This is a genomic window from Candidatus Omnitrophota bacterium (assembly GCA_003598025.1).
Taxonomy (GTDB): domain Bacteria; phylum Omnitrophota; class Gorgyraeia; order Gygaellales; family Profunditerraquicolaceae; genus Profunditerraquicola.
On sequence record QZKH01000002.1, the window covers coordinates 346,030 to 403,700 of the forward strand.

General features: G+C 40.9%; 56 protein-coding genes, 1 tRNA gene and 1 rRNA gene (2 of these 58 only partly in view). All 58 read left to right on the forward strand.

Annotated features, from left to right (window positions below; genetic code table 11):
* On the forward strand, positions 1-152 hold the 3' portion of the coding sequence (locus C4533_01985; protein ID RJP29781.1) for a hypothetical protein. The gene continues 64 nt to the left of window position 1, outside the view; only the last 152 of its 216 coding nucleotides appear in the window; its start codon lies beyond the left edge, outside the window; it ends in the stop codon at positions 150-152.
* A 125-nt stretch (positions 153-277) separates the two neighbouring features.
* Complete coding sequence (locus C4533_01990; protein ID RJP29782.1) at positions 278-1,486, forward strand: bifunctional 3,4-dihydroxy-2-butanone-4-phosphate synthase/GTP cyclohydrolase II; 1,209 nt, start codon at positions 278-280, stop codon at positions 1,484-1,486.
* 21 nt (positions 1,487-1,507) lie between these two features.
* A complete protein-coding gene (locus C4533_01995) occupies positions 1,508-1,975 on the forward strand; it encodes a 6,7-dimethyl-8-ribityllumazine synthase (protein RJP29783.1) in 468 nt (155 codons plus the stop codon).
* Positions 1,976-1,983: 8 nt separating this feature from the next.
* Entirely contained in the window at positions 1,984-2,397 is a 414-nt protein-coding gene (gene nusB / locus C4533_02000; GenBank protein ID RJP29784.1) for a transcription antitermination factor NusB, read from the forward strand.
* Positions 2,394-3,221, forward strand: a complete 828-nt coding sequence (locus C4533_02005) for a PHP domain-containing protein (protein ID RJP29785.1) — start codon at positions 2,394-2,396, stop codon at positions 3,219-3,221. The genes nusB and C4533_02005 overlap by 4 nt, the downstream gene beginning before the upstream one ends.
* Positions 3,222-3,223: 2 nt before the next feature.
* A complete protein-coding gene (ribD, locus tag C4533_02010; GenBank protein ID RJP29786.1) occupies positions 3,224-4,309 on the forward strand; it encodes a bifunctional diaminohydroxyphosphoribosylaminopyrimidine deaminase/5-amino-6-(5-phosphoribosylamino)uracil reductase RibD in 1,086 nt (361 codons plus the stop codon).
* 1 nt (position 4,310) lies between these two features.
* Positions 4,311-4,907: a riboflavin synthase gene (locus tag C4533_02015; protein ID RJP29787.1), complete on the forward strand. Its 597-nt coding sequence runs from the start codon at positions 4,311-4,313 to the stop codon at positions 4,905-4,907.
* Positions 4,908-4,965: 58 nt separating this feature from the next.
* A tRNA-Pro gene (locus C4533_02020) sits at positions 4,966-5,040 on the forward strand.
* 19 nt (positions 5,041-5,059) lie between these two features.
* On the forward strand, positions 5,060-5,743 hold the full coding sequence (locus tag C4533_02025; GenBank protein RJP29788.1) for a hypothetical protein: 684 nt from the start codon (positions 5,060-5,062) through the stop codon (positions 5,741-5,743).
* Positions 5,744-5,750: 7 nt separating this feature from the next.
* Positions 5,751-6,023 carry an acylphosphatase gene (locus tag C4533_02030; GenBank protein ID RJP29789.1) on the forward strand — a complete coding sequence of 91 codons (273 nt, stop codon included), beginning with the start codon at positions 5,751-5,753 and terminating at the stop codon, positions 6,021-6,023.
* Positions 6,023-6,751, forward strand: coding sequence for a metallophosphoesterase (locus tag C4533_02035; GenBank protein RJP29790.1), 729 nt, complete (start codon positions 6,023-6,025; stop codon positions 6,749-6,751). The genes C4533_02030 and C4533_02035 overlap by 1 nt, the downstream gene beginning before the upstream one ends.
* Positions 6,702-8,744 carry an NAD-dependent DNA ligase LigA gene (gene ligA, locus C4533_02040; protein ID RJP29791.1) on the forward strand — a complete coding sequence of 681 codons (2,043 nt, stop codon included), beginning with the start codon at positions 6,702-6,704 and terminating at the stop codon, positions 8,742-8,744. The genes C4533_02035 and ligA overlap by 50 nt, the downstream gene beginning before the upstream one ends.
* Positions 8,741-9,235: a hypothetical protein gene (locus C4533_02045; GenBank protein ID RJP29792.1), complete on the forward strand. Its 495-nt coding sequence runs from the start codon at positions 8,741-8,743 to the stop codon at positions 9,233-9,235. The genes ligA and C4533_02045 overlap by 4 nt, the downstream gene beginning before the upstream one ends.
* Positions 9,232-9,858, forward strand: a complete 627-nt coding sequence (locus C4533_02050; protein RJP29793.1) for an MBL fold metallo-hydrolase — start codon at positions 9,232-9,234, stop codon at positions 9,856-9,858. Before C4533_02045 ends, C4533_02050 begins: the two co-directional genes overlap by 4 nt.
* Entirely contained in the window at positions 9,855-10,742 is an 888-nt protein-coding gene (xerD, locus tag C4533_02055) for a site-specific tyrosine recombinase XerD (protein ID RJP29794.1), read from the forward strand. The genes C4533_02050 and xerD overlap by 4 nt, the downstream gene beginning before the upstream one ends.
* An 8-nt stretch (positions 10,743-10,750) precedes the next feature.
* Positions 10,751-12,031, forward strand: coding sequence for a CCA tRNA nucleotidyltransferase (locus tag C4533_02060; protein ID RJP29795.1), 1,281 nt, complete (start codon positions 10,751-10,753; stop codon positions 12,029-12,031).
* A 68-nt stretch (positions 12,032-12,099) separates the two neighbouring features.
* Positions 12,100-12,477 carry a 30S ribosome-binding factor RbfA gene (gene rbfA, locus C4533_02065; GenBank protein RJP29796.1) on the forward strand — a complete coding sequence of 126 codons (378 nt, stop codon included), beginning with the start codon at positions 12,100-12,102 and terminating at the stop codon, positions 12,475-12,477.
* Positions 12,419-13,405, forward strand: a complete 987-nt coding sequence (locus tag C4533_02070; GenBank protein ID RJP29797.1) for a bifunctional oligoribonuclease/PAP phosphatase NrnA — start codon at positions 12,419-12,421, stop codon at positions 13,403-13,405. The genes rbfA and C4533_02070 overlap by 59 nt, the downstream gene beginning before the upstream one ends.
* On the forward strand, positions 13,402-14,331 hold the full coding sequence (locus C4533_02075; GenBank protein ID RJP29798.1) for a bifunctional riboflavin kinase/FAD synthetase: 930 nt from the start codon (positions 13,402-13,404) through the stop codon (positions 14,329-14,331). The genes C4533_02070 and C4533_02075 overlap by 4 nt, the downstream gene beginning before the upstream one ends.
* Before the next feature lie 282 nt (positions 14,332-14,613).
* Positions 14,614-15,057, forward strand: coding sequence for a transcriptional regulator MraZ (mraZ, locus tag C4533_02080; GenBank protein ID RJP29799.1), 444 nt, complete (start codon positions 14,614-14,616; stop codon positions 15,055-15,057).
* A gap of 167 nt (positions 15,058-15,224) precedes the next feature.
* On the forward strand, positions 15,225-16,124 hold the full coding sequence (gene rsmH / locus C4533_02085) for a 16S rRNA (cytosine(1402)-N(4))-methyltransferase RsmH (GenBank protein ID RJP29854.1): 900 nt from the start codon (positions 15,225-15,227) through the stop codon (positions 16,122-16,124).
* Position 16,125: 1 nt separating this feature from the next.
* Positions 16,126-16,533, forward strand: a complete 408-nt coding sequence (locus C4533_02090) for a hypothetical protein (protein RJP29800.1) — start codon at positions 16,126-16,128, stop codon at positions 16,531-16,533.
* Positions 16,534-16,554: 21 nt separating this feature from the next.
* The gene (locus C4533_02095; GenBank protein RJP29801.1) at positions 16,555-18,264 is read left to right on the forward strand and encodes a hypothetical protein; all 1,710 of its coding nucleotides are present in this window, start codon (positions 16,555-16,557) and stop codon (positions 18,262-18,264) included.
* 6 nt (positions 18,265-18,270) lie between these two features.
* Positions 18,271-19,731, forward strand: a complete 1,461-nt coding sequence (locus C4533_02100; GenBank protein RJP29802.1) for a UDP-N-acetylmuramoyl-L-alanyl-D-glutamate--2,6-diaminopimelate ligase — start codon at positions 18,271-18,273, stop codon at positions 19,729-19,731.
* A complete protein-coding gene (locus tag C4533_02105; GenBank protein RJP29803.1) occupies positions 19,710-21,104 on the forward strand; it encodes a UDP-N-acetylmuramoyl-tripeptide--D-alanyl-D-alanine ligase in 1,395 nt (464 codons plus the stop codon). Before C4533_02100 ends, C4533_02105 begins: the two co-directional genes overlap by 22 nt.
* 2 nt (positions 21,105-21,106) lie before the next feature.
* Entirely contained in the window at positions 21,107-22,195 is a 1,089-nt protein-coding gene (locus C4533_02110; protein ID RJP29804.1) for a phospho-N-acetylmuramoyl-pentapeptide-transferase, read from the forward strand.
* A 3-nt stretch (positions 22,196-22,198) separates the two neighbouring features.
* Positions 22,199-23,461, forward strand: a complete 1,263-nt coding sequence (murD, locus tag C4533_02115; GenBank protein ID RJP29805.1) for a UDP-N-acetylmuramoyl-L-alanine--D-glutamate ligase — start codon at positions 22,199-22,201, stop codon at positions 23,459-23,461.
* A gap of 12 nt (positions 23,462-23,473) precedes the next feature.
* Complete coding sequence (gene ftsW / locus C4533_02120; protein ID RJP29806.1) at positions 23,474-24,565, forward strand: putative lipid II flippase FtsW; 1,092 nt, start codon at positions 23,474-23,476, stop codon at positions 24,563-24,565.
* Positions 24,537-25,667, forward strand: a complete 1,131-nt coding sequence (gene murG, locus C4533_02125) for an undecaprenyldiphospho-muramoylpentapeptide beta-N-acetylglucosaminyltransferase (GenBank protein RJP29807.1) — start codon at positions 24,537-24,539, stop codon at positions 25,665-25,667. The genes ftsW and murG overlap by 29 nt, the downstream gene beginning before the upstream one ends.
* Positions 25,664-26,449, forward strand: coding sequence for a hypothetical protein (locus tag C4533_02130; GenBank protein RJP29808.1), 786 nt, complete (start codon positions 25,664-25,666; stop codon positions 26,447-26,449). Before murG ends, C4533_02130 begins: the two co-directional genes overlap by 4 nt.
* Positions 26,436-27,809 carry a UDP-N-acetylmuramate--L-alanine ligase gene (murC, locus tag C4533_02135; protein ID RJP29809.1) on the forward strand — a complete coding sequence of 458 codons (1,374 nt, stop codon included), beginning with the start codon at positions 26,436-26,438 and terminating at the stop codon, positions 27,807-27,809. Before C4533_02130 ends, murC begins: the two co-directional genes overlap by 14 nt.
* Complete coding sequence (murB, locus tag C4533_02140) at positions 27,775-28,656, forward strand: UDP-N-acetylmuramate dehydrogenase (GenBank protein ID RJP29810.1); 882 nt, start codon at positions 27,775-27,777, stop codon at positions 28,654-28,656. Before murC ends, murB begins: the two co-directional genes overlap by 35 nt.
* A complete protein-coding gene (locus tag C4533_02145) occupies positions 28,653-29,621 on the forward strand; it encodes a D-alanine--D-alanine ligase (GenBank protein ID RJP29811.1) in 969 nt (322 codons plus the stop codon). Before murB ends, C4533_02145 begins: the two co-directional genes overlap by 4 nt.
* A complete protein-coding gene (locus C4533_02150) occupies positions 29,584-30,360 on the forward strand; it encodes a hypothetical protein (GenBank protein ID RJP29812.1) in 777 nt (258 codons plus the stop codon). The genes C4533_02145 and C4533_02150 overlap by 38 nt, the downstream gene beginning before the upstream one ends.
* Positions 30,344-31,606 (forward strand): cell division protein FtsA, encoded by a 1,263-nt coding sequence (gene ftsA, locus C4533_02155; GenBank protein RJP29813.1) that lies wholly within the window; start codon positions 30,344-30,346, stop codon positions 31,604-31,606. The genes C4533_02150 and ftsA overlap by 17 nt, the downstream gene beginning before the upstream one ends.
* Positions 31,607-31,661: 55 nt before the next feature.
* On the forward strand, positions 31,662-32,357 hold the full coding sequence (locus C4533_02160) for a YggS family pyridoxal phosphate-dependent enzyme (GenBank protein RJP29814.1): 696 nt from the start codon (positions 31,662-31,664) through the stop codon (positions 32,355-32,357).
* Positions 32,332-33,237 carry a pyrroline-5-carboxylate reductase gene (locus tag C4533_02165; protein RJP29815.1) on the forward strand — a complete coding sequence of 302 codons (906 nt, stop codon included), beginning with the start codon at positions 32,332-32,334 and terminating at the stop codon, positions 33,235-33,237. Before C4533_02160 ends, C4533_02165 begins: the two co-directional genes overlap by 26 nt.
* 41 nt (positions 33,238-33,278) lie before the next feature.
* On the forward strand, positions 33,279-34,139 hold the full coding sequence (gene mtnP / locus C4533_02170; protein RJP29816.1) for an S-methyl-5'-thioadenosine phosphorylase: 861 nt from the start codon (positions 33,279-33,281) through the stop codon (positions 34,137-34,139).
* The gene (locus tag C4533_02175) at positions 34,129-36,945 is read left to right on the forward strand and encodes an isoleucine--tRNA ligase (protein RJP29817.1); all 2,817 of its coding nucleotides are present in this window, start codon (positions 34,129-34,131) and stop codon (positions 36,943-36,945) included. The genes mtnP and C4533_02175 overlap by 11 nt, the downstream gene beginning before the upstream one ends.
* On the forward strand, positions 36,935-37,318 hold the full coding sequence (locus C4533_02180) for a hypothetical protein (GenBank protein RJP29818.1): 384 nt from the start codon (positions 36,935-36,937) through the stop codon (positions 37,316-37,318). The genes C4533_02175 and C4533_02180 overlap by 11 nt, the downstream gene beginning before the upstream one ends.
* Positions 37,319-37,330: 12 nt before the next feature.
* A complete protein-coding gene (gene lspA / locus C4533_02185) occupies positions 37,331-37,768 on the forward strand; it encodes a signal peptidase II (protein ID RJP29819.1) in 438 nt (145 codons plus the stop codon).
* A 4-nt stretch (positions 37,769-37,772) separates the two neighbouring features.
* Positions 37,773-38,504, forward strand: a complete 732-nt coding sequence (lgt, locus tag C4533_02190; protein RJP29820.1) for a prolipoprotein diacylglyceryl transferase — start codon at positions 37,773-37,775, stop codon at positions 38,502-38,504.
* A gap of 6 nt (positions 38,505-38,510) precedes the next feature.
* Entirely contained in the window at positions 38,511-39,434 is a 924-nt protein-coding gene (locus C4533_02195; protein ID RJP29821.1) for an RluA family pseudouridine synthase, read from the forward strand.
* Between the two features lie 143 nt (positions 39,435-39,577).
* Positions 39,578-40,408: a hypothetical protein gene (locus C4533_02200; GenBank protein ID RJP29822.1), complete on the forward strand. Its 831-nt coding sequence runs from the start codon at positions 39,578-39,580 to the stop codon at positions 40,406-40,408.
* Between the two features lie 4 nt (positions 40,409-40,412).
* Entirely contained in the window at positions 40,413-41,744 is a 1,332-nt protein-coding gene (gene aroA, locus C4533_02205) for a 3-phosphoshikimate 1-carboxyvinyltransferase (GenBank protein RJP29823.1), read from the forward strand.
* Positions 41,745-41,813: 69 nt separating this feature from the next.
* A complete protein-coding gene (locus tag C4533_02210; protein ID RJP29824.1) occupies positions 41,814-42,875 on the forward strand; it encodes a rod shape-determining protein in 1,062 nt (353 codons plus the stop codon).
* A gap of 25 nt (positions 42,876-42,900) precedes the next feature.
* Positions 42,901-43,674, forward strand: coding sequence for a rod shape-determining protein MreC (mreC, locus tag C4533_02215; GenBank protein RJP29825.1), 774 nt, complete (start codon positions 42,901-42,903; stop codon positions 43,672-43,674).
* Positions 43,675-43,696: 22 nt separating this feature from the next.
* The gene (mreD, locus tag C4533_02220) at positions 43,697-44,176 is read left to right on the forward strand and encodes a rod shape-determining protein MreD (GenBank protein ID RJP29826.1); all 480 of its coding nucleotides are present in this window, start codon (positions 43,697-43,699) and stop codon (positions 44,174-44,176) included.
* Positions 44,177-44,203: 27 nt separating this feature from the next.
* Positions 44,204-45,916 carry a penicillin-binding protein 2 gene (gene mrdA / locus C4533_02225; GenBank protein ID RJP29827.1) on the forward strand — a complete coding sequence of 571 codons (1,713 nt, stop codon included), beginning with the start codon at positions 44,204-44,206 and terminating at the stop codon, positions 45,914-45,916.
* 5 nt (positions 45,917-45,921) lie between these two features.
* Positions 45,922-47,025: a rod shape-determining protein RodA gene (gene rodA / locus C4533_02230; protein ID RJP29828.1), complete on the forward strand. Its 1,104-nt coding sequence runs from the start codon at positions 45,922-45,924 to the stop codon at positions 47,023-47,025.
* A 3-nt stretch (positions 47,026-47,028) separates the two neighbouring features.
* A complete protein-coding gene (locus C4533_02235) occupies positions 47,029-48,792 on the forward strand; it encodes a TIGR03960 family B12-binding radical SAM protein (GenBank protein RJP29829.1) in 1,764 nt (587 codons plus the stop codon).
* 213 nt (positions 48,793-49,005) lie between these two features.
* On the forward strand, positions 49,006-50,427 hold the full coding sequence (locus C4533_02240; GenBank protein RJP29830.1) for a diguanylate cyclase: 1,422 nt from the start codon (positions 49,006-49,008) through the stop codon (positions 50,425-50,427).
* A 1-nt stretch (position 50,428) separates the two neighbouring features.
* Positions 50,429-50,878: a hypothetical protein gene (locus C4533_02245; GenBank protein RJP29831.1), complete on the forward strand. Its 450-nt coding sequence runs from the start codon at positions 50,429-50,431 to the stop codon at positions 50,876-50,878.
* A 111-nt stretch (positions 50,879-50,989) separates the two neighbouring features.
* On the forward strand, positions 50,990-52,798 hold the full coding sequence (locus C4533_02250) for a secretion system protein E (GenBank protein RJP29832.1): 1,809 nt from the start codon (positions 50,990-50,992) through the stop codon (positions 52,796-52,798).
* 1 nt (position 52,799) lies between these two features.
* The gene (locus tag C4533_02255) at positions 52,800-54,521 is read left to right on the forward strand and encodes a secretion system protein E (protein ID RJP29833.1); all 1,722 of its coding nucleotides are present in this window, start codon (positions 52,800-52,802) and stop codon (positions 54,519-54,521) included.
* Positions 54,522-54,526: 5 nt separating this feature from the next.
* Positions 54,527-55,600 carry an HD domain-containing protein gene (locus C4533_02260; GenBank protein ID RJP29834.1) on the forward strand — a complete coding sequence of 358 codons (1,074 nt, stop codon included), beginning with the start codon at positions 54,527-54,529 and terminating at the stop codon, positions 55,598-55,600.
* 16 nt (positions 55,601-55,616) lie between these two features.
* The gene (locus C4533_02265) at positions 55,617-56,825 is read left to right on the forward strand and encodes a type II secretion system F family protein (GenBank protein ID RJP29835.1); all 1,209 of its coding nucleotides are present in this window, start codon (positions 55,617-55,619) and stop codon (positions 56,823-56,825) included.
* Between the two features lie 429 nt (positions 56,826-57,254).
* Positions 57,255-57,671: ribosomal RNA gene (locus tag C4533_02270) — 16S ribosomal RNA — on the forward strand; it runs 1,175 nt beyond the window's last position.

The window sequence follows — 57,671 nt, forward strand, 5'->3', positions numbered from 1 at the left end:
CGGGTTTTCCTTTTAAACCGGGTGTTAACGCAGAAGCGCACACTGACTCACCGAGTTGGTGCAAAGTCCAGATGGGAGAAGATAAAAACTTATACCCGAAGATTATCTTCGGGTTTTTTGTTGCAGAGGCAACACACTGGACTATCCTTTAAGTCCAGGTGTAACAGAGGCAACATACACCTTGCCCAATATGATGGGCAAGTGTGCGTCTCTACGCTACTGGCGCATCATATAGCGCCAGGTGTTGCATAATCTAAATACCTTAACGGAGAAGCAAATGTTTAATAATATCACAGAAATATTAGAGGATCTTAAAAACGGCAAGATGGTCATAGTCATCGATGACGAAGACCGTGAAAATGAAGGCGATCTGCTTATTGCCGCATCTTTTGCCAAGGCAGAAGACATAAATTTTATGGCTAAATATGCAAGAGGCTTGATCTGCGTGCCTATGGAAGAAGAGAGACTAAAATTTTTAAATCTGCAACCTATGCTTGAGCGTTCAGCGCCTTTCACAAAGAAAGATCCGTTTTCCACAGCATGGGTTATTTCGGTTGATGCTGCTAAGGGGATAACTACCGGAATTTCAGCCCATGATAGGTCTATTACGATAGCCGCACTTATTAACCCTCAATCCCATCCGGAGGACCTGATACGGCCCGGTCATCTTTTCCCTCTTAAGTCTGCAGAGGGGGGGGTTTTGGTAAGAGCAGGGCATACTGAAGCAGCCGTAGATTTGATGAGATTGAGCGGGCTTTACCCGGCAGGCGTAATTTGCGAAATAATGAACGATGACGGCTCAATGGCAAGGCTGCCCGAACTGCTTAAATTCAGCAAAGAGCATAATTTAAGAATATGTTCCATAGCAGATTTGATAAAATACCGCAGGCATTTCGAAAAATTAGTAGAGAGAATAGCGCGGGCAGCTCTTCCTACGCCGTTCGGTACTTTTGAATTAGTGCTTTATCAAGATTCCATAGCTAAACAGACCAATGTAGCTTTAATTATGGGGGAATTGAATAATGATCCTATATTGGTAAGGGTGCATTCCGCATGCCTTACAGGCGATATCTTTGGGTCTTTGCGATGTGATTGCGGGCGGCAATTAAATAAGGCCATGGAGATAATCGGCAAGGAAAAAAGAGGGGTTATCCTTTACATGAACCAGGAAGGAAGGGGCATCGGTCTTATTGATAAAATAAAGGCCTATAGCCTGCAGGAGAAAGGGCTTGATACCGTAGAGGCAAATGAAGCCTTGGGCCATAAAGCAGACCTGAGGGACTATGGTATAGGAGCGCAAATATTAGCGGACCTTGGAGTAAAAAATATAAGGCTTATAACAAATAATCCGAGGAAAATCGTAGGGCTGGAAGGGCATGGTTTGAAAATAATAGACCGTGTTCCGTTAGAGGTTGAGCCAAACCCTATTAATTATAAATATCTGAAAACAAAAAAAGATAAACTTGGGCACCAATTAACTTTATAGACCTGTAAAAAAGGAGACAAGATGGTAAAAACGATTGAAGGCAGCTTAATTGCAAAAGGCAAGAAGTTCGGTTTAATTGCTTCACGTTTCAATGATTTTATTACAAAGGAATTGATTTCAGGTTGCGTCGATACCTTGATCAGGCATGGGGCGCAGGAAAAAGATATTTCGCTTGTTTGGGCTCCCGGCGCCTTTGAGATTCCGGCGATAGCCGCAAAATTATCAAAGTCAAAATCTTTTGATGCGCTTATTTGTCTTGGGACGGTAATACGCGGTTCAACGCCCCATTTTGAATATGTGGCATCTGAGGCGGCAAAAGGCATAGCAAAAATATCGCAGGATTCGGGTTTACCGGTAATTTTTGGGGTTATTACTGCAGATACTATAGAGCAGGCGATTGAGAGGGCCGGTACAAAAGATGGTAATAAGGGCAGGGATGCCGCTGTTTCGGCTATTGAGATGTCTAACTTGTTTGAATCATTAAAATAGGAAGAACTATGCGTAAAAGGACTCGCTCGCGTGAATTTGCCTTACAAATACTTTATCAGATAGACATAACCGGATGGGATTATAAAGATTCTCTTGAGACTTTCTGGAATTTTAATCCCTCGGCCGATATCGACGATAATGTCAAGGAATTTACTGCTTTGATAGTCGCAGGCGTGATTAAGAATTTGAAAGATATCGACGATAAGATATCTTCGTTCGCCGAGAATTGGCATCTTAAGCGCATGGCTGTCGTTGACAGGAACATCATGAGAATGGCCTGTTTTGAGATGCTTTTTTGCAGCGACATTCCCAGGAAAGTTTCAATAAATGAAGCCGTTGAGCTTGCTAAAAAGTATTCTGGTGTTGAGGCGGCTAAATTCGTGAATGGGATTTTGGACAAAATAAAAAAGGTAAATCAATGAAATTTGTAGATTTGCACTTACATAGCTTCTTTTCTGATGGGACATGCAGCCCCCAAGAATTGGTTCTTCAGGCAAAAGAGGCCGGTGTATCTGCAATCTCAGTTGTCGACCATGATACAGTAAGCGCCGTAAGCTTAGTCGCCGATGAAGCAAACAAATATGATATAGAGGTCGTGCCGGGGATCGAGCTGTCGGCCGATTATAATGGCAGCGAAGTCCATATTCTCGGATATCTTATCGATCATCAGGCAAAAGATTTCCTTGATGAGCTTGAGCTACTTAAGAAGTCCAGGATAAAACGTATATATATGATGTTGGATAAATTAAACACCCTTGGGGTTAATTTATCACCAGATAGCGTATTTGCTGTCGCAGGTTCTGGCACAATCAGCCGTTTACATATTGCAAGGGCAATGCTTAATGAGGGGTTTATTACTTCTATTCAGGAGGCATTTCAGAAATACATAGGCGATAAAGGGCCCGCTTATGTTTCGAGTTTCAGATTAGGGCCTAAAGAGGCAATAGGCTTGATTAAGAGAGTAGGCGGCTTGGCCGTGATTGCTCATCCCTATATTCTTGCAAGCGATAAGCCCATACTTGAATTTATTGAATTCGGCCTGGATGGTATAGAGATTTTTTATCCTGAGCATTCGCAGTCAATGATAAAACATTACCTGAAGTTGGCTGAAGAATATAATTTACTGGCAACAGGCGGTTCTGATTTTCATGGTTCGGCCAAACCCGAAGTTAAAATAGGATGTGTTAAGATCCCGTATCATATAGTCCAAGACATGAGGGACTACAAGAAGGAGCAAGGGGTGTGAATATGGATCATAATCATTTTATGAAGCAGGCATATTTACTTGCTAAAAAAGCTAAAGGCAAGACTTCTCCTAATCCTATGGTCGGGGCATTGGTGGTAAAGGCCGGTAATATAGTCGGCAGAGGGTATCATATCCGCGCCGGACAGCCGCATGCAGAGATTACTGCATTATCTGAGGCAGCTAAATTTTCAAAGGGCGCGACTCTTTATGTTACTCTTGAGCCTTGTGTCCACTTCGGGAGGACGCCTCCCTGTGTAAATTCTATAATCCGCAGCGGGATAAAGAAAGTTGTAATAGGGATGCTGGACCCTAACCCCATAATAAACGGCAGGGGTGTTGAGGCGCTGAAGAAATCAGGCATCGAAGTAGAAGTTGGCTTTCTCCAGCAGGAGTTAAAGCAGTTAAATGAGAGTTTTATAAAATATATAGTTACTCGGCTTCCTTTTATTACTGTTAAGGCCGCAGAGTCACTTGACGGAAGAATAGCTACCCATAACGGAGACTCAAAGTGGATTACTTCGGATAAATCACGTATATTGGCCCACCGTATGCGGGCTAAATATGATGCTGTAATGGTGGGGGTAAATACAGTAATAAGAGATGACCCGAGATTAGATGCCTGGTTTCTCGGTAAGCAGCCGGCAAAGATAGTGATAGACAGCCAATTGAGCACGCCGGAAAATGCCAAGATATTTTCCAATAATTCAGATGTTATTATTGTAACCTTGCCTTCCAAGCCGGGCTTAGAAACAGAGAATAGAAAGATTTTGACCAGAAAAGCCAGGATATTAGAAGTGAAAGAGAAAAACGGGCAGGTTAACCTCCGGGATGCCATGAGAAAGCTCGCTAAAATGAAAATCACCAGTATATTCTGTGAAGGCGGCGGGACATTGATAGGTTCGTTATTTGATGAACAGCTGGTAGATAAGGTCGTCTTTTTTATCAGCCCAAAGATAATCGGCGGTAAAGATGCCATAAGCTCAGTAATGGGAAGCGGGGTTACAAAAATTGATAGGGCGGTAAAAGTCAAGGATATGAAATTAAGAAGAATCGGCGATGATATACTAATAGAGGGTTATATTAAATAAAATGTTTACCGGTATTATAGAGGAACTGGGCGTTGTAAAAAGTTTTTCTAAGACAGGCAGCGTAAGCCTTTTAACTATCAACCAGAATATTATTGGCCAGAATACTAATATCGGGGACAGCATTGCTGTAAACGGCGTGTGCCTTACGGTAGTGAAGAATGAGGCGGGGAGTTTAAGTTTTGAAATGATGCCCATCACCAGCCAAGATACCAATTTAAGAAAACTTTCAGCAGGCGCGAAAGTAAATCTTGAACGCAGCTTAAAGTTGGGAGATAGGCTTTCAGGGCATTTTGTAAGCGGCCATATAGATTGTATCGGGGTCATACGCAGAAAAAAACATATCAGCGGCAATATATGTTTTGAGATTGCTTATCCCGTTCAAAAGGCGGCATATCTGGTGCCTAAAGGCTCGGTTGCAGTTGACGGCATAAGCCTTACTGTAATGGATAAAAAAGCGGATATTTTTGCTGTCCATATTATCCCCCATACGTTTAAGAATACCACACTAAGCTTTAAGGCTGCTTCTGATGAGGTAAATATTGAGTTTGACCTTCTCGCCAAAATAAACAGTTCCGCAGTACCTGTTTCCCGATATTGATAGGTATAAATATTGATAAGAATTTCAATTTTTGCTATACTAAATAATCTCTTAAATACGGGGCGTGGCTCAGTTTGGCTAGAGCGCAGCGTTCGGGACGCTGAGGTCACAGGTTCAAGTCCTGTCGCCCCGATAAAATAAAAAGCATAATAATGTTCTTAAAATCCTTCGCAAGAAAAGCTCTTAATCTATTAGGTTATGATGTAAGCCTCTATAGTTCTAAAGCCATGGTATTAGGCTCGGAATTGCCATTTTTACTCTATTTCAAAAGGGTGTTTGAGTATATAAAAGATAAAGAAGGCGATGTGGTTGAGTGCGGTGTGCATTTTGGAAGAACACTGTTATTCCTATCGCATCTTGTTAAAGATGAAGGAACAGGAAGGAAGATATGGGGATTTGATTCTTTTGAAGGATTACCTGCTTTATCAAAAGAAGATTTAGGCTTACGTCCTCGCAGAAAAGGGGAGCTGTCAGCAGGCAATATCTTAAAAGTTAATAATTTTCTTATTAGCGGCGGCCTGGGCAATGATTTTGTAAGTTCACAAGTTACGCTTATCAAAGGATTTTTTAAGGATAGCCTATCTAAATATACAGGTTCAAAGATAGCCATACTGCATATTGACGCAGATTTATATGATTCATATCTTACCGTGTTGAATGAGTTCTATCCTAAAGTTGTTAGTGGCGGAGTAGTGCTGTTTGATGAATATGTTACCACTAGGGATATGATTTACTGGCCCGGAGCTCAAAGAGCTATCGACGATTTTTTTGGAGACAAGAAAAATCTTATACAGAGGGATGACCGGACTGGCAAATATTACCTGATCAAACCTTAAATTTATAATGCCAAACCAGGTGCATGTGTTTTATGAAGGCAGGGTTCAGGGGATAGGATTCCGTTTTACGGTTGAGCGTATTGCTAATCAACTGGGAGTTTATGGCTGGGTCAGGAATTTAGGGGATGGTAGAGTAGAACTTTGGGCTGAAGGCGATAGCGGGATTTTAAAAGAATTTCTTAGCCAGATCAAAAGCTATTTTTTACAATACATCAACAATACTGAGGAGAATTGGCAACAGGGAGTTTCTTTGTTCCAGGATTTTAGAGTGAGATTCTGATGCGATACGGGATTTTCTCTGATATCCATTCAAATTTAGAGGCGCTTGATTCAGTGCTTGATTCCTATAAGCATGAGGCTATCGACAGGTATTTCTGTATTGGCGATATCGTCGGTTATGCTGCTAACCCAAATGAGTGCATAGAATTAATCCGTTCTAAGAATGTAGTTTGCGTTGCGGGTAATCATGACTGGGCAAGTGTAGGATTGTTCGCATTGGATAATTTTAACCCTTTAGCTAAAGAAGCCGTTATCTGGACACGCACCAGACTTAATAGCGACAATATCGATTATCTGCAGTCTTTGGACCTTATTTATTCGGATGATGATTTTACTATGGTCCATGGCACTCTCGATCGCCCCCAGGAATTCAACTATATGTCCGGCGGATATACCGCCTGGGATAGCTTTGAGGCGATGGATAACCATATTTGCTTTGTCGGTCATACCCATGTACCTGAAATATACATAAGAAAACCAGATGATTATCTGGAATCGCGGAAAGAGGATATCTTGAGTATAGAGGACGATTGTTCTTATATCGTTAACGTCGGGAGCACGGGTCAACCGCGCGATGGCGACCGTAGGGCAGCCTATTGCATATATGATACTCAGAAAAGAAAACTCGAGATAAGAAGGATTGATTACGATTTTCTGCAAACAAAAAGAAAAATAACCGATGCCGGGTTGCCTGAATTTCTTGCACAGAGGCTCGAGATTGGAAGATAGAGTGTCTGAGAATGTCAAAAATAAGATCGAGAGATTAAAAAGAGATATAAGATTTCATGACCGCCTTTATTATGTCTTAAGTGATCCAAAAATTTCCGACAAGGAATATGATGTTTTATTAAAAGAGCTGCAGGCCCTTGAAGATAAATATCCGCAATATAAGACGGAAGATTCTCCCACCGTACGTTTAAGCGGCGGGATCTTAAAGGGATTTAGAAGTATCCGCCATGTGGAGAAGATGTATTCTCTGGATAATACCTATTCTTTTGATGAGATATATTCATGGAAAGACAGGGTCCTGAAGAATCTGCCTGACGGGAAAATAAGTTATGTTGCGGAGCTAAAGATTGATGGTGTCAGCGCCAACCTTACTTACCGTAATGGCAAGCTGATTTCAGCGGCGACTAGAGGAGACGGCCAGACCGGAGAAGACATAACTGAAAATATAAAAAGAGTACGTTCTATCCCTCTTACTTTAAGCGGGGATAATCTTCCTGAGTTTATCGAGGTGCGGGGAGAGGTTTATATGGAGAAACAGAGTTTATCTAATCTTAACAGGCAGAGAGAAGCTGCAGGAGAGCCTATTTTTGCAAATCCGCGTAATGCAGCCAGTGGTTCCTTAAAATTACTGGATTCGGAAGAAGTAGCAAAAAGGAGATTGCTTTTTTATGCACATTCTTTAGGTGCCTATAGCGGGGTTAAGCTCAGCGGACATTTTGAATTCTTACAAAAATTAAAATATTGGGGCATAAGAGTCAATGAGCATGTAAAATTATGCCATACTATCGAAGATGTGATAGAGTATTGCAAGCTATGGCAGGGAAAAAGAGAAGGCCTTGCATATGAGATTGATGGTGCGGTTATAAAGGTGGATAACCTTGAGCAGCAGCATAAATTAGGCTTTACTTTGAAGAGCCCGCGTTGGGCAATAGCATATAAGTTTCCAGCTCGCCAGGCCACTACGGAAGTCATGAAGATAGTTTTCCAGGTTGGCAGGACCGGAGTTATAACTCCGGTAGCGGAGCTTAAGCCTGTAGAATGCGGCGGTGTAATAATAAAACATGCTACCTTGCATAATTTTGATGAAATCGAACGTTTGGGGATACGGGAACATGACCGGGTATTGATTGAAAGGGCAGGAGAAGTTATCCCTAAAATAATCAAGGTTATTGAAAGGCGCGGTAAGTCAGCGGTGCGGATACCCAAAGAATGCCCTGTCTGTTCCGGAAAGGTGATTAAGGAAAAAGAAGAGGATGTTGCTTACCGATGCATCAACCCTAATTGCGGCGAGCAACTTCAGAGGTCTATACTGCATTTTGCTTCTCGTCAGGCAATGGATATTGAAGGTATGGGAGAAGCGGTTGTTTCCCAGTTGATCGGATTGAAATTAGTCGGCAGTTTTTCCGACATATATAGATTAAAGGGCAAGGACCTGTCAGCATTAGAATTGTTTAAGGAAAAAAAGATTAACAACCTGCTTTCTGCTATTGATGCCAGCAGGCACAGGCCGTTATCGAGGCTCATATATGGTTTGGGTATCCGCCATGTAGGAGAGAAGGCCGCATATGTTTTAGCCAGTAAATTTGGCAGCATAAACAAGCTAGCAGCAGCAGATATGCCTACCTTGCAGGGTATCCATGAGGTTGGCCCGATTATGGCAGAATCGATAGTAGATTATTTTGCTCAGCCCCAGGCAAAGAAATTAATAGAAGAATTTTCTTCGCTGGGTTTAAACCTTAAGGAAGAAGCTAAAAAGACAAAGAATACCCCGCTTACCGGTAAAAGGGTAGTGTTTACCGGAGAGTTGAAGAATTTTTCCAGACAGGAAGCTGAGGAATTGGTGCGCCAAAACGGCGGGTATCCGATTTCCAGCGTAAGTAAGGCTACTGATTTTGTTGTCGCCGGAGATAACCCCGGTTCTAAATATAATAATGCCAGGAAAATGAATATCAGGATATTAAATGAACAGGAATTCGAAAGGTTTTTGAAATGAAAAAAACAGCATATTTATTTATCGTTGTGTATTTTGCTCTTTATTCGCTAGGTTGTGAAGCTTTTATCCGTAAGTTCAGCCGTAAGCCTAAGAAAGAAAAAAGTGCTCAAGAAAAAATGGTCCTGGAACCGCAGGTATATTCTCCCGAGCAGGTCAGCAAGGAGGACGGATACCGGCAGAATTTTATCTTCTGGAAATCATGGCAGGAAGAATTGATAGATTCTCTCAATGACAGGAGCCCTAACAGGAAGAGGCAGATAATGGCGGCAAATGAAGCGATTAAGAACCTGGAATATGCAAGAACTATGCTGATCGAGCAGGCCCAGATTAAGCTGGATAAATATATAGGGCAGAGCAAAGATTTACTTGCAGAAATTGAGGCTGACACATACGGGGACAGGGCTGCAAGGAGCAGGTTCCAGGCAGAGCAGATTAGGATGAACGTATTAAAAGAATTTACATTCAGCAAGATAAAAATATACTTAAAATGATTCTGGAAAGAGTTGTTGTTGGTCCGTACCAAACCAACTGCTACCTCCTGGCAAAGGGTAAAGGAAGCGAGGCTATAATTATTGATCCCGGCAGCGATGCTGATAAGATCAAGAATGCCCTGATTAAGCATTCGCTAAAACCGTCTTTAGTCATTAATACTCATGGTCATTTTGATCATATAGGCTGTGATAGCGATTTTAATGTCCCTATCTATGTCCATAAGCTGGATTTGCCTCTTCTGGGTAGCCCTGAAAAGAACCTTTCTTCATTAGTATCTTCTCATGTTGCTGTTAACGATGAAGCAAATGCATTAAGAGACGGGCAGATCATAGGGGTCGAAGGGATAAAGTTAGAAGTAATACATACCCCTGGCCATACTATGGGAGGCGTGTGTCTTTTAGTAAGGGAGCCGGCAGCGAAAAAAATATTATTTACCGGTGACACTTTATTTAATTGCGGTATCGGCAGGACGGATATTGCAGGCTCAAACCCTGAATCACTCATTGAAAGCATAAAGAAAAGAATTTTCAGCTTGCCGGATAATATCGCTATTTTCCCAGGGCACGGGCCAAGTTCGACAATCGGGCATGAAAAAATGCATCTTGATCTGGACACTCTATGAAAGAACTGATTGACGTATTCTTGAATTATCTATCTGTCGAGAGGGGTCTGTCACGGAACACGATAGTCTCTTATAGGGAAGATTTAGAAAATTATATAAGATTTCTGGAAAAGAACAATATCACTGTTTTATCTAAGGCATCTAAGAATGACATTGTGAATTTTATGCTTCATCAGCGAGGCAGGGGGATCTCGCCGACTTCTATAGCCAGGAGGCTTGCTGCGATAAGGATGTTTCACAGGTTTCTCGTAAGGGAGAGGATTACTAAAGCCGACCCGACTGTCCTTATTGATTCGCCCAAACTGTGGAAAAGAATACCCGAGACTTTGAGCGTTAATGAAGTGGAGTCTATTATCAGCCAGCCTAATCTCAGGACAACACAAGGTATAAGAGACCGCGCGATATTGGAAGTCCTTTATGCTACAGGCATGCGTGTTTCCGAGGCATCTAACCTGAAGTCCGGAGACATAAACTTTGAAGTAGGCTTCCTGCGTTGCATTGGAAAAGGCAATAAAGAGAGAATTGTGCCTTTAGGTTCAAAAGCCATAGTAAGTTTGAAAAGATATTTAGAGGTGGGGCGGCCAAAGATGCTTAAGGGCAGGACTTGCGATTTTATATTCCTTAGCCGTTCAGGGAGCAGGATATCACGGCAGTCATTATGGAAAATGATAAAAAAGTATGCCAAAGACGCCAGGATAAAAAAGCAGATTAAGCCGCATATGTTAAGGCATTCATTCGCTACCCATCTGCTTGAACACGGGGCAGATTTACGCTCAGTGCAGGAGATGCTTGGGCATTCCAATATTTCAACAACGCAGATATATACGCACGTAAATAAAGACAGGATTAAAATGATCCATAAAATGTATCACCCCAGGCCATAGGACAAAATATGAAGAGACATCTTGATAAATTACCGGAAGAAAAAAAACAAATTATTTCTGCCTTTAGCGCGATAGCCGCATCCAGGGGTATTAGTATTTATCTTGTAGGCGGTTTTGTGCGTGATTTGTTATTGGGCAGGATAAATCTTGACCTTGACATCGTAGCAGAAAGAGACGGTATTTCTCTGGCGGAAGAGTTTGCCGCCAGGCTTAAAGCCAAAGCTGTTTTTCATAAAAGGTTCGGCACAGCTACGATTATTGTCCCTGGTTCCGGTTTTAAAGTTGATATTACAACCGCCAGGTCCGAAAGTTACCCTTATCCGGCTTCTTTGCCGGTAGTAAGGCGTGGGAATTTAAAAGAAGATCTTTTCAGAAGAGATTTTACTATTAATTCTATGGCCATATGTATAAGCCAGGGAGAATTCGGGAAACTGATTGATTATTACGGAGGCCAAAAGGACTTACGCGATAAGAAGGTGCGGGTGCTGCACAAGGTAAGTTTTATTGACGATCCGACAAGGATATTAAGGGCAATCAGATTTGAGCAGAGGTTCGGATTTAGCATAGAACCAGAAACAAGAATACTTCTCAGGGATGCCGTTAAGTTAAAGATGTTGGAAGCGACCCAGCCTCAAAGGCTCAGAGACGAAATAATCCTGATGCTTAAAGAAGAGAATTGCTTAAAACAGTTAAGGCGCATGGATAAATTGGTTGGATTCAGGTCTATTCATAATAAATTGGAACTTAAGAAGAAAGATTATCAATTAATTTCCTCCATGCAAAAAGAAGTATCTTGGTATAACAAGCTATACCCCGATAGGAGGATTCTTGATTCCTGGTTGATTTATTTTATGGCAGTAGTTGATCCTTTGAATTTAAAACAGGCCAAAGAGGTGACAGACAGGATGGTTTTAAAAAAAGGCGAAGACAAAAGGATATTCAGCTATAAATCTTTATTCGTAAAAGTCGAAAGAGCCCTCTCTAAAGACAGGATATCCCCGCTGATGATATTCAGGCTGCTGGAGCCCCTTAGTTACGAAACGATAATCGCCTTCAGGGCGAAGACTGCTAATGCAAAAGTCAAAAGTAAAATACGGGATTTTTTTGACATTTATAATGGCATGCGTCTTTATGTCTCAGGGCATGATTTACATAAACTCGGGCTTTCTCCCAGCCCGTTGTATCAAAAGATATTTTCAAGGGTCCTTGCCGCAAAAATAAACGGTAAGATAAGGACCAGGGAGCAGGAACTAGGGTTGATCAGAAAATATCTTAGGTTAGGCTTATAGCCCGGCTTGTTAGTTTTGCAACAGCAACTTGTGTACGGCCATTAATATTAACGTAAAAGGGGGGTATGATGTCCAGGCAAGACCGCGTTGAAAAAGCTATTCAAAAAGAGGTAAGCTCGATTATTCACGATGAGCTTAAAGACCCTAGATTAGGCTTCGTTACTATAACCAGGGTAGAGATAACTAAAGACCTGCGCGACACCAAGATATTTTATAGTGTTTTGGGGCAGGATAAGGAACATAAAGACACTAAGGTTGCATTAGATTCGGCATCGGGATTTATAAGGAAACTGATTGGCGAGCGTATAAATTTAAGATTCGTTCCTACCATTATGTTCAAAGAAGACAGGTCTTCGGAATATAGCGTACGCATACAGAAAGTTTTGGATGAAATATATGAAAAAGAAAATATTAAGACAAGTAGTAGAAAGCATAAGAAAAAATAAAAAGTTCATAATTACAAGCCATAGGAACCTTGAGGGCGATGCCTTAGGTTCCGAGTTGGCTTTTTTCAGGCTGCTCAGAAAAATAGGCAAGGAAGCGCTGATGGTTAACGCCGACCCTGTGCCTTATTCTTATAGCTTTCTGCCGGATATAGAGAAAATAGCAAAATATAAGAAAAGCTTAGCCGGATTGCGCTTTGATTGTTTTGTCACATTAGATTGCTCCGGCATGAACCGTTGCGGAGAGGTCAGCAATATCCGCATAAATTCTGACACGGTAGTAAATATTGACCACCATATAAGCAATGAAGCGTTCGGGGATGTCAATTGGGTCGATCCTAAAGCCTCATCTTGCAGTGAGATGGTATACGGACTTTATAAAGAAATGAGGGTGCCTTTTGATAAGAGCTCGGCATTGCAGCTGTATACAGGGATAATGACCGATACCGGTTCATTTAAGTATGTAAATACTACACCGGCTACCTTTATGGCCGCAGCTGAATTAACAAAATTCAATTTAGATATAAACGGCATTTACAGGAAAGTATATGAAGATATTCCCTTTGAAGATATAAAGTTTTTACTCTCGGTATTACCGGCTATAAAAAGAGGGGTTAACGGTAGAATCGTCTGGTTTAAAATCACCAAGAAGATAACTCCGGGGAAGTTGGCCATAGACCTAAGCGAGCATCTCTTAAACTTCGGCAGGAGCATAAAAAACGTCGATGTTGTAGTTTTATTTAAGGAAAACCTGGGAGACAATAAGGAGGTACGCGTGAATTTCAGGTCGCAAGGCAGGGTCGATGTCAACAAGATCGCTGCATTCTTTGGCGGCGGGGGGCATAAAACTGCAAGTGGCTGCACTATTGAAGGTGGCATAGATGAAGTTATACATAAAGTAATAGGCAAGATAAAATCCGAAATAAAATGAAGATTATCAGGGGACTGGGCAGATTGAAATTATATAAAAACACTGTAGTTGCTCTGGGTGTATTTGACGGGCTTCACCTCGGGCATAGAAAGATAATCGCCGAAGCAGTCAAGAAGGCACGCCATATAAACGGAACGAGCGTTGTGTTGACATTTTGGCCGGATCCTCATTACCAGGATACGCTTTCTTCGTTTGACCATAAATTAAAGCTTATAGGAAGCCTGGGAGTCGAAGTTTGTATAGTCCTTTCTTTTAACAGTAAGATCTCAAGCCTTTCGCCAAGCGAATTTATTTCCCGTATAATTATCGATAGATTAAACGCATCTTATCTTTATGTCGGCAGAAATTTTAAGTTCGGCAAGAATGCCAGCGGAGATTTTAACACTTTAATCGGTTTGGCAAAAAAAATGGGCATTAATGTTGTTGGCCTCAAGGTAATTAAAGCCGGCGGTAAAATAATAAGCAGTACATATATAAGGAGGCTTATAAGGAAAGGGTTGTTGTCTCAGGCAGAAAAGCTGCTTCTTAGGCCGGTCTCTGTCCATGGGAAAGTGATAAAAGGCAGGGCCATCGGCCGAAATATCGGTTTTCCCACTGCCAACATATCTCCCGAGCATGAAATCATTCCTCCTCCGGGGATTTATGCGGTCAGGGTATTTTACGGGGGCAAGGAGTTTGATGGAGTATGCTATATCGGTAAGAAACAGTCAATTCTGAAACGGCAATCAGCAAAAGATTTTGTGGAAGTACATATATTCGGCATTAATAAAGACCTTTACAATAAATCGCTGGAAATTGAGTTTATTAAGAAGATAAGGGAGGACAGAAAATTTAGAAATATACTCAGCTTAAGAGAGCAGATCGTAAAAGATATAAAAACTACCAAGGCCATACTATCCCGCCACAAAAAATACCACAAAATATAGCAATAATCCAACCCTTTCATACTACCCATTGTAATATAAACAGTTAAATAAAATTATGTCTTGACAAAGTGGCTAATTTTATCTATACTCGTTTCAAAGTGGAGTAAAGTGGAGTAAAGTGGATTAGAAGCAATTTGTGCCATGTCGGTGATACAAATTGCGATATCTAATTATTCGCTTTTATCTGTTTATTCGCTTGATTTTAGGTATTAATCTAAGAAGAAAGGGGGAGTTTAGCTTACGTTAAGAAAAACATTATATTACGTAGGTTAACGCTCGCTTATGTTTTACGGAGAATATATCCACACAATCGATCGCAAGGGGAGATTAATACTGCCTGCCAAATTCAGGGACGTTGCTAAGGCAAATTTTATAGAGAGATTTTTTGTAACCAGAGGTTTGGATAAATGCCTTTTTATGCTTTCAGAAGAAGAATGGAAGTCGCAGGAAGCAAAATTTAGAGCAATACCTTTTACCAAGCAGCAGGCCCGTACTTTTAACAGGCTTTATTTTTCTGGTGCTATAGAAGTTCTGGCTGATAAACAGGGAAGGATTTTGTTGCCTCAATATCTGAAGGACTACGCAGAGATAAAAAGGGACGTTATTATAGTCGGTGTCTCTAACCGTATCGAAATATGGTCCAAGGATAAATGGCAGGAATTTTACAGTAACTCAAAAACTTCTTTTGAGGAGATTGCGGAAAAATTACTGGATAATAATCCATAAAAATATTTGAGTATTCTAAAAAATCGAAAGTGGAAGAAAAAATAAATAATCTCTTTCAGGAGGGGTCAACATCTTGTTGCTGCCAGACATGCTGTGCAGATGATGCACATTCTGCAGGCAGCGGAGTTTTGGTAATGTCCGGTGTTGACAGGATAGAAGGTTGCGATATGAGCAAAAACTTTCATAACCCGGTTATGTCAAAAGAAGTGCTGGATGGCTTAAGCCTGGCACCCGGGAAAACTATTGTAGATGCTACTGTAGGAACCGCCGGGCACAGCGAACAGATAATTGAGAAAATATTACCGGCGGGGAAATTGGTGTGTATTGACAGGGATAAAGAATCCCTGGAAGTAGCCAGAAAACGGCTTTTAAGATTCTCCAATTCCACCGTTTTTATACATGGTAATTTTTCTGATTTAGAAAAAATTTTGAACCATGAGGGTATAAAAAAGATCGATGGTATTCTGTTTGACTTGGGCATATCTTCTTTTCAGCTGGATAATGCCGAGCGCGGGTTTACTTTTCAGCAGGACGGGCCTCTAGACATGCGTCTTGACAGAGACAGCTATATATCAGCTTATGATTTAGTCAATAATCTTCATGAAGATGAGATATCGCATTTATTGTGGAATTTTGGCCAAGAGCGATGGCACAGAAGGATAGCCCGCGTATTGGTTGAACAAAGGCAAAAGTCGCCGATATCAACTACGGCGCAATTAGCTGATATGGTTGATAGGGCTATACCTTACAGGTACAGGCGGGGATACAGGAAGATACATCCTGCCACCAGGACTTTTCAGGCTATAAGAATTGCTGTGAATAGAGAATTAGAGGCACTAGAAACAGCAATAAACCAGGCCATCGGCATTTTAACGAAAAAATCAAGGATCTGTGTGATTTCTTTCCATTCACTGGAAGACAGGATAGCAAAGCATTCTTTTCGTAAGGCAGCACACACAGGTTTGGTAAAAATAATTACTCCCAAGCCTGCGACTCCATTATGGTCCGAGATTGAGTCAAACCCGCGCAGCAGAAGCGCAAAATTGAGAGTCGCAGAAAGGATATAGCATGAGATTGACAAAGTTTTTGACAGTAGTAAGTTTTATTACTGTACTTTCATTAGTCTATGTTTATCAACAGACAGAAATATTCAGGCTGGCTTACCTCGGACAGAATAATCAGAATAAATTTCAAGAACTCCTTGATAAGAACACTATTCTTAGATACAATATTAACAAAGAAGTCTCTTTGATTAATATTGATTCAAAACTTTCTCGCTTTTCTGATTTTCAGATTCCTGATACTTGTAAGTTTGTAAGAGTTTCTTCTAACAGCATTGAGAATACTAGAGTACCTCAAGCGGGATCGAAGAAGAACGTTTTTGCCCAAATATTTAGCGTAAAGAGGCAGGCTGAAGCTAGGACCATAAACTCGCTGCCTGGGCGAATAGATACTGCATCGGACTTTAAATATTAAGCTTATAGATCTGGCCCAATCGTGTATACCTGGAATCATAACCGCAGGACAAAAGCGGTATTTTTATTTTTATACTCCTTCCTATCCTTTTGTTTCTTAAGGCTTTTATATATCCAATTCTTTAAGTCTAGTTTCCTCGCAGAACTGGCAAATAAACAATATAATTCCTTTGTTGAGCTTGAACCATGGCGCGGGAGGATATTTGACAGGAACCTTAAATTGCAGGCTGTTAATATCGCCGCCTATTCGCTTTATGCCAGCCCAAACATTATCAGTAATAAAGAAAAAGAAATGATAGTGGACCGGTTATCCCCGATACTCGGGTTGGAGCATAGTTATTTAAAATCTAGGATTTACCGCAACAAAGCTTTTGTATGGCTGGCTAGGAAGCTGAATGATTCTCAGGCCGGACAGATAAAGAACCTTAATCTAAAGGGATTAGGGTTTATTAAAGAGAGCAGGCGGTCTTATCCTAATGAATATTTAATGAGCCATGTGCTAGGATTTGCCGGGTTAGATAATAAGGGGCTCGAAGGCCTGGAGATGGTGTTTGATAATTACCTTAAGGGAGAGGATGGCTGGGCGGTATTATTAAGAGACGCCCGTCAAAAAAAACTCGACCTTTATCAGGAAATGTCTTTACCCAGAGATGGGTACGATATTGTCTTGACGATAGATGAGGTCATTCAGTATATTGCCGAACGCGAGCTGGATAAAGCGTTCGATAAATACCGCGCAAAATCAGCCACAATAATCGTTATGAATCCTCACACCGGAGAGATCCTGGCTTTGGCAAACCGGCCTACCTACGACCTTAACATACGCGGCAATTTAGATAAAAATGTAGTACGCAATCAGGCTATTTGTGATATGTTCGAGCCCGGTTCTGTATTTAAGATCGTTACTGCGTCGGCAGCGTTGGAAGAGAACAAAGTAAAAGAGAGCGATACTTTTTTCTGCGAAAACGGAGAATATCGGGTTGCTAATCATACTTTGCATGATCATACCCCTCACGGCGTACTTACTTTTAAGCAGGTTATCGAGCAGTCAAGCAACATAGGTACTGTTAAGGTGGCCCAGCTTTTGGGCCCTGATTTGGTTTATAAATATGAAAAGTTATTTGGTTTCGGTTCTAAACTTGGGGTGGATATGCCGGGAGAAATTTCAGGTATGGTGAAAGACCCCCGGTTTTGGTCAAAGACATCCATAGGGGCGGTGCCTATAGGCCATGAGGTGGGTGTCACTGCCTTGCAATTGGCTTCGGCAATTTCGGTAATAGCCAATGGCGGGCAATTGATGAGGCCATATGTCGTTAAAGAGATAATTGATAAACAGGGAGAAAAAATCAAAGAATTTAATCCTAAGCTGATAAATAAAGTTATCTCCACAGATACTGCCGCCAGGGTTAAGAGGATACTGCAGGGAGCCGTAGAAGAGGGCACGGGAAAGCTTGCAAAAATAAACGGTGTAAGTTGTGCCGGTAAGACGGGTACTGCGCAGAAAATAGAGCCAAACGGAACATATTCTCATAGTAAATACGTAGCCTCATTTATAGGCTTTGCTCCAGTTGATGACCCGCAGGTTGCGATTGTCGTTGTTCTTGATGAACCGAGGCCTTATTATTTCGGAGGCGTGGTCTCAGCCCCTGTTTTTAAAAATGTTGCAGCTGAAGTGCTTAAATATCTAAAATTACATCAGGCCTATAGCAATGTTAATTCGGATTCGCAGTGAGAAGCCATGAAAATTAAAGAATTACTATCCGGCATAACTGATACCGGCAATATCGAAGATAAGTATAATTTTGCCGTCAACGGAGTATCTTGCGATTCCCGCAAGATAAAGAACGGGTATGTTTTTGTAGCCGTCAGCGGTTGCAATAATGACGGAGCAAAATTTATAAATCAGGCTGTAAATAACGGCGCAAAGGCAGTTATAAAAAAATCATCTAGCAATAAAACCGTGGTAAAAGGAGGGGTTTTATTCACGGGAGTTAAGGATTGCCGTTTGGCAGCTGCGCTTGTTTCGAGGAAATTTTATAATTACCCGTCAACACATGTAAAAGTCATCGGTATTACAGGGACGAACGGGAAAACCACTATCAGTTATTTGCTTGAGCGAATACTTATGTTTTCAGGTTTCTCGCCTGCCGTAATCGGAACTGTAAATTACCGTTTCCGGGGTAAAGTCATACCTTCAGTTAACACTACTCCCGGACCGGTAGAGATACAGGCTCTGCTTTTTGAAATGATGAAAAAACGGGTCGATTATCTGGTTATGGAAGTATCTTCGCATGCCTTAGACCAAAAAAGGACATCGGGGATAGATTTTCATTCAGCGATATTTACGAATCTTACGCAGGATCATTTAGACTACCATAAGACAATGGAAAGGTATTTTAAAGCAAAATTGAAGTTGTTTATGCAGCTGCCGGAAGGCGCATATGCAGTTATAAACATTGACGATAATTACGGAAAGAGATTGAGCAAAAGAGTTAACCGCGATGTGGTAACATTCGGGTTGGAAGGCGCAGATGTATCCGCCAAAGACATCAATATTACTTCTTCCGGATCGAAGTTCATGTTACGCTATGGGAGAAAAAGCGGTAAATTCCAGACCAAATTAATCGGTATTTATAATGTGTACAATATACTTGCTGCTGCTGCCTGGGCGTTAAAAGCGGGTATAAATATTAATCAGGTCAGAAAAGCAATCTCTTCATTTACGCATGTCCCCGGCAGGCTCGAGCGCGTTAACAATGATAAAGGGTTTCATATTTTTATTGATTATGCTCATACTCCGGATGCGCTGGTTAATGTTATTAGTTCACTGAGACAGCTTGCAATGTCCAGGATAATAGTCGTGTTTGGGTGCGGAGGGCAGAGGGATAAAGGTAAAAGGCCTAAGATGGGCAGGGTAGTTACAGAATTGGCAGATTATGCTATAATCACAAACGATAACCCGCGGGATGAAGCCCCGGCTAAAATAATAAATGATATAAAATCAGGGATAGCTAAGAAAAATTATACGGTTATTCCGGACCGGCTAGAGGCGATAAAGGCTTCATTATCTATGGCCTTAAAGAATGATATTGTGCTCATAGCGGGTAAGGGGCACGAAGAGTATCAGATTATTAATGGCAAGGCGTTTCATTTCAGCGATAAAGGAGCAATACAGCAATGTTTACTGTCGATGAGATAGTGAGGGAGACTTCCGGTAAGTTGTTGTCGCGCGGAAGCAGCCGTTCATTTGAAGGTTTATCTATTAATTCCCGGGATATGAAAAACAAGGATATTTTCCTCTGTTTAAAAGGGCCTAATTTCGACGGCCATGATTTTATCTTTCAGGCTGTAGATAAAGGCGCTAAATGTGTCATAATGGAAGAAGGTAAAGTAAAACTTCATAACGGATTTAAAATTAAAACTAATAAGAAGGATATCACATTTATATCAGTTAAAGATACCGTGTCTGCTTTAGCGGGCCTAGCTAATTTCCATAGGAGAAAATTTGGTATTCCGGTGATAGCTGTTACCGGCAGCAGCGGCAAGACTACCACTAAGGATATGATTTCTTGTGTTTTATCTTCTAAGTATAAAGTATTGAGCAATGAAGGGACAAAAAACAATCATATCGGCCTGCCAATGACATTATTACAACTTAATAATAAACATGATGCGGCCGTTTTAGAGATGGGCACCAATAATTTCGGCGAAATAAGCTATCTCAGCAAGATCGCTGAACCCAATATCGGGTTGATAACAAATATAGGAGCTGCCCACTTGGAAGCTTTTGTTGATCTGGACGGGGTCTTTCGAGAGAAATATGCGTTGGTTGATAATTTAACTAAGCCTTATGTCTGCCTTCTTAATACGGACGATGGTATCTTAAGAAAAAAACTGCGCCATGCCGGCAATAATCCATTTGTCATAGGGTTTGGTATCAAAGAAAAGAGTGATTTTGTTGCTTCTTCAATCAAGGTTTGCAAGGGGAGGATCAATTTCAGTATAAATAAAAAGAACAAAATAAGTTTGCGGACAATAGGGCTGCATAATGTTTATAATGCCTTAGCTGCGGCTGCGGTTGCCAGGGTATTCGGCCTGGGGTACAGGGATATTTCAAGCAGGCTTAAGGATTTTATTTTTCCAGGCGGGAGATTAAAACTGATCAAGGCGATGAATACAAATATAATTGATGATACATACAATTCTAACCCGCTGTCTTTAAGTTCAGCATTGAAGGCCTTGGAGAGCTACAAGACTTGCGGAAGGAAAATCGTGATAATGGGTGATATGCTTGAGCTTGGGCTCAATGGTAAAGAATACCATATGCAGGCAGTTATTCACGCAATGGATATTTGTGATGTGTTGATTACGGTAGGCGAGTTATCCGGCCAGGCAGGTATACATTTTAAATCATCAAAAAATGTTCCTCAATCGATATTTTCCTGCGGCTCTGTTTCTGAAGCCAGGGATCTGTTGGTTAATAAGATTTACCCCTGTAGGAAGGACATTGTTCTTATAAAAGGCTCCAGGAGGATAGGGATGGAGAATATTTTCAACAACAAGGACTTCTAATAATGCTATATCTATTACTTTACCCTTTACATGAAGCAATATCATTTTTAAATATTTTCAGGTATATAACTTTTCGCTCTGTAATGGCTACGATAACCGCTTTTATTATCAGCCTGGTATTGGGGCCGTTTATTATTAAAAAGATCTCCGGCCTCAATATAGGGGAGAATATCCGTAAAGAAGAGAGCCAGAAATTATATGAGTTACACAATAAGAAACAAGGCACTCCCACCATGGGCGGAATATTAATATTACTGGCCATAACAAGTTCAACCCTGTTATGGGCGGACATATCTAATAAATATGTCCTCATAGCCTTATTCAGTATGATCTGGCTCGGGATCACAGGCTTTATCGATGATTATCTCAAGCATATAAGAAAAAAATCGAAAGGCCTGACAGCAGCTTCGAAAATAACCAGCCAGCTTCTGCTTGGGATTATCCTTGGGGCCATCCTTTATTTTGATCCGGATGTAAGCACAAAAATCAACATCCCTTTTCTAAAGGGCATTTCGCTAGAGTTGGGGATTTTTTATATATTCCTTGTGATCCTGGTAATAGCCGGCTCTTCGAATGCGGTCAACCTTACTGACGGTCTTGATGGCCTGGCTATTGGTATTGTGGTTATGGTGGCCATCGCTTACAGTATCTTGAGTTATGTTACCGGCAATGTCAGATTAAGCGATTATTTATTGATCGATTATATTAAAGGCAGCGGCGAACTTACTATATTTTGTGCTAGTATTATTGGCGCAGGCCTGGGTTTTCTCTGGTTTAACTGTTACCCGGCTTCGATATTTATGGGCGATGTCGGTTCACTTGCTTTGGGCGGGGCAATAGGCGTTGTAGCGCTTTTAATAAAAAAAGAACTGCTTTTGATAATCGTCGGTGGCATATTTGTACTGGAGGCATTATCTGTTATTCTGCAGGTCGGTTCTTTCCGTATCAGGAAAAAACGTTTATTCAAGATAGCTCCCATACATCATCATTTTCAATTTTTAGGCTGGAGCGAGAATAAGGTAATAGTGAGGTTTTGGATTATTGCGGCCTTATTGGCTTTATTCACTATTATTACCCTTAAGATCAGGTAATTTATGGTAAATACAATTTTTTTTAAAGATAAAATAATAACCATAGTCGGTTTTGCGCGTTCAGGCCTGGCCTGTGCGAATCTATTATGGGAGCTGGGAAGCAGAGTTTCCGTAACGGATAGCGCTGATAACGCCGTTCTCCGGAAGAATTACCAGAATCTAAAATCCAAAGAGATAAAAGTTGAACTGGGCAGGCACACGATAGATTTTATCCGTGGCAGGGATCTTATTGTTGTTTCTCCGGGAGTTGATGACAGCTCTCCGGCTCTGAAATGGGCCAAGGAATTATCTATCCCCGTAATAAGCGAGATTGAATTGGCATCAAGGCTTTGCCCGGGTACTATAATTGCGGTTACTGGCTCAAATGGTAAGACTACGGTTACTACTTTAATCGGAAAAGTCCTGCAGGCAAATTCAAAAAAAGCATTCGTATGCGGGAATATCGGTACTCCTTTTACTTTGGAGGTCAAAAAGATAAAAGAAGGAGATTTTGCCGTAGTCGAAGTCAGTTCTTTCCAGCTAGAAAAGATTGATACATTTAAACCGAAAGTAGCCGTTATCCTTAATATTACTCCTAACCACCTTGACAGATACAGCAGTATGGATGAATATATTACCGCTAAGAAGAGGATTTTTAAGAATCAGGATAAGAGCGATTACCTTGTTTTAAATGGGAAAGACGAGGTCCTAAATAAGGTTTCGGTCCAAGCGCAATCAAAAGTCATGTTTTTTTCTGAAAGTGCAGATTTTAACCCTAACCAGGAAGCAGTCATGGCTGTGGCTTCTGTGTTCGGAATAAACAGGGATGTCTGTAAATCTGTATTTAAGGAGTTCAGGGGTATTGAACACCGTATGGAATTTGTTAAGGAAATTAGCGGAGTGAAGTTTATCAACGATTCAAAAGCAACTACGGTTGATTCTGCTTTATGGGCAATAAAGAATATAAAGGAGCCGATAATACTTATTGCCGGAGGCAAAGATAAAGGCGTAGATTATAAAGTTATGTTGCCGGGGTCAAACGGTAAAGTAAAAGAAGTCATCTTGATCGGAGAGGCTAAAGAAAAGATAAGAAAAGCATTAAAGGGTTTTCTGCCTTTAGATGATGCCTTAACCCTGGATGAGGCTGTTAACAAGGCTTTTGTTAAGGCAAGGAAAGGCGATTGTGTCTTGCTGTCTCCGATGTGCGCTAGTTTTGATATGTTTTTGAATTATGAGGAACGCGGGAAGGCTTTTAAGCATGCAGTCGCCAGCCTCTCTGCAAAATAATTTTTATAAATAATGCGCCAGATAAGAATCAATGTATTTGCGATCTCAGTGCTGCTGGTATGTACAGGAATAGTCATGATTTACAGCAGTACCAGTATATATGCCTTAGATAGATATGGCGACAGCCTTTATTTTCTAAAGAGGCATATTATATTTTTGCTCTTCGGAACGGTCATTGCCGCTTTAGCTATGGCTATTGACTACAGGGTATTAAAAAAATACTCAAAGCCGATTATACTCATCGCATTATTTTTACTGGTTTTGGTTTTGATCCCGGGATTGGGCAGGGAAGTCTCAGGCGCAAGACGGTGGTTCAGGTTTAGGTTTATAAGTTTTCAGCCTTCGGAGCTGGCTAACCTTGCAATAATAATTTACGCGGCCGACTTCGCATCCAGGAAATTCGACAGCATAAAGACATCTATATTTGGTTCTATGCCGTTATTAGCAGTATTAGGTGCGACAGTTTTTTTAATTCTTCTTCAGCCTGATCTGGGTACGGTGCTGGCTATGACTGCCGTTGTGATGATTATGCTTTTTATCGCCGGCTTAAAGCCGGTTTATATAGTAAATTTTATATTACTCAGCCTTCCGGCATTATATTTATTGATATTCAGTGTACCTTACAGGAGGGCAAGGATATTTGCTTTTTTGAACCCTTGGGCTGATCCCAGGGGAAGCGGTTTCCAGATAATACAGTCACAGATAGCGCTTGGTTCTGGCGGTATCTTTGGTGCGGGGCTAGGTCATTCTAAACAGAAGCTGTTTTATCTGCCTGCTGCGCATACTGATTTTGTGTTTTCTATAATCGGGGAAGAACTCGGGTTGATTGGTACGATAATTATAATCGCGTTGTTTACGGCTTTATTAAGGTTATCATACCTGATAATCAAAAATGCCCCTGACAGGTTCGGGTATTTTCTTTCTTTAGGGTTGACATTAATGCTAGCCTTAAAGACCATTGTTAATATCGGCGTATCATGCGGAATTTTCCCTACGAAAGGCCTGCCGTTACCTTTTATTAGTTACGGTGGTTCCTCTTTAATCTTTGATATGGTAAGTATCGGCTTGATATTGAATGTCGCCAGGACAGGAGATTACCCATAACTTTATCATGAATAAGAAAATTAAAGTTATCCTTGTGGCAGGGGCATCAGGTGGCCATATTTTTCCCGCTTTAGGCTTATATGAGCATTTACTTAACCGCGCGCTGAAGATAGAGGCAAGGATGGTTTTGCCGCGCCGTTGTGTAAATTTTAAATCAGGGTACCCGGGGCTGGTAATTGAAAGAATATCGGTCACTAACATAAGCCGCAAGCCAAGTATCGTAAATATTTTGGCTGCATGGAATCTGATAAAATCATTTTTTGAAAGTTTATTTATACTTGTGTCTTTCAGGCCTGATGTAGTCGTAGGTTTTGGCACTTTGTGCAGCGTGCCTGTAGTGATGCTTTCCTGGTTTTTCCGCATAAAGACCGTCATACACGAACAGAATGTTTATCCCGGGCTTGCTAACAGGATTTTGTCAAAATTCGCAGATAAGGTTGCTGTTTCTTTCCCGGAAAGCGTAAAGTTATTCCCTTGTGCAGAGGAAAAAATAGTTGTTACAGGCAATCCCTTGGTTAACCGTTTGAAAAAAGTAAAAAGAGAAGAAGGAATCAAGTTTTTTAATTTAAGCCTTGATAAATTCACTATCCTGGTAATGGGTGGGAGTCAGGGGAGCCAGGCAATAAACAATCTGTTTGCCGATACGCTAAGCAGGATTATAAATAAAGAAAAATTGCAGGTTATTCATTTATCGGGCAGGAGGGACCGCCAATATCTTGATAGAAAGTATGAAAATTCCGGAGTGGAAGTAAAGGTTAACTGTTTCCTGGATGAGATGTATTACGCATATTCATGCGCTGACCTGGCAATTACCCGTGCCGGAGCTGCCACGTTAACAGAGTTGGTGTTTTATAAGATACCAGCAATAATCATTCCTTATCCTTACGCAGCCAAACATCAGGTTGCCAATGCCCAGGCCCTTCAAAAAAAGGGGTGCATAATTGTCATGCCCGAAGACATTATATCGGAAGCTGTGTTATCAGAAAAGATAAACACCTTATTGTCTGACAGTAACGAATTAAACAGGATAAAGGATTGTTATGATGCCGTAAAAAACGAATATAACGAAAAGACGTTTGGAGATATTGTATTGAGCATATGAGAAACAGGGTACTAATAGTATCATTATTGTTAGTATTATTCTTGTTACCGGGGGCATTAACAGCCGATGATGAATGGAAGGAGTCTAAGAGCCGGCATTTTATAATATATTACAAAGCAGCTCCTTATGATTTTATACAGCAGGTTATTTCTGAGGCGGAAGACTATTATGATGATATTGCTTATGACCTGGGTTTTACCAGGTATGAATTCTGGCTGTGGGATAACAGGGCCAAGATCTATATATACAATGATGCGAAAGATTATCAGATTAACACCGGGCAGCCTGATTGGTCTTCAGGATGCGCTTTTGTAAAGGATAAAGTAATCAAAACCTATCCTAACGCAAGGAGCTTTTTTAATTCCGTCCTCCCGCATGAGATGGGGCACATTATTTTTCGCGAATTTGTAGGTTTTAATAATCCCGCAATCCCGATCTGGCTTGAAGAAGGGGTAGCCTCTTATCAGGAAAAGGCAAGGTTAAACCAGGCAAAAAGAATAATAAAACAAGCCATAAAAGATGAGGCATTTATTGAATTAGAGCAACTATCAGGTAAATTCAATCTAGGGATGGCCGGACAGGAAGCGGTAAGTATTTTTTATGCCGAATCTTTAAGTATAGTAGATTATTTGATCAGGGAATTTGGCAAGGATAATTTCGTTCTTTTTTGCCAGGCGCTGAGGGATAAAAAGAACCTGGATAGGGCGTTGAGCTCTGCCTATAGGTTTAATAATTCAAAGGAACTATCAATATATTGGAAGAGGTATCTTGGAATTGACTAAGCATTATCATTTAATAGGTATAGGCGGTATCGGAATGAGCGGCATCGCAGCGCTGCTTTCTTGCAAAGGGCTTAAAGTCACCGGCTCTGATCTTAAAGAGAGCAAGACGGTGCATGAGCTAAGATCCCGGGGCATAAATATAAATATAGGGCATAGCGCCGATAATATCAAAGGCGCGGATGTGGTCATATATTCTTCAGCGATAAAAGAAGACAACCCTGAACTGAAGGAAGCAGTAAAAAAAGGGATGTTGATTAAGAGGCGGGCTCAGGCATTAGCAGATCTGATGTGCGACAAAACGATAGTTACGGTTACGGGCAGCCACGGTAAAACAACTACTTCGTCTTTAGCTTCGTATATGTTATTAAGGGCAGGTCTTAATCCTACCATAGCTGTCGGCGGAGTGCTTAAGAATATAGATGCCAACGCCTGCTTTGGGTCAGGGGAATTTTTTGTAGCAGAGGCCGATGAATCCGACGGTACATTTTTACACTATAATCCCGATTATTCGATAATAACTAACATTGACCGCGAACATCTCGACCATTACAAAAGTTTTTCAAATGCCGTAGATAACTTTGGAAAATTTATTGCTACACTTAAAACGAATGGATGCTTATTTTACTGGAATAATGACCAGAACCTTGTTAATTTAGCTTTAAAGTTCCCGGGCAGGAAAGTTTCTTTTGGAATCGGGCGGGGAGCCGGCATATTTGCCGATAACATAGCTATTAAAGGCCTGTCTTGTCAATTCGACTGTTATTTTGAAGATAAATTTATCACCAGGTTTTTCCTTAATCTCGGAGGTAAGCATAACATACTAAATGCTTTGCCCGTTATTGCGTTAGGCTTGATACTGGGTATTGATATTAAAATTATAAAAGATACGCTCTCTAATTATTTAGGAGCCGCAAGGCGGCTGGAGGTGAAATTCCAAAATAGTGAATTCAGGGTCATCGATGATTATGCCCATCATCCAACAGAGATAATGGCAACTTTAGAGGCCTTGAAATTCCTTGAGCCCGGCAGGATTGTAGCAGTGTTTCAGCCCCATAGGTACAGCCGCACACAATTGTTATTGAAGGAATTTTCAAATTGTTTTACTTCCGCGGATTATATAATTATTACCGATATTTATGCAGCCAGCGAGCAGCCTATCCCGGGGATAGACAGTCTGCTTCTTGCAAATAAAGTAAAGGAAAACTCCGGCAACAAAACAGTGATACACCTTAGCAAAGACCAGATAATCGGTCACCTGCTTAAAATTAAGAAGCCTAAAGATATCTTTGTTATGCTGGGTGCCGGTGATATAACCAGGATTAGTGATGAATTGGCAGAAAGATTTAAAATGCAAAGCTAAGCAGAGAGAACCGCTCAGCAAACACACAACTATAAAGATCGGCGGTAATGCCAGGTTCTTCTTTGAGCCTTGCGGCCTGGATGATTTAAAATCATTGATAAAAGCATTAAAAAGATATAAGATACCAATTCTGATATTAGGGGCAGGGAGCAATATACTTGCGCCGGATTCCGGGGTAGATGCAGCCGTCATCAAACTCAGCTCCGGGTATTTTCGTAATGCCAGCTTAGACGGCAATTGTATAAACGTAGCTGCAGGTATGCCCTTAAGCCGCATGATTAATTTTGCTTATCTTAATTCATTGTCCGGGATTGAATTTTTATCCGGCATACCCGGGACATTGGGCGGCGCCTTGGCCATGAATGCCGGCACAAAAGATAGAGATATCTCAGAAACGGTTGTTTCTGTTACTGTTTTAGATTATAATAATAAAATTAGAGTGCTTAAGAAGAAAGAGATTGCTTTCGGTTACAGAAAAAGCAGCCTTTCAAAATATATAATCCTCGGCGCAAGAATAAGGCTTAAGAAATCCAGGAAAGGCCTTATAAAAAACAATATTGCCGGATACTTAACTATACGCAGGAAAAGCCAGGATTATTCCAAGCCTTCCGCAGGGTGTATTTTTAAGAATCCCCCTGGATTATCGGCGGGTAAGTTAATCGATATGTGCGGATTAAAAGGGGTAAATATTGGGGATGCCTTTGTTTCAAGTGTGCATGCCAATTTTATCCTTAATGCAGGGGCTGCTACATTTAAAGATGTAACCGCATTGATCAATCTGGTAAAAAAAGAGGTAAACAGAAGATTTAAAGTCCGGCTTGAACCAGAAGTAAAAATACTAAAATGATAAAGGACAAAGCGAATTTTGGGCGCATCGGGGTATTGATGGGAGGGCCTTCATCCGAAAGAGAAGTGTCCCTTAAATCAGGCAAGGCTGTTTTTAACAGTCTGTTAGAGTCAGGCGTAGATGCAGTTGCGATCGATATTAGCACCGATGACCCGCAAATAAATACCAGATTAATAAATTCTTATAACATCGATTGTGCTTTTATAGCATTGCATGGTTTTTTCGGGGAAGACGGCCGGATCCAGGCGATTTTAGACAGAATGAATATACCTTTTACCGGCTCAGGGGAGCTTGCCAGCAAATTGGCTATAGATAAAGCAGCTTCCAGGGTAATCCTTAAAGTTAACGGTATTAATGTTCCTGATTGTAAAGTCCTGGGGAGGTTATCCTATAGTCCCGCTTGGAGCAGGCAGATCAGATTGTCTTTCCCGCTGGTAGTTAAGCCGGCTTCAAACGGCTCAAGTATCGGCCTAACGATAGTTGATGCTCAGGATGGCTTAAATAAAGCCATTGAGTTAGCATTCGGCTATGATGAAAAAATATTAATCGAAGATTATATTAAGGGCAGGGAGCTTACGGTAGGGGTGCTGGGAGAACAGGCTTTGCCGGTTATCGAGATAGTCCCCAAAAACAGGTATTTTGATTTTCAGGCAAAATACACCCCCGGGATGACCGAGTATATAGTACCTGCCAGGATCAATGATAACATCGCAGAGCAACTTAAATCTACAGCTTTGAAAGTACATAAACTTTTAGGATGTTCGGGATGCTCTAGGGTTGATATGATTTTAGGTTTAGATAATTCCATCTATGTATTGGAACTCAATTCTATACCTGGTTTTACCCCTACAAGCCTTCTGCCGAAAGCTGCTAGAGCTGCGGGCATAGATTTTAAGGAGCTATGCCTTAGCTTAATAAATATGGCTTATGAGAAAAAACAGGCGGAACTCACAGCGCGCGGATAACAAACGTGGCCTAGCTAAGCCCAGGCTTTTGGCTATTGGCATAATATGTATACTGGCATTTATATTAATCGGTTATATTTTTAATGCCTCGAAAAACCTGGGCTGTTTTAACGTAAAAGATATACTCATGTTTGAAGGAGACAGCTCGCAGTTTTCTTATCTTAAAGGCAGGAATATTTTTAAGATTGATTTAGATGCAGAGGCTGATTATATTTCCAGGCTTTATCCTGATTTCAAGAAAGTCAGGATCGTAAGGGTGCTGCCGGATAGGCTTTTCGTCGACCTTGTCGAGCGTCTACCTTTGGCAAGAGTAAGTTTATATAAGGAATTTTTCGTTGACGGAGACGGCGTCTTATTTAACGTCAACCCTGATAAGGCAGCCTTAGAGTTGCCGAAGATCTCAGGATTGGAGACAAAAATATTTGGCGCTAAATCCGGAAAGAAATATAATGTTGACAGCCTTCTTGGGGCAATTAAGCTGATTAAAGACATTAAAGCAAACAGGGTATTAAGGAAACATAAAATAAATGAAATCAACGTAGGCAGGTCCGATCAGATAACTATAATCATGGATGATTATCTGGAAGTGAAATTAGATAGCGATACTTCCAGGAACAAAATAGATATTTTAGCTGGTTGGCTCTCCCAGATTAAGCCGGGTAAGCAGGCAATCGAATATGTGGACTTAAGATTCAGGGACCCGGTAGTAAAATACAAAGACGATGCTAAACAGAAATAACGGCCATTATATTTGCGCGCTGGATATAGGCTCTACCAAGATTTCCGGAGCAGTTGCCGAAATCAGGTCCAAGAGCATAATTAATATAACCTGCGATACCGTTTTATCTTCAAGTTTAAAGAATGGCGTCATAGTGAATTCCATGGATTTAGTTAATGAGACCGGTTTAATACTGAAAAAATTAAAAGCTAAATCCGGGCTAAAAATCAGGGAAGTTTATGTAAATATCTCCGGTGAAGACATAATCGTAAAGAACAGCCATGCTATTATTCCGCTTGCCGAAAGAGGAAATAAGATCGTTACAAAAAGAGATATCTCAAGGGTCATTGAGCAGGCGCGTATCCTTGGTTCAAGCTTAGAAGAAGAGATAATACATCAAATCCCCACTAATTATTCCATAGATTCCATGCATAAAGTAGAGAATCCCATAGATCTCTATAGCCATAAACTTGAGGCAGAATTGTACCTTATATGCGTTAAACTAGTAAGCGTGCAGAATTTACTTAGAGTGGTAAGCCAGGCAGGCTACGAAGTCAAGGATGTGTATTTTAGCGGCCTAGCTACAGGGAAGGCGATGCTGGGTAAGGATTATATAGGAAAGAAGACGCTCGTATGTGATATCGGAGGCGACTTTACAGAGATGTCATTCTTCTACGGAGATGCAATAAGAGATATAGATATATTATACGAAGGCGGAAATAGCCTTACTTCAAGATTGTGTGATGAGCTTAAAATACCTTTTGAGCTGGCTGAAGATGTAAAAAGATCATACGGAATAATCGGAGATAACGCTGTTAATGAAGATAAAGAGATACTTATCAAGAAAGATAATATATATAAGCCCATAAAGCAGAAGTTTGTTTCAGAGATAATTACTTCACAGGTAAATATCTTATGCCAGGATATAAAGAGAGCGATTGAGAAAAAGACCGCTTTATCCGGGCTTGACTATTTATTTTTATGCGGCAGGACTGTACTTTTAGAAGGTTTCCTGGAAGCGCTGGAGCATGCTTTAGGTTGTCCGGTTAAACTCGCCAGGTTTTATGATAGGCATATCTTTGATCTGTTGAAGAAGAACCCGGATTTTTCCGGGCATAAATACATAACCTACGTTACTGCACTGGGTATGATCTCTCAGGCAATACATTCCAAGAGACATCAGGAGAAAGATCAGCTCAGTTCCTCTAAAAATCCGCTTTTTGACCTGCTTAACAGGGTATCAGAAGTATACCAGGAATACTTTTAATTGACCGCTTGTTTTAATAGTGTATAATAATTAGCTTAAGCAGCCATCCTTAACAATGATTGCAGATAATATTCGTCGGATTAGTTCGGGCATAGCATCGGCTTGTGCGCGGGTAAAAAGATCCGCGCAGGAAGTCCGTCTTGTCGCGGTTGCTAAATCTAGAACCGCAGAAGAGCTTAAAGAGGTTGTAGAAGCAGGGATATTTGATATAGGTGAAAACAGGCTCCAGGAAGCTTTAAAGAGGCGTAGCGAGCTATCAGCTGTTAGCCATCAGCTATCAGCTGTTAAATGGCACATGATCGGCCATCTTCAGACGAATAAAGTTAAAGAGGCAGTGAAGATATTTAGTCTGATACATTCTGTTGATAGCTTACGTCTGGCAGAAGAGATTGATAAAGAAGCTTCCAAAATCAATAAAATCCAGGATATTTTAATCCAGGTTAATACATCTGGAGAGGCTTCTAAATTTGGCTTAAAACCTGAAGATTCGGCTAGGGTTACGGAACAAATCGGCAAATTAAAGAATTTGAGAGTTTGCGGTCTGATGACCATTGCGCCTATTACCGATAGCCCGGAAAAGTCCCGTCCGTTTTTTCGCCAACTGAGAGAATTGAAAGACAGGATTAATGAGCTGGGAACGGTGAACTATGAACTACGAACCTTATCTATGGGTATGAGCGATGATTTTGAAGTGGCAATAGAAGAAGGCTCAACGATGGTCCGCATTGGAAGAAGGATATTTGGTAATTAAGGATATGTCGTCACAAAGTCACAAAGACACAAGGTCACAAGTGAAAAGAAAAAAGATAGGTATTGTCGGTTATGGGAATATGGGATCTGCAATCGCTGAAAACATAAAGTCTGCGTACGAAGTTTTTGTTTTCGATAAAGATAGCAGCAAGTTGCAGCAGGCACAAGGAATCTCATTCTCTAAAGATATCCGGGATTTAATTAATTCAGTAGATATTGTTGTTCTCGCGGTAAAACCTCAGGATTTTGATCCGGTACTTAAGGAAATCAAGGGTTTAACAGAAGGCAAAATATTTGTTACTATTGCAGCCGGGGTAACGGCCAATTATATAGAAAAGCAATTAGGCAAAATTAAGGTTGTGCGTGCCATGCCTAATCTGGGGGTAATTACTGGAAAGTCTATGACATGTATTTGCAAGGGTAAATTTGCAGGTAAAGAAGATTTCGACCTGGCAAAAGAATTATTTATGCATGTCGGCAAAGTCCGGGAAGTGGATGAGAGCAAAATGAACGCAGTGACAGCCGTATCCGGAAGCGGCCCAGGCTATTATTTTAATGAAATCGTCAAAAGGCCGGATGATTATGCAAGAGACAAGAATAAATTTATTAAAGAGTTTGAAACTTCTTTAGCTGAAGCGGCAAGAGAAATTGGCCTTGATGAAGAGATGTCTTTGCTTTTGGCCAGAGAGACAGTAATTCTTAGCGATGTTACGTTTGAAATTGTAAAGAAGATTGATAATTCCGGTGCTGAGCAGCTTCGTGATAAAGTAACTTCCAAAGGCGGGACTACTGAAGCAGGGTTAAAGGTAATTAATTCAGGCGGAAGTCTGGCTGATGCGGTAAAAGCTGCCTTAAAAAGAGCTGAAGAATTATCCAAGTGAATTGACAGCTCTATACGCAATACTAAAAAGGGGTTCAAGAAATGGGAAAAATAGGAATTATAGGCGGTAGCGGATTATATAAGATAGAAGGCTTAAGGGATATAAAAGAAGTTGCAATGGAGACGCCTTTTGGTAATCCATCAGATAAATTTATTGAAGGTATACTTGAAGGTAAGAATGTCGTATTCCTGCCGCGTCACGGTATCGGGCATCGCATAAACCCAAGCCGGATAAATTATCGTGCCAATATTTATGGCATGAAAAAATTAGGGGTAGACAGAATAATATCTGTTACTGCATGCGGAAGCTTGAAGGAAGAATTAAAGCCGTTGGATTTCGTAGTCCCGGATCAATTCGTAGACCGCACCAATCAGGCAAGGCGGATAACCTTCTTTGAAGATGGGATAGTGGCGCACATAGTGTTTGCGCATCCGGTTTGCGATGATCTGGCGGATGTTGTTTATAAAGCGACTAAAGATCAAGGTTGCATTGTGCATAAAGGCGGAACTTATATTAATATGGAAGGGCCGGCTTTTTCTACTTTGGCAGAATCGAATTTATATAGGTCATGGGGTATGGATATAATTGGTATGACTAATATGGCAGAAGCAAGGCTAGCCAGGGAGGCAGAGATTTGCTATTCGACGCTTGCGGCTGTGACCGATTACGACTGTTGGCATCCTAGCCATGAAAGTGTTACCGTTGAAATGGTGATGGATAATCTCAATAAAAACATTAACAATGCCAAAAAAGCGATAGCTGCAATAATAAAACGTATCCCTGAATCCAGGGCTTGTGCCTGTAAAGATGCGCTTAAATACGCTATAGTAACTGATAGAAAATGTATATCTAAAGAGATAAAGGATAAACTTGGAGTAATAATCGAAAAATATGTCAAATAACAAAGATTATAAATCTACGCTTAATTTACCTAATACCGCTTTTCCTATGAAGGCTGATCTGCCTAAAAGGGAGCCTCTATTGCTGAAGCAATGGAGTGATCAGGGTATTTATAAGCAAATACGTAATATATCGAAAGGCAGGCCGAAATTCGTTCTCCATGACGGCCCGCCGTATGCTAACGGGGATATACATATTGGGCATGCGTTAAACAAGACCTTAAAAGATATCGTCGTTAAGTTTATGACTATGCAAGGATTTGATTCTCCGTATGTACCTGGTTGGGACTGCCATGGCCTTCCGATAGAGCACCAGCTATTTAAAGAATTAAAAATCAGGAAGCACCAGATATCACAGGTCGAATTCAGGGAAAAAGCTCATGATTATGCGATGAAATACGTTAAAAACCAACGGGAACAGTTTATGCGCCTTGGTGTTTTTGGCGATTGGGATAACCCTTATCTTACATTAACCCCCGGATATGAAACAGCCATAGTAAGCTCTTTTAACGAATTATTTAAAAAGGGCTATATTAAAAGAGGTTTAAAGCCGGTAAATTGGTGCTTTAGATGCGAAACCGCTTTAGCTGAAGCCGAGGTAGAGTATGAAGACCATGTTTCGGATTCTATTTTTGTAAAATTCAAGCTGGATGACAATCCAGCATTTGATAAAGACAGCTATTTATTGATCTGGACTACCACGCCCTGGACGTTGATAGCCAATGTCGCCGTAGCAGTCCACCCTGAATTAAATTATTCTTATATAAATACGGAGGCCGGAAGATTAATCATAGCCACCCCTTTACTTGAAAATGTTTTATTACAGTCAGGCCTGAAAAACTATAAACTGCTTAAAAAAATAGACGGCAAAGAGCTTGAATCCCTTGTTTATGAGCATCCATTCGGGTTGAGGAAGGGCAGGGTGGTCTTGGCCGATTATGTTTCTAAGGAAGAAGGCAGCGGCCTGGTGCATACTGCCCCCGGACACGGCAATGAAGATTATATGACGGGACTTAAATATAATTTAGACATTGTCATGCCTGTCGACGATCAGGGTAAATTTAACGCCGACGTAGATGACTTTTCCGGTTTGAATGTATTTGATGCCAATCAGCTTATTATAGATAAGCTAAAGGCCAAAGGGTTATTGTTATCCAGTTCAAAATTTTCACATTCTTATCCGCATTGCTGGCGCTGCAAAAATCCCATAATTTTCAGGGCAACAAAACAGTGGTTTCTCATTATCGACCATAATGAGCTGCGAAAGAAAATACTTGAAAGTATTGAGAAGGATGTCGAATGGGTGCCGCCTGCAGGAAAAGAAAGAATTTCTGCAATGGTAGCAAGCAGGCCGGATTGGTGCTTGTCACGCCAGCGATATTGGGGGGTGCCTGTGCCGGCTTTAGTTTGTAACAGTTGCAAGGAGGAATTCTTCAACGGCGATGTAATAGAAAAATTCATTCAGTTTATAAATAAGGAAGGCTCAAACGTCTGGTTTAACAGGGATATTAAAGACTTTCTTGTCGAAGGCATTGTTTGTCCTTGTTGCAAGAAAGGCAAGGATTTTTCAAAAGGCAAAGATATTTTAGATGTTTGGTTTGACAGCGGCGTAAGCCATCAGGCAGTGCTTAAAGATAGAAAAGAACTTAAGGGCACGCCATGCGAATTATATCTAGAAGGCTCAGACCAACATAGGGGCTGGTTTCAATCCTCTATTATTCCTTCGATTGCAATCGATTCAAAGCCGCCTTTTAAAACTGTCCTTACCCATGGATTCGTGGTTGACGGCCAAGGCCGCAAGATGTCTAAATCTCTTGGTAATGTAATATCCCCCTTTGATATAATAAAAGATTACGGAGCCGATATATTGAGGATGTGGGTTGCTTCAAGTAATTACAATGAAGACATAAGGATTTCTAAAGAAATACTGATGCGTTTATCAGAGGCTTACCGTAAGGTCCGCAATACTGCCAGGTTCATCCTCAGTAATTTATATGATTTTGACCCTGACAAAAATAAAATTGCTCCTGAGAAACTTAATAATTTAGATAGATGGATGTTAAGCGTAACACACAATACTGCATATAACACAAAGAAGGCTTACGAAACCTTTGATTTTCAAAATGCTTTCAGGCAGATTTATTTTTTCTGTAATGAACGTTTATCGATGCTTTATCTTGATATAGTAAAAGGAAGGCTTTATACTTACGCATCTGATTCCGTAGAAAGAAGGTCGGCGCAGACAGTTATCTATGAAGTCATGCAATATTTGCTCAGGATGATGGCGCCTATCCTTGTTTTTACATCCGAAGAAATCTGGGGCTATATGCCTAAAGAAAAATGGCAGCAGGATATTAAAAGCGTCCATCTGTTAGATTGGCCAGGGCCAGAATCGGCGAAGATTCCTGGAGAGTCAGAAGATTTATCTGAATTGCTGCAAATCAAGCCGGATATCGATAAATGCTTGGAGGACCTGCGTTCAAAGGGAGAGATCGGCAGTTCTTTTGACGCAAAAATAAAACTGTTGACAAATAACCAAGAACGTTATACATTTTTATCCAGCCTGAAGAATGATTTGAGTGAAATCTTTAAGGTTTCACAGGTTGAAATAATAAAAGACGATAATATAGCTTCTGATGCCAGGAGAAGCCAGAATTATCCTGATGTTGCAATAGTTGTGGAGAAGGCAGGCGGCCTTAAATGCCAGCGTTGTTGGAATTATTCAGAGCAAGTCGGGAAAAATGATCAGCATCCTCAATTATGCGGCAATTGCATTAATGCGATAGGAGGAAAAAAAATTGAAGAATAAATATTCAAAAAAGGATATAGCTGTATTTAAAAAGCTGATTTTAAACAGAAAAGAGGAGATCCTTGAGGGGATAAAGCATATCTCCGAAGATACGCTTAAGAAGTCCCAGAAGGATGCCTCTGGAGATATATCCGGATACACCTATCATATGGCAGATGTAGCTACTGACAACTATGACCGGGAGTTTTCGCTTGGCCTGGCCTCGAACGAAAGGCATGTGCTATATGAACTGGATGACGCCTTAAAAAGGATGGAAGAAGGTACTTTCGGGGTATGCCAGTCCTGCAAGACGACGATTTCCAAGACCAGGTTAAAAGCAGTACCTTACGCTAAGCTTTGTGTGAAGTGCCAAGAAAAAGAAGAAAGAAGGTAATATCCCTATTCGATGATTTTTGTCATCGTTTTTTTTATCTTATTTATAGACCGCCTCACTAAAATCCTTGCTGTTGATAATCTAGTATTAAATTCTCCCAAACCCGTAATTAATAACTTTTTATATTTGACGCTTATCCATAACAAAGGGGCAGCATTTGGCATGCTGCAGAACAAGCTTTATATTTTTATTTTTTCGGCATTGCTGGCTGTAGCCCTGATATATTCTGAGTTGAGAAAGCGTCCAAGAAATGAATTTACTTTATATAAGCTGTCTTTGATCATGATTTTGTCAGGGGCAATAGGCAATCTTATTGACCGTATTTATTTTGGTTATGTCATAGATTTTATTGATTTTCGTGTCTGGCCGGTTTTTAATATTGCCGATAGTTTTATCAGTATCGGTATAGTATTACTTATCGTGTCGATGATGCGCAGAAGGAGGGGCTAACAGGATGCATCCGGTTATTTGCAGAATAGGGCCTTTTTCAATCTACTCTTACGGGCTTATGCTGGTCCTGGGGTTTTTAGTAGCGTCTTTGCTTGCCCGCCGCCAGGCAAAGAATGCCGGCATAGATCCGGATCTTATAAGCAATTTGATCTTTTATATATTTATCTCTGGCATACTGGGCGCCCGTATTTTCTATGTAGTTGAAAACGCAGATTTTTATTTTAAGAACCCGGCAGAAATAATAATGCTGCAACATGGCGGGCTATCATGGTTTGGCGGGCTGATATTAGGGAGCGCCTGTGGAATATTTTATTTAAAACGCAGAAGACAATCCGTGCTTAAGATACTGGATTTGTTGAGCCCTTTTGTGGCCTTGGCTCAGTCAATCGGCAGGATCGGATGTTTATTGAATGGTTGCTGCTTTGGAAAACCGTCAGTATACGGATTTTATTTTCCTGCGCATGAGGATTATTTAATACCAACGCAGTTATATTCCTCTGTCGTGTTACTTTTTATTTATTTTCTGTTAAGAGCTGTCCAGATAAAAAAACGCGACTATAGCGGAGAGGTGTTCTTCCTGTATCTTTTTCTTTATTCTATTTCCCGTTTCATAATTGAGTTCTTCCGGGCTGATAATCCGGTCATAGTATTCGGGCTCACTCTTTTTCAACTTATCAGCCTTTTACTATTTGTAATATCATCATTATTTCTTATCCGGATAAAAATCCGGCAATAAACCCATATGAAAGAATATTCATTTGAAGTATCAGAGGCTGAGAACGGAAAACGTTTGGATATTTTTCTCCAGCAGTCGGCTAAAGATAATGATTTGGGCTATTCGCGGACTTTTATAAAGGATTCCATAAGCCATGGCAATTGCAGCGTAAACGGCTTGCCTGTCGTTAAAGCTCACCACAAAGTAAAAACAGGGGATAAGTTAACGATAAGGTTAGAGGATAGACAGGCAGTAGATTTAGCTGCTGAGGAATTGCCTTTGGATATATTATTTGAAGATGGTGATATAGCTGTAATAAATAAACAGCCTGGCCTGGTGGTACATCCTGCACCCGGTAATAAAGAGCATACTTTAGTTAATGCGCTCCTTTATCATTTTAAAGATAAGCTTTCAAGCGTAAATCCCATGAGGCCAGGTATAGTACACAGGCTGGATAAAGATACTTCCGGTTTGATAGTCATAGCTAAGAATAACAACAGCCATTTTAATTTAACAAAGCAGTTTGCAGAGCACCTGGTGCAGAAAAAATATATCGCTTTGGTCGAAGGGTATGTGGAATTTAATGAAGATGTTATCGAGCTGCCTATAGGCAGACATCCTCTTAAGAGACAAAATATGTCAGTCGGTTTTAGAGAGACAGATAAGTATGCAAAGACACGGTATCATACCTTATTACGCAATTCACAATTCAGTATGTTAGCGCTTTTTCCTTTGACCGGCAGGACACATCAACTGCGCGTCCATCTTGCCCATATCGGGCACCCTATATTAGGAGACGGAAAATACGGAAGAAAGAATACTTTTCCCAGGCTTGCCCTGCATGCGCAATATCTTGGGTTTAAACATCCGGGCACAGAAGAGTTCGTGGAATTTTATTGCAAGCTTCCGGATGAGTTTACCTATTTTATTGAACAGAACAGGGTAGTCTGATATATAACATAAATTCCTTTGTTGTTGAGAGTTACGACAAGATTTGACTTGATTTTTGACTGGACGATGATATACTGAAAAAAAAGATAAGTATATTTTTCTATTTTGCCTAGAAATTTTTATAAAAGATGAAGGAGGCTTGAATGTTGAAAGGATTAAGAGGTTCATCTTTAGTTTTTATAATATTGATTTTAGTCTCTTTGATTGCAGCCGGAGGGGCTTTTTTCCTTTTACAGAAAGAGAGATCTAAAAGTACATCACTTCAGAATGAGATAGAAGAAATCCGTGCCAGGCAGAAAGTAGCTGAGATGAAACTGGAAGATTCAAAGAATATGATAGGGGATTTGGAAGCTCAATTGCGTAACGCAACCCTGCAGATTAATAATCTTAGCCGCGATTTTGATTCTGAAAAATCTGCTAAGCTTGAGGCTATGGCAAAGATTGAGCAGCTAAGGCAGGATATCGAGCAGCAGAAGTCTCTGAGAATGGAACTGGAAAATAAACTTGCGATGGCGCAGAAAGATGTTAGCGCAATGAAGGCCCAGATCAGCAATCTCGAGGTAAAAAAGGCGGAATTAGAGACCAAGGTATTTGATTTAGAGGAGAAAACTAAGGATGTCGAACTTGGCACAATAGTGGTCGGGCCGGAAGACGTCCAATCCCTGGTTTCCGAGAAGGAAGAGGCATCAACAAAGACTAAGCAGTCAAAATCAGCCAAAAGCACTAAATCCAAGCCCGGGGTAGAAGGCAAGGTTTTGGTCGTAAATAAAGACTATAAGTTTGTAGTCATCAATCTCGGGTCAAAAGACGGCGTTGCAATAGGGGATGAGTTTTCAGTCTACCATAACAATAAATATATCGGCGATGTCAAAGTAGAAAAAATCCAGGATTCGATGGCTGCTGCAGCATATCTTTCCCCGAATCTAAGAAACAAAGTATTTGAAGGGGATAAAGTAACACCTAAGGCCGGCTAAATAAATGGGTTCATTCTTAATTGGCAAGCCCCTTGTTCGCTTTAAAGTTAAAGAAATAAGCATTCCCGGGGATAAATCTATTGCCCACCGCGCTATATTCTTAAGCTCAATCGGGAATGGGCGCGTAGTAATAAAAAATTTTCCTTTCAACGAAGACTGCCTATCTACAATAAAAACATTCAAACAATTAGGCGTAAAGATATCTGTTAATAAAACTGCAAACAGGGTAAATGTCTATGGCGTTGGAATAAATGGATTACGAAAACCCAGTGGCAGTATTTTTATTAAGGAATCAGGAGCGACTTTCAGGATGCTGCTTGGCTTATTATCAGGCCAGAAATTTACTAGCAGGCTCCATGCAGGCCGGGAGCTTAGCAAGAGGCCAATGCAGAGAGTAACATTCCCTTTAAAAAAGATGGGAGCGGTCATCAGGCCTTTATCTTTTAATAATCCCGGTAGAGTATCGGCTTGCGCTGAGCATCCGCCGTTTATCATACAGGGCGCCGAGTTGAAAGGGATATCATACAGGATGCCTGTCGGGTCAGCTCAGGTTAAATCGGCTTTGCTGCTTGCCGGGCTTTATGCGCAAGGGCAAACTACAATTACAGATACTTTTAAATCGAGAGACCATACCGAAAGAATGCTCAAATTATTTAAGGCCAGGATAAAAGTGAAGGGGGACAATATAATAATAAGGAAAACACAGATGCTGAAAGGCCCGAAATCACTGGATATACCAGGCGATATGTCTTCGGCAAGTTTTTTTATAGTCTTGGCAGCGATTACCCCAAATTCCAAAGTTATCATTAAGAACGTTTCTCTTAATAAGACGAGATCAGGGTTGCTTTCTGTCCTGAAAAGAATGGGAGTAAATATAAAAATAATCCCTTATAAAGTAGGCTGGGAGCCGGCTGGGGACATTGAGGTAAAAAGTAGCCGGTTAAAAGGCGTAAGGATATACAAAAATGAGATGCCGTCACTTATAGATGAACTGCCGATACTTATGATAGCTGCTTGTTATGCAAATTCAAAGACAGTATTTGAAGGGGTTAATGAATTAAGAGTAAAAGAAACAGACAGGATAAAGTCAATGGCCAGTAATTTGAAGAAAATGGGAGCTGACATAAGAGTTTTTAGTAAAACCGGGATAGAATATATTGTTATTAATGGCAAGGAGCAGCTATTGGGTTCCAGCCTTAGGAGCTTCGGCGATCATCGTACAGCTATGAGCCTAATAATAGGAGCCTTGAGGGCAAAAGGGGCAAGCAGGATTGATGATGTAAGATGCATAAATAAATCCTTTCCGCTCTTCACCAGCATAATCAAGAGTTTATAATGTAACTTTTTGTTTGACATAGACTTTAATCTTTGATAGAATTTACGCACTGTTAAAAAGGGGCTTAATATGGCCAAATGGCTGGCTATTATCAAGAAATTTATCGATTATATCCTGGGTTTGTTTTCTAATGATATGGGTATTGATTTAGGAACAGCCTCTACCCTTGTTTATGTCAAAGGCGAGGGGGTTGTTTTGTGCGAACCCTCAGTCGTAGCAATAAGAAAAAGCACTGCTAAGGTAGAAGCTGTCGGGGATGAAGCTAAGCGTATGCTTGGGCGTACCCCCGGTAATATTATTGCTATAAGGCCTATGAAAGACGGAGTTATAGCTGATTTTGAAGTGACTGAGGCAATGCTCAGGTATTTTATAAAGAAAGTGCACCACAGAAGGGTCTTACGCAGGCCCCGTTTAGTCATTGCTATACCTTCGGGAATAACTGAAGTTGAAAAAAGGGCCGTAAAGGATTCCGCAGAAAGAGCAGGGGCACGGGAAGTGCATCTTATAGAAGAGCCGGTTGCCGCAGCAATAGGGGTGGGCCTGCCTATCCAGGAACCGATTGGCAACATGATAATTGACATTGGCGGCGGCACCACAGAAATTGCCGTTATCTCGCTGGCCGGTATAGTATTTTCTAAATCTATACGTATAGGTGGAGATGAAATGGATGAGGCCATCATCGAATACCTTAAAAAAACTTATAATCTTATGGTCGGTGAGCGTACTGCAGAAGATATAAAAATCAAAATAGGCTCTGCTTATCCTTTAGAAGAAGAAATGACCCTTGAGGTAAAAGGCAGGGATTTAGTCGTAGGCCTGCCTAAGTCAGTGACTATAACATCAGAAGAGATAAGAGAATCATTGCAGGAGCCTTTAAGGGCGATAGTCGAAACTACTAAAATCTCTCTTGAGAGAACGCCCCCGGAGTTAGCAGCTGATTTGATTGAGAACGGTATTGTGCTTGCAGGCGGGGGAGGGCTGCTCAGGGGTTTAGATAAACTTATTTCTGAAGAGACAGGTCTGCCTGTGCATATAGCTGAAGATCCGTTAACAGCTGTTGCGCAAGGGACAGGAAAAGTTTTGGATAACGCACGCTTGCTAAGAGATGTCAGCACGCCTATAAAACTCTAGTCTATCCGTTCATATAGATAAAAATGTGTTTAGGCTCAAAAGAAATAATATAACTAGTATTGTAGTTTCTTCAGTAATTCTGATTGCGATTGCACTCAGCGTACCTGTCCTGCGCCCGCCGACTATAAAAATAATTAAATTCCCGTTAACCATCGCCGGTTTTATCAAGCAAGAAATACAAGGGATTATTTTCTTTCACAGGAATATGCATCATAGAGAGAGCCTGATAAAAGAAAACCAGACTTTAAAGAGAAGGCTCAATGAATCAGAAGAAATAAAGATAGAAAACGCCCGCCTGCTGGAATTAATATCATTTAAGAAAAAGACCCCTTTTAAAGTAATTGTGGCAAGAGTCATATCCCGCCCGGCCGACAATTGGTCTTCCATGCTGATAATAGATAAGGGAAAGACAAATGGCATAAGGGTAGGTTTTGTAGTAATCAATTACCTTGGGCTCTTGGGCAGGGTCGTCGAGGCCAACCAGGATACCAGCACAGTTATGCTTATAAACGACGCTAATTCAGGCGTATCTTCTATAATACAGCGTAACAGGCAGGAAGGACTGGTAACCGGCACATTAAGTTCTTCCCTTATCATGAAATACCTGCCGTTAGATGCCGATGTCCAGGTCGGCGACGCAGTTATTACTTCCGGTTTAACTGAAAATTATCCTAAAGGCATACTAGTGGGCTCGGTAGCAAAGGTAGGAAAGGAATTCTCAGGCTTAAGCCGTTATGCGGTTATTAAACCCGCAGTTGACTTATCCAATATCGAAGAGGTATTAATAGTAATAAAATAATTATAAAATTATTGTGTAAATTATGAGATACCTGGCGTTTATTTTTTTTATTCTTGTGGTGTTTGTAATCCAGGTAACTATTTTGAACCTGGTTAAGATATTTAACGTAAAGCCGGACCTTCTCCTGGCCGTTTCAGTTATAGCGACATTCTATTTCGATAATAAAGCCGCAGTCATGTTCGCTGCCTTAGCAGGATTCCTGAAGGATGTTCTATCAGCCAATCCCATAGGAGCCAATATCCTGATTTTTGCTTTATGTATTTATATGGTTGAGCAGTTGCTAAAAAGAATATTTATAGATAATGATTACAGCCGCATGGCTCTTATGGGGCTGGTCGTATTGGTAAACGGTTTATTGCTGAAACCCGTATTGTTGTTTATGAATCATCCGGTCCCTGTGGGCATCTATTCCAGGATCTTATTTATCGATATTATTTATACCGCCCTGGTTTTTCCTCTGATTTTCAGGGCCGCAGAGATTTTTTTCAGGTCCAGAGATTAAGAGAGTCTGTTTAACCGTTGAATAGAGATGAGAATAAAATTTCTGAATATATTTATAATCTTAACATTCCTGACGCTGTTATTTGGGGTTATGAACCTGCAAATATTGCATGGCAGAAGATATTTAAGGTTAAGCGATAAAAACTGCATACGTCTTTTGCCTCAAGGAGGAGCACGCGGGGATATACTTGACCGTAAAGGCAAACTTATAGTAGGCAGCAGGATATCTTATGATGTAATGGTTGTTTCTAAGGATGCTGTTAATTTTGATGCTACCCTTCTTAAGGTCGCTTCCATAACCGGCATAAAGACTTCAGATTTAATCAGGACTTTTAAGTCAAATTTCGTATCTTCATTTTCACCTACTCTTTTAGCAGGCAATATTGGCGTAGAAAAAGCAATAGCGCTGGGTGAGCTAAAAAACTCTTTTCCCGAATTATTGGTTTATCCCAATCCTGTCAGGTATTACCCTAATGGAAACCTAGCCTCTCATGTCACAGGCTACTTAAGCGAAATCGATCGGTGGCGCCTAACCAAGCTGGAAGATTATGGTTATAATACCAAAGACATAGTTGGTTTTGGCGGAGTTGAAGAACGCTATGATTATTATTTGCGCCAGGAGGAGGGAGGCATCTCGTTTGAAGTGGACCATAAAGGTAAATTTATGCGAATGCTTGGGTTTAAATCCCCGCGGAATGGCAGGAATGTACAGTTGACGATAGACTCGGAAATACAAAAAATCGTAGAAGACAAGTTAGGCAATCGCAAAGGATGCGTAATAATTATGGATCCCTATAGCGGAGAGATTGTAGCTATGTCAAGCAGCCCGAATTTTAATCCTTCATATTTTATCAAAAAAGAAAACTCATACCTCAGGAATGTTTTTAATGATTCTGACGCCCCCATGATAAACAGGGCAATAAGCGGCCAATACCCGGCTGCGTCTATTTTCAAAATTATCGTAGCTGCTGTAGCGCTTGAGACCAGCAAAATAAATTCTGGCACATCGTTTGTGTGCACCGGTAAGACAAGAATCGGCAACAGAGAATTCAAATGCTGGAATACCCACGGTAATCAAGATGTTATATCGGGTTTGGCTAATTCATGTGATGTATTTTTTTATCGTACCGGACTTTTGACTGGAGCACAGGCCATACATGATTATGCCGTAAAATTAGGCCTGTCAAAACCGACAGGCATAGACCTTCCTTACGAAGAAGCAGGATTCGTTCCTGACCCTATTTGGAAAAAAATTTCACAACTCAAGAGCTGGTTTGACGGAGATACGGCGAATCTTGCGATCGGCCAGGGAGATTTAATGACCACTCCTATTCAGATGACAAAGGTCATGTGTTTTTTTGCTAACAAAGGTTACCTGGTAAATCCTTATGTTGTGAAATCCGTTGACGGTATTGATATCTCTGCCACGCACAAAAAAAATATAAAGATACAACTGAAGAAAAGCACGATGGATATCATAAACAAAGGCTTAAGAGAAGTGGTAACTCTCCCCAGCGGTACGGGAAATGTCCTGGATTCTCTTACCTTGCCTGTGTCTGGTAAAACCGGTACGGCACAGGTATCAGGCAAGCAGCCTCATGGTTGGTTTGTCGGATATTTTCCTTCCAATAAACCCAGGCTTGTGATCTGTGTATTCTTGGAAAACGGCAGCGCAGGATATTATTCCTGTTTGGTGGCAAAGCAGATTATTCAGGAGATGAGCGAGAAGGGGCTTATTTAACTCATATGAGAAATTCGGGGTTATTAATACTTATAGTTGCGTTGATGATTTCTCTGATAGGAGTTTCTGCAATATATAGCAGTACTTATAATAAGGAAGCTAAGCCCTGGGAAGATGTTGCCAAAAGACAGATACTTTGGATAGGCATAGGGATGTTGGCTTGTGTGTTTGTATCAAACTTCAATTATAGAAAATTATGGGACGTGACATATTTTATGTATTTTTTCTCTTTGGGATTATTGATATTTGCTGCGTTATCCGGCATAACGCGTTTAGGGGCGCAGAGATGGATAAGTTTTGGCTGGTTTAATTTTCAGCCGTCAGAATTCGCAAAATTTGTTTCAATCCTGTTTCTTGCCAGGTATTTCAGTATGCAATCCGTAGATGATGTAAGATCAGTAGCCAGGCAATTCGGGGTATTAAAAGGCTTGATTATACCTTTTATCTATATAGCTATTCCTATGTTGATTATTATGGATCAACCCGACCTTGGGAGTGCTCTCATGATTTTCTTTATCTTCATTTTAATCGTGTTTATATCTGGAGTAAAGATGAGGTATATAAGTATACTTGTTTTAACCGTGCTATGCTTGCTGCCGGTTGGTTGGCATTTTTTGAGAGATTATCAAAGGGACAGGTTGATGGTATTTATTAACCCGAATATTGACCCCCTTGGGGCAGGCTATACTATAATACAGTCAAAGATTGCTATCGGCTCAGGCGCTTTGTTCGGTAAGGGATGGCTTTCGGGGACGCAGAGCCAGTTACACTTTTTACCGGAATCCCATACTGACTTCATATTTGCTACCTTTGCAGAAGAATGGGGATTTTTAGGAGCATTAATTTTATTCATGCTTTATTTCCTGCTGATAAAAGAAGGGATAAACATAGGGCTAAGGACAAGGGATTATTTCGGCAAGCTGTTGGCTTTCGGGATATCTTCAATAATTGCTATTCAGATTTTTATCAATGTCGCCATGACACTGGGCTTAGCACCCGTAGTCGGGCTGCCTCTGCCGTTGATGAGCTATGGAGGGTCTTCTGTTCTGATAACTTTTATTTTACTTGGCATACTGATTAATATTGATAAGACAAGGACTGTATTCTAAGAAATGAATGAAGAAATACTTCTAAAAATACAAAAACCGGGCCAGTACATAGGCAGAGAATGGAACATCCCAAAGAAGGATTTTCTAAGAAGCGGCATAAAAGTCGCTCTATGTTTTCCCGATTTATATGAGATTGGAATGAGTAATTTAGGCATTCGTATACTTTACTCATTATTGAATTCGCTTGATGATGTGTCCTGCGAAAGGTTTTTTTCACCTGGGCTTGACCTTGAGCATTTCATGAGGCAGGAGGGCTTGGAATTAGTTTCTCTTGAGAGTGCAAGCAGAATGAAAGAGTTTGACATAGTAGGTTTTTCTTTATCGAATGAGCTTGGCTATACAAATGTATTGAATATGCTTGAACTTTCAGGGCTTCCTCTTCTATCCAGCCTTAGGGACAGCGGCATGCCTTTGGTTATTGCAGGCGGCCCGTGTGTAATGAACCCTGAGCCTATGCATGAATTTTTTGATCTCTTTGTTATTGGGGAGGCTGAAGAGGCTATCCGGGATATAATCAATGTTTACCGGGATTATAAAAAGGGCAGCAGAAATCAAATAAACAGCAAAAGAGATCTGCTTGTGCAGCTTTCAGCAATAGAAGGCGTGTATGTCCCGTCTCTCTACGATGTAGAATATGATCATGATGGCAGAGTATCTAGTTTCAAACCTAATAGTCCCGGTGTGCCTGTAAGGATAGCCAAGAGATTTGTTAAGGATCTAAATAGCGCATACTATCCTTTAGATTGGCTTGTTCCTTACGTGCAGATAGTCCATGACAGGATAAATATTGAGATTATGAGGGGCTGCCCGAATAAATGCAGGTTCTGCCAGGCCAGCAGCCAGTATTCTCCGTTGAGATTCAGGAAGATAGACAACGTTATTGAATTTGCTGATAAGCTATATAAGGCGACTGGTTACGAAGAGATATCTCTTACCGGCCTGTCAGTAAGCGATTATCCCCAGGTAGAACATCTTTTTGATAAGCTTACTTCCTTTTTTAAAGACAAGGGTGTGGGTTTATCAATGCCTTCAATAAAACCCCGCGACGTCTCCGGCAACTTAGCCTCGACCATCTCTACTATAAAAAAATCCGGGCTGACCTTTGCCCCTGAGGCCGGAAGCCAGAAGCTAAGGGATGCCATGGATAAGAGATTTGACACTAAGGAATTTTTTAATACTCTTCAGGCAGCTTACCAAAACGGTTATAATCATGTAAAATTGTATTTTATGATCGGATTACCTGGAGAGGACTATAATGATTTAGATAGTATAGTAGACATGGCTAATGAAGTTTCTTTTTTACGCAAAAAGAATAACTTGCCTGCTGCCCAGGTAAATATAAGTATCAATAACCTTATACCAAAACCGCATACATCTTTTCAGTGGCTAAAAATGGAGTCGCAGGATGCGATATCGCAGAAGCAGGAGTATCTTAGGAAAAAATCTAAAAATAAAAAAATAAAAATAAATTTTCATGATAAGCATATGAGTTTGATTGAAGCGGTTTTTTCACGCGGAGATAGGAGGCTCTCTCAAGTGATTAATAAGGCTTTTTCCCTGGGGGCCCGCTTTGATGCCTGGAAAAGCAATTTTTCTTTTGAAATATGGATGCGGGCATTTGCAGAATCTAACATAGACCCTCAAATCTATGTAAGGCAGAGGGATGTTGATGAGATTCTTCCCTGGGATTTTCTGGATATAGGTGCAGGCAAAGAATCGCTAAAAGCAGAGCTGACTAAATGCCTTGAGACTGTTCAACAGGGATAGGGGCTATAAGAAATAGATAGGCTGGTTTATGGTTGATGGTTCAAAGTTGATGGAGCTTGCATAAATTCTATTAACTATGAACTACGAACTATGAACATTGAGCCACGCTTGCCGAGAGGCAAGCGTTAACAAAACTATTGCTACATATCAGGTTATAGTATATAATTATTTTGAATATTATAATATAAGCAGTAAAAACAGGGGGATAATATAATGGGTAAGAATAATGGTTTTAATTATTCACGCGGCCTTAAATATAAATTAAGGATAGCCGTAAGCCTGATGTCTGTTTTGCCCTTATTAGTCTGTCTTTATCTGGTATCAAATTATGTATTGCCCCAGGCCGGAATCAAAATGGATGTTGCTTTTTCGGTGATAATAAGTATTTTTATCTCCGTTATAGGGTTTATTGTTATAAAGGAGATATTTGACAGGGTACTTATGGTCAGCAACGATGCCAAACTTATTGCGGCAGGGGATATCACGCGAAGAATTAGCCTGGAAAAAGAAGATGAGGTTGGAGAACTGGGGGAAGCCTTAAATCAGCTTACCCAGAGGATCCGCCTGAACATGGATGAGTTGAAGAACTATGGAGAGAAAACCACTGAAATCAATCTTGAGATACAGAGACGAGTGCTTGTGCTGTCAAGCCTTCTTCAGATAAGCTCTTTAATATCACAGGGTGCAAAGTTGGAGGATATATTAAAGGTCGTTGTTGAAAAATCGCGGCTTTTAGCTAATTCAGAAGTGGCATTTCTGTTGTATAGGGAAGATAAAGAAGACAGTTTCTCTATGAAAATTGTCGATGGCGCTAACTCGCAGCGTTTAATGGGTATACAGATTGGAGAATCCGGCGTATTCAATAAATCTATTAAATCCAATAAACCATTAATAATTGATAAACATAATATCCTGCCTGCCCACCTTATAGAAGAATTTGACGGTAAATTCGGACTGAGGAATGCGTTGGCCTTGCCGATATATTTAAGAGGCAGGGTAACGGGCATACTGGCGATAGGCAATAACAAGGAAGATTTTCTTTATAATAAAGATGACATGGAATTACTTGATATCTTTGCAAAACAGACAGCGATAGCTGTAGAAAACGATATCCTTGTTCACAGGGTAGAGAAGCTTGAAATAAAAGATGCTCTTACCGGTTTGTATAACGAAAGCTATATACGTAACCGCCTCCAGGAAGAGATAAAAAGGGCGATTGTGTATCAGAGGCCTTGTTCGTTTGTCCTTATGGATGTAGATAACTTTAAGAATTTCCATGATAATTTCGGGCTCTTGCAGGCAGAATCCGCATTAAAGAAAATAGCCAATCTGATCAAGGATTCAGCGTCCGAAGTAGACAGGGTGGCAAGGTTCGGAGATAATTGCTTTGCGATGGTCTTGCCTGAAAAGAATAAAAGACAGTCTCAGGATATAGCCGAAGACATACGCAGGAAGATTGAGTTCAGCTTCGGAGAAGATAGCGACGTAAATAAAAGACTCACGGTAAGCGGGGGAGTAAGCGAGAACCCTCTGGATGGTATAGAGACCGGAGAGCTGATCTCCAAGGCAAAAGATTATTTAGAATTAGCAAAAAAGAAAGGCAAGAACCGGATCTTAGCTACCGACAAGAATTAATATGGCAATAAAACGAATAATCAATAAACATTTAGGCGAGTTATTACTGGAAAGAAACATTATCAACCAGAACCAGCTTGACAGGGCACTGGCTTACCAAAAAGAAAAAGGTGGTTTAATAGGCGAGATTCTTGTTGAGATGGGCTATGCTAAAGAAGAAGATATCGCACAGGCCCTCACAGCGCAGTACGGTTTCCCTTATTTACCGCTGAGTAATTATGAGATCAGCCTTGAGGTAGCAGAAATCATCCCCGGCAGGGTTGCAAGGCAGTATTTATTGATCCCTATAGATAAAATAGGCAATAACCTCACATTGGCTATGTCAAATCCCTTAAACGTCCAGGCTATTGAGGACGTAGAGTTATTAACTGGATGCAATATCCAGACTTTTGTTTCGACATCTACGGATATAAAGAACGCAATTGAGAAGCACTATAAAGACAAAGAATAATTCCATTAACCTTGATTCACTTTAGGGCGCAAAGGGTAAAAGCGGAGCATGAAACCAATTATAGCTTAGTTTTTACTGGCAAGTTCGACTTTGCGCTTTCTTTTTTAAAAGATGATATCGCTTAAAGAAAGACTTACCGAAATCCTTATAAACAATAAATTACTGACTCCCGAACAACTGGACCAGGCATTAGAGCTCCAGAAAACAAAGGGGGGTAAACTTAGCGATATTATAGTAGAACTCCATTTTATAAAAGAAAGCGATCTCATTTCGGCTCTCAGTGAAGGCTTGGGGTTCCCTCTTATAGACCTTAAAAGATTCAGGATCGATCCGGCAATAGCAAAGATCATTCCAGCCAGTATAGCAAAGCATTATCAAATAATACCTGTATCCAAAATGGGCGACACAATAACATTGGCTATGGCAGACCCGCTTAATATTTTTGCCATAGACCATGTGGGCTCTTTGACAGGATACAAAATAAATCCAATAATATCATCTTTGCAAGATATAAACCAGACAGTTGAGGCCGCCTTCCCGGATTCTACGGGAGGTGTAATCGATGATTTGGTCAAAGAAATGGCTGTTGCTCCGATAGAGCTGGTGAAGGAAGAGCAGCAGGTAATTTTGAGTGACCAGGAGCTGAATAAAATAAGCCGCCAGACCCCGGTCATAAAGATCACCTATATGATATTAGAACAGGGGGTTAAGAAAAAAGCATCGGATATCCTTGTTGAGCCCTTGGATAAAAAGATGCGTATTCGTTTTAGAATAGACGGTATTTTGCAGGAAGAGCAGGCGCCTCCCCGAAGCATGCATGCTTCAATCATTTCACGTATAAAAGTTATGTCTGACCTGGATGTGGCTGAACACAGGCTTCCTCAAGACGGGCGATTCAAAGTAAAAATGTTTGGCAGGGAAATCGATTTCAGGATTTCGATACTTCCATCCAGTTTTGGCGAAAAGGCAGCAATAAGAATATTAGATAAATCACAGGCGACATTAGATATTGATAAACTTGGTTTTAATAAGGTGGTAGTTTATAAGGTCGGCAAGCTCGCCAGGCAGCCTCATGGTATGATCCTGGTAACAGGGCCTACCGGGTCCGGTAAGACTACGACTCTTTATTCCGTTCTTAAATTAGTAGACAGCCCTGAAAAGAATATCATTACCGTCGAAGACCCGGTTGAGTTTCAAATCGAGGGGATAAACCAGGTAACAATAAGGCCTGAAATTGGTTTGACATTTGCAGGAGCTCTTAGATCAATACTTAGGCAGGACCCGAACGTAATAATGATCGGCGAAATCCGGGATTTTGAAACCGTTGATATTGCTATAAAGAGCGCTCTTACTGGGCATCTTGTGACTTCAACGCTGCATACAACTACTGCAAGCGGAGCGGTAGCGCGCCTTATTAATATGGGAGTAGAACCATATTTGATTAACTCTTCTTTAATCTGTGTAATTGCCCAGAGGCTTGTGCGCAAGATTTGCCCATATTGCAAGGAAGAACAGCATATAAGTGAAGATGTGCTTAAGACCCTGAAGATTAATTATACGGACCTGGTATCTCTGTATGAAAATTCACTTAATGAATGCGAAGGCATCGATTTAGCTAAGATCAGGCAGAGCGAACCTATTTTGAATAAAACATCCAAACCTAAGATTTACAAAGGCAAGGGTTGTTCCCATTGTTTTAACCTGGGATACCGCGGAAGAATCGGCATAGCCGAGATGCTTATCTTAACGCCGGCAGTAAGGGATTTGGTGCTTAAGAGGGCACAGGAGCATATAATCAAGAAACAGGCTCGCCTTGAGGGTATGATTACCTTGCGCGAGGATGGTATGATCGCAGTTTTAAACGGCCTGACTACTTTAGAAGAAGTGCTTAGGGTGACTGCTCCCGACGAGGACAAATAGAATGCAGACATTAAAAGAAAACATTATAGAAATTTTATTGAAGAGCAAAAAGATATCCAAAGACCAGCTTGAGAAGGCCTTAAACGTGCAAAAAAACAGGCAGGTCCCATTAAGGCGCGTACTTATCGATGAGGGGCTTATTACCGAAGAGGGCCTGCTTTCTCTTTTATCTGAGCAGCTTTATATTCCAACTCTGCACCTTACTAAATATAAATTTGACCAGAATATTGTTAAGTTAATACCTGAGCGTATGGCGAGGCAATATAATGTTATCCCGTTGTCCAGAATAGGCAATACGCTGACTGTTGCTATGTCTGATCCGTTGAATATATTCGCTCTCGACGATTTAAGGATATTGACTGGCTGCAGTATTGATACGGTGTTGAGTTCTAATGAAGAGATAACCAGGGCCATCGAATCACAATATAGGCTGGAGACTCAGAATATGCAGCAGATATTGGAAGAATCAAGCCTCGGCCAGATGGGTGCGGCTAAGAAAGAAAAAGATGTGGAACTGTTAAAGCAGGAAGAAATAGAGCTGAGTGCAGTAATCCAGGACAGCGAAAAGCCGCCTATAGTGCAATTGGTAGACCTGATGCTTACTCAAGCCCTGAAAAAGAGGGCTTCAGACATACATATAGAGCCGGAAGAGGATTGCCTGCGTATAAGATACAGGATAGACGGAGCTTTACATGATATATTTAAAATACCAAAGATAAACCAGAACGCGGTACTGGCGCGTTTAAAAATTATCTCCAACCTTGATATAACTGAAAACAGGCTGCCGCAGGATGGCAGGTTTAAAGTCAGGTTTGAGAATAAAGAGGTTGATTTCAGGGTTTCTGCATTACCAACGACATTTGGCCAGAAATTTGTGTTAAGGCTTCTGGATAAAGGCAACCTTTCAATAGGCCTGGACCAACTTGGGTTTTCCGAAGAGCCTTTGAGGATATTTAAAGAAGCGGTCTCTAAGCCTTTTGGCATGATCCTTGTAACAGGGCCTACTGGTTCAGGAAAATCTACCACGCTTTATTCTGTCCTTAACCAGTTGAATACACCTGTGAGGAATATCATTACTATTGAAGATCCTGTAGAATACCAGATAGAAGGTATAACTCAGCTGCAGGTTAAGCCTGAGATCGGGCTTGATTTTGCCTCGGGCCTGCGTTCTATATTAAGACAGAGCCCGGATGTTATTCTGATAGGAGAGATCAGGGATTCAGAAACAGCAGATATCGCGATAAAAGCAGCGTTGACCGGGCAGCTTTTGTTTTCAACCTTACATACCAATGATGCAATATCAAGTATTACCCGTTTGATTGATATGGGTGTAGAGCCGTTTCTTGTTGCATCAAGCCTTGTCATGCTATGTGCCCAGAGATTATGCAGAAAGCTTTGCCCCAAGTGCAAGAAACCGGTAAGTATACCCGATGATTTTCTAAAAGAGGTCGGGTTTAAGTATGCAAATACAGTTTTTTATGGAGAGCAGGGATGTAAGTTTTGCAGCAACACCGGTTATTATGGAAGAATTGCGATATTGGAAACTATCCTGATTGATGATATAATGCGTGAAATGATAATAAAGAAAGAATCTCTGGATGCCATTAAGGCATACGCGATAGATAAATGCGGTATGATGACGCTTAGAGACGATGCTTTTATCAAAGTTCAACAGGGGATTGTTACTTTAGAGGAAGCCATAAGGGTAACTACGGAGGAGTAATAATAATGGAGTATTCGGGAAACATTCTTTTAATCAGCGATGAAGAATTTATGGCCAGGTATCTTAAGGAAAAGATTAGCAGCGCTATGGGCTGTTCGGTCCAGATCGAATTCAGCTATGAGGCAGGGGCCTTTGCCTTAAAAGAGAGAAAATTCGGTATTGTAATAGTAAAACTTCATGGTAGGGATGAGGATGATAAAGCCTTTATAAGGAAACTTAAAGCCATAGACCAGGATACCATTATTATGTGCGTCACAGATAAGAAAAACAGCTCTTCAATAACTAAAGAATTGATTGAAAATGGGGTTTATGAATTTATAGATGATTATGCTAATTTGGAAAGGATATTTTTTCTGGCTAAGAAGGGTTTTGAACTTTACAGCATGACCCAGTCGCACAATAAATTGATTCAGAGTCTTAAAGAGCATAATCAGACCCTGCAGAAGCAGAATATCGTATTGGCTAAAAGAATAGAAGAGTCCACAAAGAATCTTACTAAACTTTATGAAAACCTGCGTTCTACTTACATGCATACTATAAAAGTTTTGGCTCATGCAATTGATGCAAGGGACCATTATACTCATAGCCATTCTGAGAATGTGGCAAGATACGCGGTCGCTATTGCTGAAGAGATGAAGTTATCTGTCCATGAAATAGAGCAGATAAGAGATGCCTGTGAATTACATGATTTGGGCAAGATCGGTATCGAGGACAATATTTTGTCAAAACCGTCGAGCCTTACCGATGAGGAGTGGAAACAGGTGAGGAAACATCCGCTGACCGGCGCCCAGATATTGGAGCCGTTGACATTTCTAGACGGGATAATTGACCTGGTAAGACAGCACCATGAGAGATTTGACGGGAAAGGCTACCCTTTGGGGCTTAAAAACGAAGAGATAATGCTCGGAGCCAGGATATTAAATCTTGCAGATGCTTTTGAGGCGATGACTTCTTCGCGTTCTTACAGGAAGGAGCCGTTGACCAAGCAGCAGGCAATTGAAGAGATAAAAAACAATAATGGGTCTCAGTTTGACCCCAAAGTAGTAGAGGCATTCTTAAAAATAGTTGATAAATTTTAACCGAGCAGGAGGTTTTATGAACAGCTATCAGTATGTAGCCAAGAATAAAAGCGGCGGCAGCGTCTCCGGTATAGCCGAAGCAGGAAGTGAAGCTGAGGTAATAGAAATCCTGCATAAAAAAGAGCTCATAGTCGTTTCGGTTAAACTGACAAAGAATAAGGCTATAGGCAAAAAGAAAACAGGCGGCAGGGCCAAACTTGATGACCTGGTTATATTTTCCCGGCAGCTTGCTACAATGATAGACGCAGGTATCCCTTTAGTGCAGTCACTGGGTATCCTTGGGGAGCAGATCGAGTCATCTGCCTTGAAAAATGTAATACTGAATGTAAAGCAGGATATTGAGTCAGGCACCAGCTTCTGCGATGCCCTGGCTAAGCACCCCACAATATTTTCTGAGCTGTTTATAAATATGGCCAAAGCAGGGGAGGCTTCAGGTATGCTTGATGAGGTATTGGATAGGCTGGCAACTTACATGGAGAAGACTACCGCTTTAAACAGAAAGATCCGTTCAAGTCTGGTATATCCGGCAGTAGTAGTTAGCATGGCTATAATTATTACCTCGGTATTATTAATTAAGGTTGTGCCTACCTTTAAGGGGATCTTCGAAATGCTTGGGGGCAATCTGCCTTTACCGACGCAGATACTGATTTCTGTCAGCGACATACTAAGGAGTTATTTTGTTTTTGTTGTGATAGCAATTGGTATATCAGGGTTCTTGTTTAAGAAATATATCAGCACTGAAAGGGGAAGGTATAATTTTGATGCTTTTAAATTGAAGGTTTTTATACTTGGTCCTTTATTCCGCAAAGTTGCCCTGGCAAAATTCTCCAGGACTTTTTCTACCCTTGTTAAGAGTGGCGTGAGTATTCTAAATGCACTTGATATTGTGGCTAAGACATCCGGCAATAAGATAGTGGAAGAAACAATAAGCAATTGCCGCAAATCAGTACGCGACGGTGAACCTATCGCCATGCCTTTATCAAGAAGCAAGGTTTTTCCTCCTATGGTCACCAGGATGATAGGGGTCGGTGAGCAGACCGGTAAGCTCGAGTTAATGCTTAGTAAGATAGCGGATTTTTACGATGAACAGGTTGATGCTGCAGTATCTGCTCTTACAAGCTTGATCGAGCCCTTAGTTATTGCTTTTTTGGGTGTGATCATTGGCGGCATCGTAGTCGCATTGTTCTTGCCTATCTTCAAAATTACGGAATTAGTCGCCAGGTAGCTAATTCACTGCAATATATATACTTTTGAGCTAATAAAAGTATAAAAAAAATAGAAAAAAAATACTTGACAATAATAATATAATTATGTATATTATGTGTCCCCTTGTAAAAAGGGGCAATTGAGACCGTGAAAGACAATTATAGAGACATTGAAAATTTAGTTAAATAACAGAAACCGGCTTTTTGGAGCTTTAAGTAAATTTAGCGCTCCGACAAATCGTCGGAGCGTTTTTATTTTGCGTAGAGACGCAACACTGGCTTGTCCTTTAAAGCCAGGTGTCATCAGAGACGCAACACTGGCTTGTCCTTTAAAGCCAGGTGTCATCAGAGACGCAAATAATCGTTCTTTCTAAATTTAAATAGCCAAGTAAGTGCGAGGTACAAATCAATAAAGAGAATTAAGAGCCATTATACAAACTATTCTATTTTTTTCGGAGAGTTTGATCCTGGCTCAGAGTGAACGCTGGCGGCGTGGATTAGGCATGCAAGTCGAGCGATACCTTTTTTTGAAGTTTTGAAGCCGCAAGGCAGATGAACCGAGAAAAAAGGATATAGCGGCAAACTGGTGAGTAACGCGTAAGTAATCTACCTCTAAGTCGTGAATAGCCTTGCGAAAGTAAGGGTAATACACGATGTGCCTGTCCTCCATAAGGGGGATTCGGTAAAGGTGGCCCGCAAGGGCTATCATTTGGAGATGAGCTTGCGTCCTATCAGCTAGTTGGTAGGGTAATGGCCTACCAAGGCTAAGACGGGTAGCTGGCCTGAGAGGGTGGTCAGCCACATGGGGACTGAGACACTGCCCCAACTCCTACGGGAGGCTGCAGTCGAGGATCTTTAGCAATGGG

Excerpts from the sequence above, each read along its gene's own strand:
- C4533_01990 (RJP29782.1), top strand. The coding sequence starts at position 278 with ATGTTTAATAATATCACAGAAATATTAGAGGATCTTAAAAACGGCAAG.
- C4533_01995 (RJP29783.1), top strand. The coding sequence starts at position 1,508 with ATGGTAAAAACGATTGAAGGCAGCTTAATTGCAAAAGGCAAGAAGTTC.
- nusB (RJP29784.1), top strand. The coding sequence starts at position 1,984 with ATGCGTAAAAGGACTCGCTCGCGTGAATTTGCCTTACAAATACTTTAT.
- C4533_02005 (RJP29785.1), top strand. The coding sequence starts at position 2,394 with ATGAAATTTGTAGATTTGCACTTACATAGCTTCTTTTCTGATGGGACA.
- ribD (RJP29786.1), top strand. The coding sequence starts at position 3,224 with ATGGATCATAATCATTTTATGAAGCAGGCATATTTACTTGCTAAAAAA.
- C4533_02015 (RJP29787.1), top strand. The coding sequence starts at position 4,311 with ATGTTTACCGGTATTATAGAGGAACTGGGCGTTGTAAAAAGTTTTTCT.
- C4533_02025 (RJP29788.1), top strand. The coding sequence starts at position 5,060 with ATGTTCTTAAAATCCTTCGCAAGAAAAGCTCTTAATCTATTAGGTTAT.
- C4533_02030 (RJP29789.1), top strand. The coding sequence starts at position 5,751 with ATGCCAAACCAGGTGCATGTGTTTTATGAAGGCAGGGTTCAGGGGATA.
- C4533_02035 (RJP29790.1), top strand. The coding sequence starts at position 6,023 with ATGCGATACGGGATTTTCTCTGATATCCATTCAAATTTAGAGGCGCTT.
- ligA (RJP29791.1), top strand. The coding sequence starts at position 6,702 with ATGCCGGGTTGCCTGAATTTCTTGCACAGAGGCTCGAGATTGGAAGAT.
- C4533_02045 (RJP29792.1), top strand. The coding sequence starts at position 8,741 with ATGAAAAAAACAGCATATTTATTTATCGTTGTGTATTTTGCTCTTTAT.
- C4533_02050 (RJP29793.1), top strand. The coding sequence starts at position 9,232 with ATGATTCTGGAAAGAGTTGTTGTTGGTCCGTACCAAACCAACTGCTAC.
- xerD (RJP29794.1), top strand. The coding sequence starts at position 9,855 with ATGAAAGAACTGATTGACGTATTCTTGAATTATCTATCTGTCGAGAGG.
- C4533_02060 (RJP29795.1), top strand. The coding sequence starts at position 10,751 with ATGAAGAGACATCTTGATAAATTACCGGAAGAAAAAAAACAAATTATT.
- rbfA (RJP29796.1), top strand. The coding sequence starts at position 12,100 with ATGTCCAGGCAAGACCGCGTTGAAAAAGCTATTCAAAAAGAGGTAAGC.
- C4533_02070 (RJP29797.1), top strand. The coding sequence starts at position 12,419 with ATGAAATATATGAAAAAGAAAATATTAAGACAAGTAGTAGAAAGCATA.
- C4533_02075 (RJP29798.1), top strand. The coding sequence starts at position 13,402 with ATGAAGATTATCAGGGGACTGGGCAGATTGAAATTATATAAAAACACT.
- mraZ (RJP29799.1), top strand. The coding sequence starts at position 14,614 with ATGTTTTACGGAGAATATATCCACACAATCGATCGCAAGGGGAGATTA.
- rsmH (RJP29854.1), top strand. The coding sequence starts at position 15,225 with ATGAGCAAAAACTTTCATAACCCGGTTATGTCAAAAGAAGTGCTGGAT.
- C4533_02090 (RJP29800.1), top strand. The coding sequence starts at position 16,126 with ATGAGATTGACAAAGTTTTTGACAGTAGTAAGTTTTATTACTGTACTT.
- C4533_02100 (RJP29802.1), top strand. The coding sequence starts at position 18,271 with ATGAAAATTAAAGAATTACTATCCGGCATAACTGATACCGGCAATATC.
- C4533_02105 (RJP29803.1), top strand. The coding sequence starts at position 19,710 with ATGTTTACTGTCGATGAGATAGTGAGGGAGACTTCCGGTAAGTTGTTG.
- C4533_02110 (RJP29804.1), top strand. The coding sequence starts at position 21,107 with ATGCTATATCTATTACTTTACCCTTTACATGAAGCAATATCATTTTTA.
- murD (RJP29805.1), top strand. The coding sequence starts at position 22,199 with ATGGTAAATACAATTTTTTTTAAAGATAAAATAATAACCATAGTCGGT.
- ftsW (RJP29806.1), top strand. The coding sequence starts at position 23,474 with ATGCGCCAGATAAGAATCAATGTATTTGCGATCTCAGTGCTGCTGGTA.
- murG (RJP29807.1), top strand. The coding sequence starts at position 24,537 with ATGTCGCCAGGACAGGAGATTACCCATAACTTTATCATGAATAAGAAA.
- C4533_02130 (RJP29808.1), top strand. The coding sequence starts at position 25,664 with ATGAGAAACAGGGTACTAATAGTATCATTATTGTTAGTATTATTCTTG.
- murB (RJP29810.1), top strand. The coding sequence starts at position 27,775 with ATGAATTGGCAGAAAGATTTAAAATGCAAAGCTAAGCAGAGAGAACCG.
- C4533_02145 (RJP29811.1), top strand. The coding sequence starts at position 28,653 with ATGATAAAGGACAAAGCGAATTTTGGGCGCATCGGGGTATTGATGGGA.
- C4533_02150 (RJP29812.1), top strand. The coding sequence starts at position 29,584 with ATGAGAAAAAACAGGCGGAACTCACAGCGCGCGGATAACAAACGTGGC.
- ftsA (RJP29813.1), top strand. The coding sequence starts at position 30,344 with ATGCTAAACAGAAATAACGGCCATTATATTTGCGCGCTGGATATAGGC.
- C4533_02160 (RJP29814.1), top strand. The coding sequence starts at position 31,662 with ATGATTGCAGATAATATTCGTCGGATTAGTTCGGGCATAGCATCGGCT.
- mtnP (RJP29816.1), top strand. The coding sequence starts at position 33,279 with ATGGGAAAAATAGGAATTATAGGCGGTAGCGGATTATATAAGATAGAA.
- C4533_02175 (RJP29817.1), top strand. The coding sequence starts at position 34,129 with ATGTCAAATAACAAAGATTATAAATCTACGCTTAATTTACCTAATACC.
- lspA (RJP29819.1), top strand. The coding sequence starts at position 37,331 with ATGATTTTTGTCATCGTTTTTTTTATCTTATTTATAGACCGCCTCACT.
- lgt (RJP29820.1), top strand. The coding sequence starts at position 37,773 with ATGCATCCGGTTATTTGCAGAATAGGGCCTTTTTCAATCTACTCTTAC.
- C4533_02195 (RJP29821.1), top strand. The coding sequence starts at position 38,511 with ATGAAAGAATATTCATTTGAAGTATCAGAGGCTGAGAACGGAAAACGT.
- C4533_02200 (RJP29822.1), top strand. The coding sequence starts at position 39,578 with ATGTTGAAAGGATTAAGAGGTTCATCTTTAGTTTTTATAATATTGATT.
- aroA (RJP29823.1), top strand. The coding sequence starts at position 40,413 with ATGGGTTCATTCTTAATTGGCAAGCCCCTTGTTCGCTTTAAAGTTAAA.
- C4533_02210 (RJP29824.1), top strand. The coding sequence starts at position 41,814 with ATGGCCAAATGGCTGGCTATTATCAAGAAATTTATCGATTATATCCTG.
- mreD (RJP29826.1), top strand. The coding sequence starts at position 43,697 with ATGAGATACCTGGCGTTTATTTTTTTTATTCTTGTGGTGTTTGTAATC.
- mrdA (RJP29827.1), top strand. The coding sequence starts at position 44,204 with ATGAGAATAAAATTTCTGAATATATTTATAATCTTAACATTCCTGACG.
- rodA (RJP29828.1), top strand. The coding sequence starts at position 45,922 with ATGAGAAATTCGGGGTTATTAATACTTATAGTTGCGTTGATGATTTCT.
- C4533_02235 (RJP29829.1), top strand. The coding sequence starts at position 47,029 with ATGAATGAAGAAATACTTCTAAAAATACAAAAACCGGGCCAGTACATA.
- C4533_02240 (RJP29830.1), top strand. The coding sequence starts at position 49,006 with ATGGGTAAGAATAATGGTTTTAATTATTCACGCGGCCTTAAATATAAA.
- C4533_02245 (RJP29831.1), top strand. The coding sequence starts at position 50,429 with ATGGCAATAAAACGAATAATCAATAAACATTTAGGCGAGTTATTACTG.
- C4533_02250 (RJP29832.1), top strand. The coding sequence starts at position 50,990 with ATGATATCGCTTAAAGAAAGACTTACCGAAATCCTTATAAACAATAAA.
- C4533_02255 (RJP29833.1), top strand. The coding sequence starts at position 52,800 with ATGCAGACATTAAAAGAAAACATTATAGAAATTTTATTGAAGAGCAAA.
- C4533_02260 (RJP29834.1), top strand. The coding sequence starts at position 54,527 with ATGGAGTATTCGGGAAACATTCTTTTAATCAGCGATGAAGAATTTATG.
- C4533_02265 (RJP29835.1), top strand. The coding sequence starts at position 55,617 with ATGAACAGCTATCAGTATGTAGCCAAGAATAAAAGCGGCGGCAGCGTC.